Source organism: Xanthomonas maliensis (genome assembly GCF_009192945.1).
GTDB classification, from domain to species: Bacteria; Pseudomonadota; Gammaproteobacteria; order Xanthomonadales; family Xanthomonadaceae; genus Xanthomonas; species Xanthomonas maliensis.
Window position 1 is genome coordinate 1 of record NZ_NSET01000031.1, and the last position, 46,592, is coordinate 46,592.

The 46,592-nt window shown below is 66.8% G+C and carries 45 protein-coding genes; 22 read left to right on the forward strand and 23 right to left on the reverse strand.

All coding sequences use genetic code 11. From position 1 onward, the window contains the following. From CKY51_RS10135 to CKY51_RS10160, 6 genes are all read left to right on the forward strand, one after another. Positions 1–174, forward strand: a 174-nt coding sequence (locus CKY51_RS10135) for an efflux RND transporter permease subunit (RefSeq protein WP_152249175.1), incomplete at its 5' end; no start/stop codon positions are given. Between the two features lie 98 nt (positions 175–272). Further along, positions 273–3,413: an efflux RND transporter permease subunit gene (locus CKY51_RS10140; RefSeq protein ID WP_152249176.1), complete on the forward strand. Its 3,141-nt coding sequence runs from the start codon at positions 273–275 to the stop codon at positions 3,411–3,413. 315 nt (positions 3,414–3,728) lie between these two features. Then, positions 3,729–4,139, forward strand: a complete 411-nt coding sequence (locus tag CKY51_RS10145; protein ID WP_337587714.1) for a YciI family protein — start codon at positions 3,729–3,731, stop codon at positions 4,137–4,139. A gap of 280 nt (positions 4,140–4,419) precedes the next feature. Continuing rightward, entirely contained in the window at positions 4,420–4,587 is a 168-nt protein-coding gene (locus tag CKY51_RS22685; protein ID WP_238319439.1) for a VOC family protein, read from the forward strand. A 41-nt stretch (positions 4,588–4,628) separates the two neighbouring features. Then, positions 4,629–5,027, forward strand: coding sequence for a VOC family protein (locus CKY51_RS10155; RefSeq protein ID WP_022971293.1), 399 nt, complete (start codon positions 4,629–4,631; stop codon positions 5,025–5,027). A 63-nt stretch (positions 5,028–5,090) separates the two neighbouring features. Beyond that, entirely contained in the window at positions 5,091–6,356 is a 1,266-nt protein-coding gene (locus tag CKY51_RS10160) for an RNA polymerase sigma factor (protein ID WP_022971294.1), read from the forward strand. A 137-nt stretch (positions 6,357–6,493) separates the two neighbouring features. Here CKY51_RS10160 and hglS read toward each other — a convergent pair whose 3' ends face one another. The 9 genes from hglS to CKY51_RS10210 all read right to left on the reverse strand — a co-directional run bounded on the left by hglS (position 6,494) and on the right by CKY51_RS10210 (position 13,530). Beyond that, a complete protein-coding gene (gene hglS / locus CKY51_RS10165; protein WP_031338856.1) occupies positions 6,494–7,861 on the reverse strand; it encodes a 2-oxoadipate dioxygenase/decarboxylase HglS in 1,368 nt (455 codons plus the stop codon). Positions 7,862–8,011: 150 nt separating this feature from the next. Next, positions 8,012–8,596 carry a hypothetical protein gene (locus tag CKY51_RS10170; protein WP_022971296.1) on the reverse strand — a complete coding sequence of 195 codons (585 nt, stop codon included), beginning with the start codon at positions 8,594–8,596 and terminating at the stop codon, positions 8,012–8,014. A 269-nt stretch (positions 8,597–8,865) separates the two neighbouring features. Beyond that, positions 8,866–9,624 (reverse strand): HAD family hydrolase, encoded by a 759-nt coding sequence (locus CKY51_RS10175; protein ID WP_022971297.1) that lies wholly within the window; start codon positions 9,622–9,624, stop codon positions 8,866–8,868. Positions 9,625–9,690: 66 nt separating this feature from the next. Beyond that, on the reverse strand, positions 9,691–10,110 hold the full coding sequence (locus CKY51_RS10180; protein ID WP_425479854.1) for an EF-hand domain-containing protein: 420 nt from the start codon (positions 10,108–10,110) through the stop codon (positions 9,691–9,693). A gap of 183 nt (positions 10,111–10,293) precedes the next feature. Continuing rightward, complete coding sequence (locus CKY51_RS10185; protein ID WP_022971299.1) at positions 10,294–10,665, reverse strand: EF-hand domain-containing protein; 372 nt, start codon at positions 10,663–10,665, stop codon at positions 10,294–10,296. Positions 10,666–10,891: 226 nt separating this feature from the next. After that, the gene (locus CKY51_RS10190; RefSeq protein WP_022971300.1) at positions 10,892–11,269 is read right to left on the reverse strand and encodes a membrane protein; all 378 of its coding nucleotides are present in this window, start codon (positions 11,267–11,269) and stop codon (positions 10,892–10,894) included. 95 nt (positions 11,270–11,364) lie between these two features. Continuing rightward, the gene (locus CKY51_RS10195) at positions 11,365–11,562 is read right to left on the reverse strand and encodes a CPXCG motif-containing cysteine-rich protein (RefSeq protein WP_022971301.1); all 198 of its coding nucleotides are present in this window, start codon (positions 11,560–11,562) and stop codon (positions 11,365–11,367) included. A gap of 349 nt (positions 11,563–11,911) precedes the next feature. Then, a complete protein-coding gene (locus CKY51_RS10205; protein ID WP_081641331.1) occupies positions 11,912–12,730 on the reverse strand; it encodes a M15 family metallopeptidase in 819 nt (272 codons plus the stop codon). Further along, the gene (locus CKY51_RS10210) at positions 12,727–13,530 is read right to left on the reverse strand and encodes an N-acetylmuramoyl-L-alanine amidase (RefSeq protein ID WP_031338861.1); all 804 of its coding nucleotides are present in this window, start codon (positions 13,528–13,530) and stop codon (positions 12,727–12,729) included. The genes CKY51_RS10205 and CKY51_RS10210 overlap by 4 nt, the downstream gene beginning before the upstream one ends. Before the next feature lie 143 nt (positions 13,531–13,673). Here CKY51_RS10210 and CKY51_RS10215 point away from each other — a divergent pair, with 143 nt between their 5' ends. The 6 genes from CKY51_RS10215 to CKY51_RS10240 all read left to right on the forward strand — a co-directional run bounded on the left by CKY51_RS10215 (position 13,674) and on the right by CKY51_RS10240 (position 19,446). Beyond that, a complete protein-coding gene (locus CKY51_RS10215) occupies positions 13,674–15,104 on the forward strand; it encodes a C40 family peptidase (protein WP_425509511.1) in 1,431 nt (476 codons plus the stop codon). Then, positions 15,101–16,198 (forward strand): dipeptide epimerase, encoded by a 1,098-nt coding sequence (locus CKY51_RS10220; RefSeq protein ID WP_022971305.1) that lies wholly within the window; start codon positions 15,101–15,103, stop codon positions 16,196–16,198. Before CKY51_RS10215 ends, CKY51_RS10220 begins: the two co-directional genes overlap by 4 nt. Before the next feature lie 201 nt (positions 16,199–16,399). Next, positions 16,400–17,119, forward strand: a complete 720-nt coding sequence (locus CKY51_RS10225) for a L,D-transpeptidase family protein (RefSeq protein WP_152249181.1) — start codon at positions 16,400–16,402, stop codon at positions 17,117–17,119. Next, on the forward strand, positions 17,116–18,417 hold the full coding sequence (locus CKY51_RS10230) for an APC family permease (RefSeq protein WP_022971307.1): 1,302 nt from the start codon (positions 17,116–17,118) through the stop codon (positions 18,415–18,417). Before CKY51_RS10225 ends, CKY51_RS10230 begins: the two co-directional genes overlap by 4 nt. 87 nt (positions 18,418–18,504) lie before the next feature. Continuing rightward, positions 18,505–19,002 carry a hypothetical protein gene (locus CKY51_RS10235; RefSeq protein ID WP_022971308.1) on the forward strand — a complete coding sequence of 166 codons (498 nt, stop codon included), beginning with the start codon at positions 18,505–18,507 and terminating at the stop codon, positions 19,000–19,002. A 96-nt stretch (positions 19,003–19,098) separates the two neighbouring features. Further along, entirely contained in the window at positions 19,099–19,446 is a 348-nt protein-coding gene (locus tag CKY51_RS10240; protein WP_022971309.1) for a hypothetical protein, read from the forward strand. A gap of 24 nt (positions 19,447–19,470) precedes the next feature. On the opposite strand, the gene yiaA is transcribed toward CKY51_RS10240, so the two are convergent. After that, entirely contained in the window at positions 19,471–19,899 is a 429-nt protein-coding gene (gene yiaA, locus CKY51_RS10245) for an inner membrane protein YiaA (RefSeq protein WP_022971310.1), read from the reverse strand. A gap of 176 nt (positions 19,900–20,075) precedes the next feature. Here yiaA and CKY51_RS10250 point away from each other — a divergent pair, with 176 nt between their 5' ends. Next, on the forward strand, positions 20,076–21,254 hold the full coding sequence (locus CKY51_RS10250) for a PQQ-dependent sugar dehydrogenase (protein WP_022971311.1): 1,179 nt from the start codon (positions 20,076–20,078) through the stop codon (positions 21,252–21,254). A gap of 54 nt (positions 21,255–21,308) precedes the next feature. Here CKY51_RS10250 and CKY51_RS10255 read toward each other — a convergent pair whose 3' ends face one another. From CKY51_RS10255 to tsaD, 3 genes are all read right to left on the reverse strand, one after another. Next, positions 21,309–23,483: a glycoside hydrolase family 3 N-terminal domain-containing protein gene (locus CKY51_RS10255; RefSeq protein WP_022971312.1), complete on the reverse strand. Its 2,175-nt coding sequence runs from the start codon at positions 23,481–23,483 to the stop codon at positions 21,309–21,311. Positions 23,484–23,642: 159 nt separating this feature from the next. Beyond that, a complete protein-coding gene (gene folB, locus CKY51_RS10260; protein ID WP_022971313.1) occupies positions 23,643–23,999 on the reverse strand; it encodes a dihydroneopterin aldolase in 357 nt (118 codons plus the stop codon). A 68-nt stretch (positions 24,000–24,067) separates the two neighbouring features. Further along, a complete protein-coding gene (gene tsaD, locus CKY51_RS10265) occupies positions 24,068–25,129 on the reverse strand; it encodes a tRNA (adenosine(37)-N6)-threonylcarbamoyltransferase complex transferase subunit TsaD (RefSeq protein WP_031338872.1) in 1,062 nt (353 codons plus the stop codon). A 257-nt stretch (positions 25,130–25,386) separates the two neighbouring features. Here tsaD and rpsU point away from each other — a divergent pair, with 257 nt between their 5' ends. The 7 genes from rpsU (at position 25,387) to CKY51_RS10300 (ending at position 34,051) form a co-directional block, all read left to right on the forward strand. Then, positions 25,387–25,602 carry a 30S ribosomal protein S21 gene (gene rpsU, locus CKY51_RS10270; RefSeq protein ID WP_002808376.1) on the forward strand — a complete coding sequence of 72 codons (216 nt, stop codon included), beginning with the start codon at positions 25,387–25,389 and terminating at the stop codon, positions 25,600–25,602. A 208-nt stretch (positions 25,603–25,810) separates the two neighbouring features. Next, positions 25,811–26,257: a GatB/YqeY domain-containing protein gene (locus CKY51_RS10275; RefSeq protein WP_022971315.1), complete on the forward strand. Its 447-nt coding sequence runs from the start codon at positions 25,811–25,813 to the stop codon at positions 26,255–26,257. A 174-nt stretch (positions 26,258–26,431) separates the two neighbouring features. Then, positions 26,432–27,361 (forward strand): YihY/virulence factor BrkB family protein, encoded by a 930-nt coding sequence (locus CKY51_RS10280; RefSeq protein WP_022971316.1) that lies wholly within the window; start codon positions 26,432–26,434, stop codon positions 27,359–27,361. 96 nt (positions 27,362–27,457) lie between these two features. Further along, positions 27,458–29,209 carry a DNA primase gene (dnaG, locus tag CKY51_RS10285; RefSeq protein WP_022971317.1) on the forward strand — a complete coding sequence of 584 codons (1,752 nt, stop codon included), beginning with the start codon at positions 27,458–27,460 and terminating at the stop codon, positions 29,207–29,209. Between the two features lie 78 nt (positions 29,210–29,287). Beyond that, a complete protein-coding gene (locus tag CKY51_RS10290) occupies positions 29,288–30,289 on the forward strand; it encodes a bile acid:sodium symporter family protein (protein WP_022971318.1) in 1,002 nt (333 codons plus the stop codon). Between the two features lie 230 nt (positions 30,290–30,519). After that, positions 30,520–32,085, forward strand: coding sequence for a thioredoxin family protein (locus CKY51_RS10295; RefSeq protein WP_031338874.1), 1,566 nt, complete (start codon positions 30,520–30,522; stop codon positions 32,083–32,085). 397 nt (positions 32,086–32,482) lie between these two features. Further along, the gene (locus tag CKY51_RS10300; protein ID WP_022971320.1) at positions 32,483–34,051 is read left to right on the forward strand and encodes a thioredoxin family protein; all 1,569 of its coding nucleotides are present in this window, start codon (positions 32,483–32,485) and stop codon (positions 34,049–34,051) included. A gap of 22 nt (positions 34,052–34,073) precedes the next feature. Here CKY51_RS10300 and cyoE read toward each other — a convergent pair whose 3' ends face one another. Genes cyoE through CKY51_RS10320 form a run of 4 tightly spaced genes read right to left on the reverse strand, consistent with a single transcriptional unit; the run spans position 34,074 to position 37,472 of the window. After that, positions 34,074–34,970 (reverse strand): heme o synthase, encoded by an 897-nt coding sequence (gene cyoE, locus CKY51_RS10305; protein ID WP_031338876.1) that lies wholly within the window; start codon positions 34,968–34,970, stop codon positions 34,074–34,076. Positions 34,971–34,972: 2 nt separating this feature from the next. Beyond that, positions 34,973–36,136 (reverse strand): COX15/CtaA family protein, encoded by a 1,164-nt coding sequence (locus tag CKY51_RS10310; protein ID WP_022971322.1) that lies wholly within the window; start codon positions 36,134–36,136, stop codon positions 34,973–34,975. Positions 36,137–36,146: 10 nt separating this feature from the next. After that, positions 36,147–36,722, reverse strand: coding sequence for a hypothetical protein (locus CKY51_RS10315; protein ID WP_031338877.1), 576 nt, complete (start codon positions 36,720–36,722; stop codon positions 36,147–36,149). Between the two features lie 27 nt (positions 36,723–36,749). Further along, positions 36,750–37,472 (reverse strand): SURF1 family protein, encoded by a 723-nt coding sequence (locus tag CKY51_RS10320; RefSeq protein WP_031338878.1) that lies wholly within the window; start codon positions 37,470–37,472, stop codon positions 36,750–36,752. 57 nt (positions 37,473–37,529) lie between these two features. On the opposite strand from CKY51_RS10320, the gene CKY51_RS10325 reads away from it, so the two are divergent. Further along, a complete protein-coding gene (locus tag CKY51_RS10325; protein WP_031338879.1) occupies positions 37,530–37,748 on the forward strand; it encodes a twin transmembrane helix small protein in 219 nt (72 codons plus the stop codon). A 93-nt stretch (positions 37,749–37,841) separates the two neighbouring features. Here the strand turns inward: CKY51_RS10325 and CKY51_RS10330 are convergent, their stop codons facing one another. Genes CKY51_RS10330 through CKY51_RS10355 form a run of 6 tightly spaced genes read right to left on the reverse strand, consistent with a single transcriptional unit; the run spans position 37,842 to position 42,549 of the window. Then, the gene (locus tag CKY51_RS10330; protein WP_152249179.1) at positions 37,842–38,717 is read right to left on the reverse strand and encodes a cytochrome c oxidase subunit 3; all 876 of its coding nucleotides are present in this window, start codon (positions 38,715–38,717) and stop codon (positions 37,842–37,844) included. Between the two features lie 37 nt (positions 38,718–38,754). Further along, positions 38,755–39,339, reverse strand: a complete 585-nt coding sequence (locus CKY51_RS10335) for a cytochrome c oxidase assembly protein (RefSeq protein ID WP_022971326.1) — start codon at positions 39,337–39,339, stop codon at positions 38,755–38,757. Further along, a complete protein-coding gene (locus tag CKY51_RS10340; RefSeq protein ID WP_022971327.1) occupies positions 39,336–39,509 on the reverse strand; it encodes a hypothetical protein in 174 nt (57 codons plus the stop codon). Before CKY51_RS10340 ends, CKY51_RS10335 begins: the two co-directional genes overlap by 4 nt. Continuing rightward, the gene (ctaD, locus tag CKY51_RS10345) at positions 39,490–41,094 is read right to left on the reverse strand and encodes a cytochrome c oxidase subunit I (protein ID WP_152249180.1); all 1,605 of its coding nucleotides are present in this window, start codon (positions 41,092–41,094) and stop codon (positions 39,490–39,492) included. Before ctaD ends, CKY51_RS10340 begins: the two co-directional genes overlap by 20 nt. Before the next feature lie 38 nt (positions 41,095–41,132). After that, positions 41,133–42,056 carry a cytochrome c oxidase subunit II gene (coxB, locus tag CKY51_RS10350; protein WP_022971330.1) on the reverse strand — a complete coding sequence of 308 codons (924 nt, stop codon included), beginning with the start codon at positions 42,054–42,056 and terminating at the stop codon, positions 41,133–41,135. Positions 42,057–42,072: 16 nt separating this feature from the next. Further along, a complete protein-coding gene (locus CKY51_RS10355; protein WP_031338891.1) occupies positions 42,073–42,549 on the reverse strand; it encodes a DUF2244 domain-containing protein in 477 nt (158 codons plus the stop codon). A 276-nt stretch (positions 42,550–42,825) separates the two neighbouring features. Between CKY51_RS10355 and putA the strand changes: the two genes are divergently transcribed. Next, on the forward strand, positions 42,826–46,026 hold the full coding sequence (gene putA / locus CKY51_RS10360) for a bifunctional proline dehydrogenase/L-glutamate gamma-semialdehyde dehydrogenase PutA (RefSeq protein WP_022971332.1): 3,201 nt from the start codon (positions 42,826–42,828) through the stop codon (positions 46,024–46,026). Positions 46,027–46,592 lie beyond the last annotated feature (566 nt).

The window sequence follows — 46,592 nt, forward strand, 5'->3', positions numbered from 1 at the left end:
CTGCGTCGCCCGCTCGGCATCGCCATCGTCGGTGGCCTGCTGCTGTCGCAGCTGGTCACCCTGTACACCACTCCGGTGATCTATCTGTACATGGAACGCGCCGGCGAACGCGTACGTGCATGGCGCGTACGCCGCGCGGCGATGGCCGCTGGACAGGCAGGAGAGCGGGCATGAGGCTTAATGAAGCCGGGTCCCGGGTCCCGAGTCCCGGCTCTAGAGTCCCGAGACCCGGCTTCGTCCCGAATCCCGGCTCTTCCCCCGGAAGCCTTCCGATGAACATCTCCTCGCCTTTCATCAAGCGCCCGATCGGCACATCGCTGCTGGCGATCGGCCTGTTTGTGATCGGCTTGATGTGCTATCTGCGGCTGGGTGTCGCGGCATTGCCGAATATCCAGATTCCGGTGATCTTCGTGCACGCCACTCAGTCTGGCGCCGATGCCAGCACGATGGCGTCCACCGTCACCGCGCCGCTGGAGCGCCATCTGGGTCAGCTGCCCGGCATCGATCGCATGCGCTCGTCCAGCTCGGAAGGCAGCAGCATGGTCTTCATGATTTTCCAGACCAGCCGCAATATCGATTCGGCGGCGCAGGACGTGCAGACCGCGATCAATGCCGCGCAGTCGGACCTGCCATCGGGCCTGGCCACGCCGATGTATTCCAAGGCCAACCCGAACGATGATCCGGTCATCGCCATCGCCCTGACCTCGGACACGCAGTCGGCCGATGAACTCTACAACGTCGCCGATTCGCTGCTCGCGCAGCGGATACGGCAGATCAACGGCATCAGCTCGGTGGACATCGCCGGCGCGTCGACGCCGGCAGTGCGCGTGGATGTGGATCTGCGCGCGCTCAATGCACTGGGATTGACCCCGGACGACCTGCGCAACGCGGTGCGTGCCGCCAACGTGACCTCGCCGACCGGCTTCCTGTCCAACGGCGACACCACCATGGCCATCATCGCCAACGATGCGGTGGCCAAGGCCGCCGACTTCGCGCAGTTGGCGATCGCCACGCAATCCAACGGCCGCATCGTGCGCTTGAGCGATGTGGCCACTGTGTACGATGGCCAGCAGGATGCGTACCAGGCGGCCTGGTTCAACGGCAAACCAGCAGTGGTGATGTATGCCTTCACCCGTGCCGGCGCCAACATCGTCGAGACCGTCGATGCGGTGAAAGCGGAGATCCCGGAACTGCGCAGCTATCTGCAGCCTGGTACAACGCTGACTCCGTATTTCGACCGCACCCCGACCATTCGCGCCTCGCTGCACGAGGTGCAGGTCACGCTGATGATCAGCCTGGCGATGGTGGTGCTGACCATGGCGCTGTTCATGCGCCGGCTGGCACCGACGCTGATCGCCGCGGTGACGGTGCCGCTGTCGCTGGCCGGCGCGGCACTGGTGATGTACGTGCTCGGCTTCACCTTGAACAATCTCAGCCTGCTGGCGTTGGTGATCGCAATTGGCTTTGTGGTCGACGATGCCATCGTGGTGATCGAGAACATCATGCGTCACCTCGACGAAGGCATGCCGCGCCTGCAGGCCGCGCTGACCGGCGGACGCGAGATCGGCTTCACCATCGTCTCGATCACCGCCTCGCTGGTCGCGGTGTTCATCCCGATGCTGTTCGCCAGCGGCATGGTCGGCGCCTTCTTCCGCGAATTCACCATCACCCTGGTGGCGGCGATCGTGGTGTCGATGCTGGTTTCGCTGACGTTGACGCCGGCGCTGTGCAGTCGTTTCCTTTCGGCGCACGACGTGCAGCACAGCCATAGCCGCTTCGGCGCATGGCTGGAGCGCATGCATGAGCGCATGCTCGCCGTCTACACGGTCGCGCTGGATTTCTCGCTGCGGCACGCCTTGCTGCTGTCGCTGACGCCGCTGCTGTTGATCGGTGCCACCGTGTTCCTGGGCGGCGCGGTCCAGAAGGGGTCGTTTCCACCGCAGGACACCGGCCTGATCTGGGGCCGCGCCAATTCCAGCGCCACCGTGTCGTTTGCCGACATGGTCAGCCGCCAGCGGCGCATCACCGACATGTTGATGGCCGACCCAGCCGTCAAGACCGTCGGTGCCCGCCTCGGCTCCGGCCGCCAGGGTTCCAGCGCATCGTTCAACATCGAATTGAAGAGCCGCACGGAAGGCCGGCGCGACAGTACCGCGGACGTGGTGACGCGGCTAAGCGCCAAGGCCGATCGCTATCCGGATCTGGACCTGCGCCTGCGCGCGATCCAGGACCTGCCAAGCGATGGCGGCGGCGGCACCAGCCAGGGCGCGCAGTACCGCGTCTCGTTGCAAGGTAACGACCTGGCGCAGCTGCAGGAATGGCTGCCCAAGGTGCAGGACGCATTGAAGAAGAATCCACGCCTGCGCGATGTCGGCACCGACGTGGACACCTCGGGCTTGCGTCAGAACATCGTGATCGACCGCGCCAAGGCTGCACGTCTGGGCATTACGGTCGGCGCGATCGACGGCGCGCTCTACGGCGCTTTCGGTCAACGCTCGATTTCCACCATCTATTCCGACCTCAACCAGTACAGCGTGGTGGTCAACGCCCTGCCTTCGCAAACCGCCACGCCCAAGGCGCTGGACGAGATCTTCGTGCCCAACCGCACCGGCCAGATGGTGCCGATCACCGCCGTCGCCACCCAGGTGCCGGGATTGGCGCCGCCGCAGATCACCCACGACAACCAGTACAGCACGATGGATCTGAGCTACAACCTCGCACCGGGCGTCAGCACCGGCGAGGCCGACCTGATCATCAAGAAGACCGTCGAAGGGCTGCGCATGCCGGGCGACATCCGCATCAGCGACGGCGGCGGCTTCAATGTGCAGCTCAATCCCAATTCGATGGGCGTCCTGCTGCTGGCCGCCGTGCTCACGGTCTATATCGTGCTCGGCATGCTCTACGAGAGCCTGATCCACCCGGTGACCATCCTGTCCACCCTGCCGGCGGCCGGCATGGGCGCGCTGTTGGCGTTGTTCGTGACCAACACCGAACTGTCGGTGATCTCGATGATCGCACTGGTATTGCTGATCGGCATCGTCAAGAAGAACGCCATCATGATGATCGACTTTGCGTTGGTGGCGCAGCGCGAACATGGCAAGGACGCGCGCGCCGCCGCACGCGAAGCCTCGATCGTGCGCTTCCGACCGATCATGATGACCACGATGGTGGCGATCCTGGCGGCGGTGCCGCTGGCGGTGGGGCTGGGCGAAGGCTCGGAGCTGCGTCGTCCACTCGGCATCGCCATGATCGGCGGCCTGCTGATCTCGCAGAGCCTGACCCTGCTCAGCACCCCGGCGTTGTACGTGATCTTCTCCTGCCTGAGCGAGCGCTGGAAGGCCCGTCGTGCCCGCGCACGCGCACGTCGGGCCGAGCGCGACGCCTCCCGCCGGCCGGCCACCTCGGCGCCCTGAGCACGCTGGTATCCGACACCGCTGCCCGGCGCTGACGCCGCCGGGCAGCCCACCCTCTTTGCCGGCCCGGCCTGGCGTGGCTGCGCGCCCGTGCACCCGTATGCGCTGCGCGGCGGCCGTGGCGCGGCGGCGCGTCAGCCAGCGAACGGGACAGGATGCCGACGGGCATGACCGGTCAGCCGGCCATGCTGTTCGATTCGGCCTAAAAAAAAGTTTTTCGCCGCTGTCGATTCCCGCCGGTCTGGTTCGTCGTGGTCACGAATGCGCGCTCACGCGCACCGTATCCACCACGACCAGGAGCTCCACATGCGCTGTATGGCCCTCATCAAAGCGACCGCTGCCTCGGAGTCCGGCCGACTCCCCAGTGAGCGCCTGCTCACCGCCATGGGCGACTTCAATGCGGAGATGGTCGCTGCTGGCGTCCTGCTCGGCGGCGAGGGGCTGCGGCCCAGCGCGCACGGCCTGCGCCTGCGTCTGGACGCGGCCGGCAGCCAGCTGACCGCCGGCCCATTCGCGCCCGACGGCGAGCTGATCGCCGGCTACTGGCTGCTGCAAGTGGATACGCTGGAGGACGCGGTCGGCTGGCTGCAACGCATGCCCAATCCCGATGGCGAGCAGATCGACATCGAGCTGCGCCCTGTGTACGAGGCCGCCGACTTCGGCGCCGCCTTCACCGAGCAGGCACGCGCGCAAGAAGCGGCGCTCCGCCACACACTGGGGGGCTGAGCATGCAGACATCCATGCACGTCACGCCCTACCTCACCTTCGATGGCGATTGCCGCGCAGCGTTCGAGCCTTACCAACAGGTGTTTGGCGGCGCGCTGCAGCTGATGACCCATGCGCACTGCCTGCCGATGCTGGCAGCGACGGTTGTCGGGATGGCGAGGCGGCGCCGTCCGACCGCATCCTGCATGCCGCCCTCCTCACTGCGGCGGCACCGTGGCTGATGGGATCGGATAGCGCACCCGGTCGGCCAGCCCCGCAGCACGGCGACGACGCCATCGCAGTGAGCCTGCACGACAACGCGCAGGCCGAACGCGTGTTTGCCGCCCTGGCCGCGGGCGGTCAGATCCACATGGCCATGGCCGAGACCTTCTGGACCGAACGCTTCGGCATCTGCGCGGACCGCTTCGGCATCCGCTGGTTGTTTAACGGCCGCGACCAGGCGCGCTGACGCGTCGCATCGCCTCCATCCACATTCCCCAAGGACATCGCATGGTCACGCAGATCTTCATCAACCTCCCGGTCGAATCGCTACCGCGCTCGGTCGCCTTCTTCACCGCAATGGGCTTCACCTTCAATCCGGTCTACACCGACGAAAACGCCACCTGCCTGATCCTGGGCGAGAACATCTACGCCATGTTGCTGGTGCAGCCGTTCTTTCAGGGCTTCACCCACAAGGCCTTGTGCGATACCCGCGTCGCCGCCGAGACCATCACCGCACTGGCGGTGGCCAGTCGCGAAGAAGTGGATACGCTGGTCGCCAAGGCCGGCGCCGCCGGTGGCGTGGTCAGCAGCGAGCCCAAGGATTACGGCTTCATGTACCAACACGGCTTCGCCGATCCCGATGGCCACCTGTGGGAGGTCTTCCACAGTTCCGGCGCGCCCGGCTGAGGACGATGGCGACGCTGCGCTGCCGCTTGCCGCCGGGTCGTCGTGGTGGTGTGATCGACGCCCATGGCCCGATCGTCGGATGTGCACGCATTGCTGGAAACGGTGTGGCGCCGCGAGGCGCCACGCATCATCGGTGCCTTGGCGCGCCAGCTGCGTGACGTGGGGCTGGCCGAAGACATGGCGCAGGAAGCCTTGCTGGCAGCGCTGGAACATTGGCCACGCAGCGGCGTCCCCGACAATCCCGCTGCCTGGCTGACCACCACCGCGCGCCATCGCGCCATCGACCGGCTGCGGCAGCGGCAGTTGCAGCACCGCAAGCAGGCCGCCCTGGGCGACGCACTGGCCTGCGACCAGCAGGCGCAGGACGCGGCGGCCATCGATCCGGACGAAGACCTGGGCGATGATCTGCTGCGGCTGATGTTCGTGGCCTGCCATCCATCGCTCGGCACCGACGCCCGCGTCGCGCTGACCTTGCGCCTGCTCGGCGGTCTGACGACCGATCAGATCGCCCGCGCCTTCCTGGTTTCAGAAGCCACGATCGCCCAGCGTATCGTGCGCGCCAAGCGCACGCTCGCCGACAAGCAGGTGCCGTTCGAAGTACCGCATGGCATCGAGCGCCAGGCACGCGTGGCATCGGTGCTGGAAGTGCTGTATCTGATCTTCAACGAAGGCTATGCCGCCAGCAGCGGCGACGATGCGCAACGCCCGGCGCTGTGCGCGGAAGCCCTGCGGTTGGCCGGCGTGCTGGCCGAGCAAATGCCGGCCGCCGCCGAGGTGCATGCGCTGCAGGCCTTGATGGCGCTGCAAGCCTCGCGCAGCGACGCCCGCAGCGATGCCGACGGCCAGCCAGTGCTGTTGCTGGCACAGGATCGTCGCCGCTGGAATCCCGCGTTGATCGCGCTGGGACTGGCGGCGTTGGCGCGCGCGCAACAGCTGCGAGGCGGTGACGGCAACTATGCGCTGCAGGCAGCGATCGCCGCTTGCCACGCCACCGCCGCCCGTGCCGAAGACACCGATTGGGCGCGCATCGCCACGCTCTACACGCACCTGCTGGAGCGTCATCCCTCACCGGTGGTCGCGCTCAACCGCGCCGTTGCCGTGTCCATGGCCGACGGGCCGGCGGCTGGACTGGCGCTGGTCGATGCATTGCGTGCGGATGGCAGCCTGCATGGCTATCACCTGCTGTCCAGCGTTCGCGGCGATCTATTGCAGCGACTGGGTCGCCACGCCGATGCGCAAGCGGCCTTCCTGGACGCGGCCGCCTTGGCTGGCAACGCCAGCGACAAGGCGTTCCTGCAGGCGCGTGCGGCGGCCTGCGGGGCGTCCTAAAGCACCGATGGCGGCTGCGCGCGCGCAATCGCGCCGGTGATGTGAACAGCGGTTCCCAAGCACCGCGTCTGCAGCGGCGGCGGCGCGTCATGCCCCGCCTGCTGCCGCCATTGTCGCAACGCGATCGGCCAGTGGGGTCAGCTGCGCAAGGCCTGCAGCGAGGCCTGCTCCAGCTGCGCATACAAGGCGAATTCATCGGCGACCGCGGCACCCAGCGCCTGCTCGAATTCGCGCTTGCTCGCGTGCGCGGCATAGGCGCGTTGTTCGGCACCACCGAGGTTGGATTGGAAGATGCCGGCCGCACTGACGGGCAGGAAATCCTCGTAGATGATCGGGTCGGCCCGCACCAGACCGGCGGCGATCGCCGCCTCGGTCGGCAGCGCGGCCACCTGCGCCCGCGCGCCGCGACCGGCGTCGGTCATGCGGTAACGGAAATAGCCCAAGCCTTCGTGTCGCAGCGTGGCTTCATCGTCGGGGAACGCAGCGAAGGCCGCCTGCAGGCGCGCGGCATAGCCGGCATCGGTACTGCCCGCCCCCTCACTTTCGCGCGCCTGCGCCAGCAGTGTGTCGTACAGCGCGCGCCCCTTGGGCGTCAGCGCCAGACCGCGTTGCTCGATCTCGCCGAAACGCGCGGTATGGGTACCGGCCTCGGCCTGGCCGCCGTCGCCGACGAAGCGCACCGGCTCTTCCAGCGCCTTGAAGCTGGTCTGCCGCAACAGGATGGCCACCTGACGCCGCGGTGGCCCTTCGATCACCGCCTTGGCCTCGATGCCGGCCTGCTGCATCTGCGCCTGCGCCGCATCGATATCCAGCGTACGCGGCGTCAGATGGTTGATGTGCGGGCCGTGGAAGCTCACCACGTCGGCGATCAAACGGTGCGCCTGGCTCAGGGCCTGATACGTCTGTCGCGATACGGTGGCATCGCCATGCCAGCGGAAGGTCTCCAGCGCCTCGGCGACGAAGCTGCGCGCCGCCTCTGCATCCAGCCCACCGTCGCGTTCGTGGCGGGCAATCAAGGCCAGCGCACCGTCGGTGAAGATTTGCCGCTGCGCCAGGATCTGCGCCGCCTGCGCACGCAATGCCGCATCCTCGATCAGTTCCAGGCGTAGCAGCGAGGTGAATACACGGAACGGATTGGCCGTTAGCGCCGCATCGTCGATCGGGCGGAAGGCAGTCGAATGCACCGGCACGCCCGCCACCGACAGGTCGTAGTAGCCGACCGGATGCATGCCCATCACCGCGAACAGGCGCCGCAGCGTGGCCAGTTCCTGCGCGGTACCGACCCGGATGGCGCCATGCCGCTCCAGATCCAGGCGGGCACGCTCGTCGTTGCGCTGCAGCCGCTCGGCCAGCGCCGGGTCGGCCTGCAAGGTTTGCGCATTGACCTGCGCGACCAGCGCCATCAAGTCGCCGTAGAGCGGCACTTCGGCGCGATACATGTCCGACATCGCCTGTGCGAACAGGCTACGGATCTGGTCGGGAGAGACGAACACGGTGTCGCGCATCGGGACGGTCTTGGCAGAGCCGGCCACGCCGGCGTTGTCCCATTCTCGCCGACCACGACCGGCCACGACCAGCTGCACGGCAACACGCTGATGCGCGCCCACCAGACATGCGCAGGCAGCGCCAACCGTCTTGCGGCCACGATGGGAGCGCTACAGCCCTGCCTCTACCGCCGCCTCGGCCGCCTCGCTGGCCTCGCGCGCGGCCTCCAGCCGTTGCGCGCGGTCGCCCAGCTGCTGCCGGAGCAGCGGATCCAGCCGGATCGGCCGATCCCAGCGGTCGTAGCTGGCGACGATCGCCTGGCGCAGCGCGCGCAGGTGCAGAGTGTCCGGCGCCACCGGCAGGCGCGTGATGACCCCTTGCCAGCCGTCGTGGTGGTCGCGGCTATAGGCACGCACGCTATCGCGACAGGACAGCTGCACGATCTGCGCCCAGACACAGGCGAAGTAGATATCCCCGGCATGCCAGCCATGGGCCTGCAACAGCGCCTGCGCATAGCCACGGCTGACACCGGCGTAGCGCGCGAGCTCGTCCAGGAAACTGTCGGGGTAACGTTGTGCGTAGCTGCCGATGTCGGTCAGGTGCTGGTCCACCCAGGCATCGCCGGTACCAGGCATGACCGCTGGCGCGTCGGCGGCAGTGGCGGCTGGCACGGCGGTCTGCGCAGACGCCAGGGCCGGCAGCAGCAGCGCCGCCACCAACGGAAACAGCCGCAACCAGTGCGCGTACTCAGGCATGTCCGAATGATGCCGGATGCCTGCGCTGCTGTCAGGCCATGCGATCGACGCGGCACCGGCAGCGCCGCAGCGTTCTGCGTGCGCAGTCTTGCCAGCCGATTCGCGCCAAGAGAGCGCTCAGGTCCGGCCCGACCGCTGCAGGCGCCGGCGGCAGCGGCGGCACCGACACCCTCGGCTGCGGTACGCCGAGCGCGCTGGAGCCGCTGAAACAGCGATCGCATACCACCGGCGTGCGGTATGTGACCCACTGCATGCTGCCACCCGCGCGATCACGCGCGCGGCAGCGTGCGCGCCATCGCCTCCAGCTCGCGTACGGCCTGCGGCCAGCCGGCCGCAGCCGGCACCTCGCGCAGGCGCGGTGCATCGGCGGCCACGCCATGGTCCTGTTCGTGCGCCCAGGTCACCGCATACGGGGTGTAGATGCCCCAGCCGCCGATGGCCAGCACCGGCTCCACGTCCGAGCGCAACGAATTGCCGATCATCACAAAGCGCTGCGGCGGCAGATCGAATTCGGCCAGCACGCGTGCATAGGTCTGCGGATCCTTTTCCGACACCACCTCGATGCGCGGGAACAGGTCGGCCAGGCCGGACTGGGCGATCTTCTGCTCCTGATGGAACAGATCGCCCTTGGTGATCAGCACCACCGCATGGTCGGCAGCGATCGCGCTCACTGCCTCGCGCACGCCGGCGATGACCTCTACCGGGTGCTGCAGGGTGGCGCGGCCGATCTCGACGATGCGCTGGATGTCGCGCGCGCCGATGCGTGCATCGGTCAACTCGATCGCCGTCTCGATCATCGACAAGGTCATGCCCTTGGCACCGTAGCCGAAGATCTTCAGATTGCGCCGCTCCACCGCCAGCAAATGCTGCTGCATGCGGCTATCGCCCAGGTCGAGGTACTCGGCCAGGATGGCCTCGAAGTCGGCTTCCGCGGCACGGTAATAGTCTTCGCTCTTCCACAGCGTGTCGTCGCCGTCGAATCCCACCAGTTGGATCGCCTGGTGCTCGCGTTGTGCAATGGCTGTCATCGCGCAAGTGTAGAGCCTGCAGCCGGGCTGCGCAGCGCCGCCAGCGACCGCGGTACGCCTGCCGCGCTAGTCGCCCGCAGCGTTGCCCGGGCCGGGCTGGTACTGGGCGAATTCGTCGCGTGACAGTTGCCCGTCACCGTTGCGGTCGAATGCGCTGAAACGCTCCCGCAGCACCGGGTCGGCGGCGGCCTCGCTGGCGGTCAGATAGCCATCGCCGTCCAGATCCAGGCTACGGAAGGTACGTGGGACCAGGCTGCCGGTCTGTGGCAATGCCGCCGCCTCGCTACCGCCCTTCGGTGCCGCTTGCGTCGCCGGAACGCCGGGCAGCAACGACGTGGTTGCGGGCGGCGGGGGCTCGACCGGCAGCGGAGCGATCGGTGGGGTGCCGGGCGGTGGCGTGCCAGGTATTGCCGGTACGGGCGACACTGCAGTGGCGTCGATCGGTGTCAATGGCGGTGGTGCCGCCTGTGCCGCGGGAAGCGCCAACATGCCGATCAACAAATAGCTGCGCAGCGACATGGCCGTGCTCCATGCAGAAGATCGCCAGCCTAGCGCGCTGCTAGTCAACGCAGCGGGAGCGCCCCTGGCAGAGCGCTCCCGCAATCCATCCTGCGCGATCCGTTGCGTCACGCCTGTGGCGCGGACGCAACGTTGTGCAACGGCAGCGGCTTAGTTGCCGTTGCTCTGCGAACCGGAATTGCCGGCCGCACCGCCGCCACCCTGCTGCTTGGCCACGAACGCCTTGTATTCGTCAGGCGTCAGCTTGCCATCGGCGTTGCTGTCGGCCTGATCGAAAATCTGTGCCAGACCGGCATTGACCTGAGCTTCCTGCTTGCTGATGGCGCCATCGCTGTCGGTGTCCACGCTGGCCCAGGTCTGGCCGCCGCCGGAGCGGGCGCCACTGGACTGCGCCGAGGTAGCCGAGCTACCGGACTGCGCAGCGGCGTCCGGCGACGTGCTCTGCGCCATCGCTGGCAGGGCCAACGCAGCGGCCAGGGCAGCGGTAGCGGCGATCAGCGAGGTGCGGTTGCGATTCTTCATCGGGTGGTCTCCTGTGCTTGGGAATGCGCGGTGTTTCCGCACATGGCTTCACCCTACCCAGCACGCATGAACACCCAACCTGTCGCAATCGGACGCGGAACATCCTCTTAACCACACCCCCGATGTTTGCCGTTACCGCCCTCGTTACCGCCCGGTGAACCAAAACGAAACGCCCCATTCAAACCGCGGCGAATTTGCGACAACTACCGCAGTTTTCCGCCGTTTTTCAGGCATCGCCGTCATCGTCTGCGCGATGGATGGAACTGAACAAACGCCAACCCAGGGCGACACCCGCGATCGCACCGACCACTTCCAGCACCACGCGCGAGCCCAGTTCGTTGGGGTCGTGGATCTTGGCCAATGCCAACCGTGCGTACAGCGGCGACTCCAGCCGCACGATGCTGGTGTAGAGCAGGTTCCAGATATCGTAGGCAGCGCCGATCGCCACCGTCAGCAGGAAGGCGATGCCCAGCACATGGCCATGGGTGAACTGCAGCCGGCGGCCCACACGCTCGACCAGCGCAAACAGCAGCACGCCCAATGCAAACGCGATCAAGCCTGCTTCCAACGAACCGAGCAGACCAAAGTGCAAGGGCAGATTCATCGGCGACTCCAGGTGGGGCCTACCAGTCTAGCGGCCACGCCACGCCACGACAGCGACCACGCCGCGTCTGCTGGACCGACCGGGCGCACCTGGTCTCAGGCGTCGTCCTGGCTGCGTGCAGCGACCACGGCATCGCCCTCCTCGTCCCAGCGCACGTCCACCGTGATGGGACGACAGCAGACCTGGCAGTCCTCGATGTACTGCTGGTCGCCACCGGACAGGTCCAGCGTCAGCGTGATCCACTCCCCGCAGTAGGGGCAGGCGATATCGACGAAGCGTTCGGGCTCTGACATCGGAAGGTCCTCTGGAACGTGTATGTGGGAGCGTTGCGCGTGTTGCGATAGACGCTGCTGACCGGGCTTGCCATGCAACGGCCGGGGCGCTTGGCCGTCGACCGCAGCGCCTGCACGGAGGGAGTCTCCCCGCGCACCGCACGCGACCAACCGCACATGGCCGCGACGGCCGCTGATCCGCTAGTGCGTGTGATGCACGTTGAGATGAGATGCGTTTGGCTGTCAGCGGTGCGGAGCGGGTGCTGCGTGGCGCCGGTGGCTGGCGCCGAGGCAAGCGGCGCGCCGCCCGCACCGTGCCACTGACGGCCAACCCTTCGGGAAGCACTCACCTCGACGGACATCACACGCGCTAAGGAATCGGCACGTCGTAGGCAGTGTCCGGCGTCGGCTCCGGACGCAAGGTGAAATGCCACCATTCCAGTGGATAGTTCACGAAGCCTTCGGCGGCCATCGCCCGCAGCAAGCGTTGACGGTTGCCGCGCTGCGCGGCGCTGAGGCCGTCGGCATCGGTATGCGCCCGTATGTCGAAGAAGTCGAATCCGGTCCCCATGTCCAGTGGCTGGCACGGGCCGTGGCGACAATCCAGCAGGCCAACATCGACGGTCGCGCCGCGGCTGTGCCCGGAGGTCTCGGCAATGTAGTCGCCGAGCAAGGCCTGCTTGTCCACCCGTGGGTAGTATTGCGCCTTGCCGGATTGTTCCCGCAGGTCGCCCGCCCAGGCCACGAAGGCGCGTACCGCCCGCACCGGCCGGTAGCAGTCGAACACCTGCAGACGTAGCCCTTCGGCGTCCAGCGTGCGTGCGACCCGCGCCAGTGCGTCGGCAGCCGGGCGCAGCAGATAGCAGACTGGCGCCGCGTAACCAGGCACGACGCGGCCGGTGAAGTTATTGCCACTCGCGTAGCGCATCTCCATCACCGCGGTCGGCGCCAGCGTGTGTACGTCGACCAACCCGGCCTCGGCTGCGCTGTGTGCCGGCGAGACCTGGACCGCAGCCGCCGGTGCAACCCACGCCAGGCATAGCAACGGCACCAGTACACGTGCCCAGGACCGGCAGTGACGCCGGATGGAGCGCTGCCGCCGCGCGGTCGCGGGGGTAGCGCCAGCCAACGCGCCGCGCAGCGTGGCAGCGCGCGCCAGAGCGCAGGCCACGACGGTGACAGCGCTCATGCGCCCTCGCCCTCCTTGGTCGGCCCGTCGGTGCTGGGCGGCAGCCGCAGCGGAGCGGTCAATGCATGCAGGATGCGCAGATCCTCTGCGTCCAGCGTGGGTGCATCGCTGCCGCGGAAGTGATGATGGAAGGCCCGTAGCGTGGCGGCTGGATCGTCCAGGCTATAGCCCAGCAACGCCAGCGCCTGCCAGGGATCGAAATCGGCCGGCGGCGGCGGCGCATCGGCACTGGGCCAGCGTCCGAAACCGGCCTCGGCCAGCCGGTTCCACGGGAACAACGGGCCGGGATCGTTCTTGCGCGTCGGCGCCACGTCTTCGTGGCCGACGATCTGGCTGCGCGGAATGCGCAGGCGCCGGCAGAGGTCGTCCAACAACACCAACAGACTGTCGATCTGCGCATCGGCGAACGGCGTATGGCCATCATTGTCCAGCTCGATCCCGATCGAGGCCGAATTGACGTCGGTGATGCTGCCCCAGCGACCGGCACCTGCATGCCAGGCACGCGCCTGGTCGCTGACCAGTTGATAGCGCCGTCCGTCCTTGCCGATCAGGTAATGCGCACTGACCGGTCCGCCGCTGTTGCGGCCGCGCAGCGTGCGCAGGCTCTGCTCCACCGATTGCTGATCGGTGAAATGCAGCACGATCAGGATCGGCCGCCGTAGATCGTGATTGTCCGAAGGCACCCAGGTCGCCAAGGGGTTGCGTGGCGGCGCGTGTGTGCATGCGACCAGCGCCAACAGCGCCAGACACAGCGCGGCGCGCGGCCAGCGACGGTGCCAGAGCAGCGGATCCAACGGCATCGACATCTCCTGCGACAACGGCATGCCGGCCATGCGCCATCGCAGGCAATCCAGTCGCCTGCCTGCGCCGGGCCGGTCGGCGCCAACCCGACTAGACTAGCGGCTTGGCCGCCGGTTCGCTGGCGTGCTCTCATCGCCTGGAGATCGCCGTGCCGGCTCGCCCGCTTCGCCTACTGCTTCTGAGCCTGGTCCTGTGGATCGGCGCAGCCGAACAGGCGGCTGCGGCCACACCCGACACGCCGCCGGTGTTCGCGCTGCAGCCGACGCAGCTGCAGGCCGACAGTTGGATCGCCCGTGCGCCGGCGGCGCAGCAGGTGCGCCTGCAGGCCGACCAGATCGCGGCCTTCAACGCCCGCCTGCTGCAGGAAGATGCCTCCATGCAGGCGCTGGATGCCTTGCCGCAGCAGTTGCCCGGCGCGCAGGTCCGCGCGCGCATCCAGACGCGTTCGGCAACGCCGACGCGTGCGCTCTACGACGACGATGGCCGCGCGCTGGGGTCCGATCGGCTGGCCGCACTGCAACAGGCGTTAGCGTTGGATGCGATTCCCACTGGCGTGCAACCTGCGTATGCGTTGGTGGTGCGGCGCGCTGCCTTGCGTCGGTTTCCCACCACGCAGCGGGTGTTCACCCGCCCAGGCGAGCGCGACATCGATCGCTTCCAGGAATCGGCCTTGTATCCCGGCACGCCGGTGGCGATCCTGCATCACAGCGCCGATGGCGCCTGGGCATTCGTGCAATCGGCCAACTACGCCGCCTGGATCGCCAGCGACCAGCTCGCCGTGGGCACGCGTGCGCAGGTGCTGGACTATGCGCAACGCACACCGCGACTGGTGGTCACCGGCGCACGCGTCAGTAGCGTCTACACGCCCGAGCAAGCGGATGTGTCGGCGCTGACGCTGGATATGGGGACCGCCTTGCCCTGGCTGCGCGATTGGCCAGCGCAACAGCCGGTCAATGGGCAACTGCCGCTGGCCGCCTACGTGGTGCAGCTGCCTCGCCGTGCCGCCGACGGCCGGCTGCAGCTGGTGCCGGCACTGATCCCGCGCGCCGCCGATGTGCAACCGGGGCCCCTGCCGGCAAGCGACGCGGCGTTGCTGCGCCAGGCCTTCAAGTTTCTCGGCGAGCGCTATGGCTGGGGCAACGACTACGATGCCCGCGATTGCAGCGGATTCGTCCTCGATGTCTACCGCAGCCTGGGCATCGCCCTGCCGCGCAACACCGGCGATCAGGCGCGCAGCCCGCTGCTGCAACGGCTGCCCTTCGATGCGCAGGCACCGCGGTCGCAGCGGCTGCGGCAACTGGCGCAGCTGCAGGTCGGCGATCTGGTGCATATCCCCGGTCATGTCATGCTGGTGATCGGCCAACAGGACGGTGCGCCCTGGGTCATCCACGACACCGCCGGTGCCAGCTACCGCACTGCGGATGGCCACGTGCAGCGCGCGGCCTGGAACGGCGTCGTGGTCACGCCGCTGCTGGCCTTGCTCGGCGATGACGGCAGGCCCTTCGTGGATCGCATCACCTCGCTGCAGCGCATTCTTCCGACCACCTCCACGCCTATGTCGCCATCGCCATGAAGATCACCGGCTTTCAGCTCGGCATGTTGCGCGTGCCCTTACGCACGCCGTTCAAGACCGCGCTGCGCACGGTGCAGGCGATCGAGGATGTGGTGCTGTCGCTGCATACCGACAGCGGCCATACCGGCCATGGCGCGGCAGCGGCCACCGCACCGATCACCGGCGACACCCATGGCGCCATCGTCGCGGCAATCGGCCAGCAGCTGGCACCGCGGCTGATCGGCCAGGACGTGGCCGATCTGAATCGGCTGTGCGCGCTGGTGCAGGGAGCGCTGCAGCACAACACCAGTGCCAAGGCCGCGGTGGAGATCGCGCTGTACGACCTGTGGGCGCAACTGCATGGCGCCCCGCTGTACCGGATGCTCGGCGGCGGCACACCACAGCTGCGCACCGACGTCACCATCAGCGTCAACGCTGCCGAGCAGATGGTTGCCGATGCCTGCGCCGCCGTGGAACAGGGCTACACCGCGCTGAAGATCAAGGTCGGCACCGAGGTCGCCGCCGACATCGCCCGCGTGCAAGCAATCCATGCCGCCGTGCATGGCCGCGCCCAGCTGCGGCTGGACGTCAACCAGGGCTGGACCGCCAAGCAGAGCGTGCAGGCGCTGCAGAGACTGGAGGCCGCCGGCGTAGTGCTGGAACTGGTCGAGCAGCCAGTCAAGGCCGCCGATATCGACGGACTGGCCTTTGTCACTGCACGGGTGCATACGCCGGTCATGGCCGACGAAAGCGCATTTTCGCCGCGCCAGCTGATCGAGCTGATCCAGCGCCGCGCGGCCGACATCGTCAATATCAAACTGATGAAGAGCGGCGGCCTGTCCAATGCGATTCGCAGTGCCGACATCGCTGCCCTTTACGGCATGCCTTGCATGATGGGCTGCATGATCGAGTCGAGCATCAGCGCTGCGGCCGCCGCGCATCTGGCGGTGGCCAAGGCCGGCAGCATCGACAAGGTGGACCTGGATGCGCCGGCGCTGGCGCAGTGCGACCCGGTCCACGGCGGTGCGCGCTTCGATCGCGCACACATCCATCTCGCCGACGCGCCTGGCCTGGGAATTGTGCGCATCGACGGCCTGCAACCACTGAACGTGTAGCCGCTGCAGAACCTGCCACTGCCGCAGGCCGCCATTGCTGGTTACAGTAGTCTGCAAGGCCGTCAGCACCAATGACCGACAGCATGCTGGCGCATGGCCACGGCGTCGTCACCGCGCCCGCATCGTCGCCGACCTTCGGAGCTCTGCATGTCATTTCGTTTCTTGCACCGCATCCTGCTGCTGCCACTCCTCGCCGCCTGCATGGCCGGCACCGCTGCAGCCGAGCCGGTGCCGGCGTTGACCAACGCCCAGGCGCTGGTCGTGGTGACCACACCGGACTGGAACAGCACTCAGGGCCGTCTGCAGACCTTCCGCCGCGTCGCAGGCCGGTGGCAGGCGGTCGCACCGGCCTTCGCCGTCGCGTTGGGCCGGCAGGGCAGCGCCTGGGGCGAGGGACTGCATCCCGCGCAGTCGCAGGGGCCGCAGAAGCGCGAAGGCGATGGCCGCAGCCCGGCCGGGGTGTTCGCCATCGGCACCGCGTTCGGTGCCGCGCCGCGAATCGACAGTGCCATGCCCTACCAGGCGATGACCGCCGAGCATTACTGCATGGATGTGCCCAGCTCGCCGCTGTACAACCGCATCGTCGACGCTCGCAACGTAGGCCAGTCAGCGGTCGCTGGCTCGACCGAACCGATGCGACTGGATCTGAAGACGCCCGGCGACCTGCGCTATCGCGAGGGTTTCGTGATCGCCCACAATCCGCATGCGCTGCCGGAGCGCGGCAGCTGCATCTTTGCCCATCTGTGGCAAACGCCCGGCCAGGTCACGGCGGGCTGCACCGCGATGGCGGCCGCGGACATGCGCCGCCTGTTGGCGTGGTTGCGGCCGGAGCAGGCACCGCTGTTCGTGTTGTTGCCACAGGCCGAGTACGCACGCTTGCAGGCCCAGTGGCAGCTGCCGGCGCTGGAGCGCGACCGATGAGCAACGACAACGACAACGCACCGACCTTGCTGCGCGCGGTCAGTCGTTGGCAGATCGTTGGCCTGTCGATCAACGACGTGATCGGCAGCGGCATCTACCTATTGCCGGCCGCCACCGCGGCGCTGCTAGGCCCGATGAGTCTGTGGGCGGTGCTGCTGGCCGGCCTGGCGGTCGCCCTGCTGGTGCTGTGCTATGCGCAGGCCGCCAGCTATTTCGACACGCCCGGCGGCAGCTACTTGTACACCCGCGAAGCCTTCGGGCCGTTCGTCGGCTTTCAGATCGGCTGGATGATCTGGCTCACCCGCATCAGCTCGGCCGCGGCGTTGAGCAATGGCCTGGCCGATGCGGTGGCGCGGTTCTGGCCCAGTGCCGGTGTCGATGGCAGCGCGCGTTTGCTGGTCGTGGTCGGTTCGCTCGGTCTGCTGACCGCGGTCAATGTGATCGGGGTGAAGTCGGCGACGCGCACCGGGATCGCGCTGGTGATCGGCAAGCTGCTGCCGTTGCTGCTGTTCGTGGCGATCGGGTTGTTCTACGTGGACTGGTCGTGGGCGTTTTCCGGTGCCACGCCCGATCTGCGCGACCTCGGCAACCTCGGCGAAGCGGCCTTGCTGCTGCTGTTCGCCTACGCCGGCTTCGAAAATATCCCGGCGGCCGCCGGCGAGTACCGCAACCCGCGGCGCGACGTGCCATTCGCCTTGATCACCATGATCGTGACCGTGACGCTGATCTACGCCGCCGTCCAGGTCGTCGCGCAGGGTACCTTGCCCAACCTCGCCGGCTCGCAGACGCCATTGGCCGACGCCGCCAGCCGCTTCAGCGGACCAGCGCTGGCACTGCTGCTGACCGTGGGTGCCACCATCTCGATCCTGGGCACGACCAGCAATACGGTGATGCTGGGCCCGCGTTTCCTGTTCGCACTGGCGCGCGATGGCTACGGCCCGGCGTTTCTGGCCCGCGTGCATCCGCGATTCCATACGCCGGCGGCGGCGGTGCTGACCCAAGGCGTGCTGTCGCTGGCACTGGCCTTGTCCGGCTCGTTCACTCAGTTGGCATTGCTGTCGATGGTGACCCGGTTGTTCGCCTACATCGGCACCGCCGCGGCGGTGATCGTGCTGGCGCGTCGCTATCGGCAGCGTCCTGGTGCCTTGCGGTTACCCGGCGGACCGTTGATTCCGCTGGCAGCCGTGCTGCTCTCGTTGGGCCTGCTCGCCAGTGCCAGCTGGCAAAACCTGGCCGCCGCCGGTCTGGCCTTGCTGGTGGGCTGCGGCTTCTACGCGTTTCCACGCAAAGCCGCCTGAGCGTCTTCGCGCTGCGCTCGCAAGGCGCTCACTGCCCGGTAACCGCAGCCGCTGGACGCTGCCGCTCTCATTCCGCGGGAGGTTGCCATGAAGCTGCGTCGGGTCTACAGCACGCCGTCGGTCGAGCTTGCCCAGCAAGTGCTTCAGGCAGCACGCGCCGCGGGGATCGACAACGACGGCTTGTCGCTGATCGCCCGCTCGGATATCGAGTTGCAGGCCGTTCCCGATGAACGCAAGGAAGCCAAGACCGACTTCCTGCCGGCGGCCGCCCGCGGTGCCGCCACCGGCGGCGCTGCAGGTCTGGTCGCCGGACTGGTCGCTGTGGCGGTGCCGCCGATCGGCCTGACCATCGCGGGTGTGGGCGTGATGGCCTTGGCGGGCGCCTTGGTCGGTAGTTGGTCGTCGGCCTTGGTCGGCGCCACCGTGCCCGATCCGGTGCGACGCCAGTTCGAAGCTGAGATCGAGGCCGGCCGCGTGTTGGTGGTGCTGGATGCCGACGAAACGGCATTGCAGGCTGCCGAGCCCGCGGTGCAATCCGCTGGCGGCACGCCCTTGCCTTACGAGGCCGCTTCGGCGGCAACGTAACGAACCCCGTCGTTGATGCCACCGTCACCTCGGCTGGCAATGGCTTAACACCTGGCGACCTACGGTAACCAGACACCACGCATCGCGGAGACAAGCATGAACGTGCCTTATCAAATTCCCGGCCGCGCACCCGACGAGGACCGCAATCAGAACGTGTCCAACTACTGGCGCGAACGCTTCACCGAGGAGCCGTACTACGCCGACGGTGAGCGCTTCGAGGATTATGAAGCCGCCTATCTGGCCGGCCACGAAGCACGCGTACGCGACTTCGCTCGTGCCTACGATCAGGTCGAAGCAGAGCTGCATCGCGATTGGGACAATCAGCGTGGCACCAGTTCGTTGAGCTGGAGCAAGGCCCGGCATGCGGTGCGACGTGCCTGGGAAAACGCTGCCGACATGGTGGGCGCGCGCGACAGCAGCGCCGACCCAGCACGCCACCGCTGAACGCGGTGGCTGACCACGGTCGCCTCAGTCGTTGACAGAGCGCGGGATTGGGGGCGCACCCGCCGGATCCAGCGCGTCGCGCGTGTTCTTCTGCACCGCGACCGCACCGAACAAGCTGAGCGCATACGCCATCGCGTAGAAGCCTTTCTCGCTCAGCAGCAAGGTGGCATTGAACAGACCGACCGCCAGCAGCAACAGCGCGGCGAGCAGGGAAAACCAGCAGATCGCGTAGTACAACCCGGTGACTGCGATGCCATCGGCGCGGTCACGCACGCTTTTCTGCAGCGACACCGCAGTGAACAAGCCGAACAGCAGCAAGGTGAAGTAGTACCCCTTTTCGTTGAGCTGCATCTGGGCGTTCCATAGCCCGATCAGGTAGGCGGCGCTGCCAAGCAGCAAGGCCGCCCACGAGGCGGCGATGAAGGCGAAAGAGGTTTTCTGTGCAGCAACCATGGAAGGTCCTTTTCGTTTGAGCGACTCAGCGACGGATGTGCGACGGCACCCGGCCCCGGAGGGTGACCTGCGGCAAGGGTGACCGCGACGACGTCGTGTAAGGTACTGGAAAACCCGACGCGGGACACGTTGCGGGAGGGCTGCGACGTGCCCGTCCTCATCCCCTGGAGGATCCCATGACTGTCCGACGTCTCCTTGCACTGGCGTGCTCGGCCATCCTGTTTACCGCCGGCACTGCCAACGCCGCCCCGGCCACTGCGCCGGCGGCCAGCATTCCCGAGGCCCAATGGCCATTCCAGGCTACGCCAGTGGCGGACTTCGACGAGCCTTGGGCCATGACCTTCCTGCCCGATGGCAGCCTGCTGGTGACCGAGAAACGCGGCAATCTCACCCGCTTCGACCTCAAGACCAAACGCAAACGCCCGATCAGCGGCGTGCCCGCGGTGGCCTATGGTGGCCAGGGTGGCTTCGGCGATGTGCTGGCGCATCCCCGCTTCGCCCGTAACGGGTGGGTGTACATCAGCTACGCCGAGCCTGGACAGGGCGATACCCGCGGCGCGGCCGTGGCGCGCGCCAAATTGACGCTGGATGCGACCGGCGGCGGCGCGCTATCGGACCTGAAAGTGATCTGGCGGCAAGACCCCAAGGTCAGCGGTAACGGTCACTTCGGTCATCGCCTGGCATTCGGCCCCGATGGCAAGTTGTGGATCAGCTCCAGCGAACGGCAGAAATTCGACCCGGCGCAGGACATGAAGGCCAATCTCGGCAAGCTGATCCGCCTCAACGACGATGGCAGCGTCCCGGCCGATAATCCCTTCGTCGCCCAGGGTGGCGTCGCTGCGCAGGTGTGGTCGCTCGGTCATCGCAACGTGCTCGGCATCGCCTTCGACAGCAAGGGCCAGTTGTGGGAACACGAAATGGGCCCGGCCGGCGGCGATGAGCTCAACCTGATCCAGCGTGGCGCCAACTACGGCTATCCGATCGTCTCCGATGGCGATCATTACGATGGCCGGCCGATTCCCGACCACAGCACCCGCCCGGAATTCGCCGCTCCCAAGATCAGCTGGACGCCGGTGATCTCTCCGGCAGGCTTTGTGATCTATAGCGGCAACCAGTTCCCCGCCTGGCGCGGCAACGGCTTCATCGGCGGCCTGTCGTCGATGTCGTTGGTGCAGGTGACGCTGGACGAGCAGCCGCGCGAAGTGGCGCGCTACGACATGGGCGCGCGCATCCGCGAAGTGGAGCAAGGCCCGGACGGCGCCTTGTGGTTGCTGGAAGACGAAGCCAGCGGCAGCACTGGACGGCTGTTGAAACTGACGCCCAAGCGCAAGGCCGCCGTCGACAGCGACGCCTGAGCCAACGGGTCGGTGCAGTGCCGTCGCCATGCCGGCGACGGCACTGGCTGAGCGTCACTCAGCCGCCAGCAACTCGAAGCTGACCGGCTCACCGCTGGTCGCCGATGCGCACACCCACACATCGAACACGCCCGGCTCGGCACCGAACACGCCCTTGGGATTGGTAAAGGCGAGCGCCTCGCGCGTGAGGGTGAATTCGACCTCCGCACTCTCGCCGGGCTGCAGCAGCAGCTTGCGGAAATCCTTGAGTTCGCGCACCGGTCGCACGCGGCTGGCGACGCGATCGTGCACGTACAGTTGCACCACTTCCTCGCCAGCCCGCGCGCCGGTGTTGCGGATGCGGGTACGAATCGTCAGTGCCTGATCCCAGCCCAGCTGCGAACGACTCAACTGCGGGGCGTCGTAGGCGAAGCTGGTATAGCTCAGGCCATGACCGAACGGATACAACGGCGTGTTGGACATCTCGCGCCAACGTGCCTTGTATTCGGACAGCGTCGGCAGCTCCGGCCGCCCGGTGCGCGCGTGGTTGTAGAAGAACGGCTGCTGTCCGCTGGACTGCGGGAAGCTGATCGGCAGCCGCGCCGAGGGGTTGTAATCGCCGAACAACACGTCGGCCACCGCGGTGCCGGTCTGGGTCCCCAGATACCAGGTCACGGCAATTGCCGCCGCATCGCGCACCGCTCCCTGCAAGGCCAGCGCGCGGCCATTGCGCAGCAATACCACCAGCGGCGTGCCGGTGGCGGCCACCGCTTCGGCCAGCGCCTGCTGCGCAGGCGGCAAGACGATCTCGGTGCGCGACTGCGCCTCGCCGCTGAAGCGCTGCGGCTCGCCCAGCGCCAGCACCACCACATCGGCAGCCTGCGCCGCATCGATGGCAGCGGAAATCCCGCCTGGCAGCGGCTCTTCCAGTCCGCAGCCCGGCACCACCTGCAGCAGCTCGTTGCCGACCACCGCGCGCACGCCCTGTTCCAGGGTCACGTAGCGCTGTTTGTCGCCGAACAGTGTCCAGCAACCCTCGATGTTCTCGCGGTCCTGCACGAACGGACCGATCAAGGCGATGCGCTGCCCCTCTTTCTTCAGCGGCAGGACATCGCCCTCGTTCTTCAGCAGCACGATCGAACGCCGCGCCGCATCGCGCGACAACGCGTCGTGCGCCGGCAGATAGCTGGTGTCGGCTTCGCGCGCCGGATCCAGCGATCGGTACGGATTGTCGAACAAGCCGATGGCCTCCTTCAGCGCCAGGATGCGGCGCACGCTGGCATCCAGCACCTCCATCGGCACCTCACCGCTCTCCACCAGCGACGGCAGATGCGCGGCGTAAAAGCCGCTCTGCATGCTCAGGTCCAGGCCGGCCAGGAAAGCCTTCTTGGTGGCATCGCGCTCGTCGGCGGCATAGCCATGCGCGATCAATTCCATATCGGCGGTGTAGTCGGAGATCACCACGCCCGGGAACCGCCATTCCCCGCGCAGGATGTCGGTCAGCAACTCATGGTTGGCGCTGGCCGGCACGCCGTTGATATCGTTGAACGATGACATCACCGTCAATGCACCGGCCGCGAACGCCGCCTTGAACGGTGGCAGATGCACATCGCGCAGCGTCTGCGGCGCGATGTCCACCGTGTTGTATTCCATGCCGGCCGCCACCGCGCCATACGCGGCGAAATGCTTCGGCGTGGCCAGCAGGCTGTCTGCAGCCTTCAGGTCCTGTCCCTGGAAGCCACGCACGCGGGCCGCGGCAAAGGCCACCCCCAGCACCACGTCCTCGCCGGCACCTTCGGCACCGCGTCCCCAGCGCTGGTCGCGGGCGATGTCCACCGCTGGCGCGTAGGTCCAGTGCAGGCCGGCCGCGGTGGCCTCGATCGCGGTGGCGCGCGCGGTGCGCTCGGCCAGCGCCGGTTCGAAGCTGGCTGCCTCACCCAACGGAATCGGAAACACCGTGCGCATGCCATGGATCACGTCGGCCGCCAGGATCACCGGGATCCCCAACCGGCTCTCTTCCACCGCCACCTTCTGGATCTGTGCGCCCAGCGCGGCACCCACGCCGTTGAACAGCGAGCCGACCCGCCCCTCGCGGACCTGCTGCAACACCTCGTCGGCGTTGCGCACATTGGCTTCGGGATTCACGTCCGGCGCGAACGGCCGCACCATGTCGGCAAATACCCCCAGCTGTCCAACCTTCTCTTCGACGGTCATGCGGGCAATCAGGGAATCGATGCGGTCAGCAGCCATGAGATCCTTGAGAAAACGTTTACATGGCCGGCAATTCTAGCCTGATGCCGGCTTCAAGTTAAAAGCGACCGGTCCGGTTCAGTCTGCTATTCAGGCTTATGGATGCGAGGCATCCCGCCCTGGACGTCCGGCCCTGTCAGCGATCGGCTCAGCAGACGCTCAGCGCGCACGCTCGCGCTCGATGATGACCCCGACCGCCTTTGCCCCGCGAACCGCGCCGGGCTTGCTGAGCTTGAGGCGCAGCCACGACACCTGGAATTCCTCCAGCACGATCGCCGCACAGCGCTCGGCCAGGGTCTCCACCAGACCGAAGTCGGACGCCTCGACGAAGGCGATCAACCGCTTGCTCACCGCCTTGTAGTTCAGCGTGTCGGCGATGTCGTCGCTGGCGGCCGGCAGGCGATTGTCGAAGCCCATTTCCAGATCGAAGCGCAGCGTCTGACGGATGCGGCGCTCCCAATCGTAGATGCCGATCAGCGCCTCGATTTCCAGACCTTCAATAAAGACTTTATCCATGGGCAGCGGGACGTGCGGATGAGGGATGCGGAAGTGGCAGGCGCGCGAAGACCATGCGGCAGCGGTTGCTACGCATCCCGCATCTCCCGTCCCGGATCCTGCGCCGCCAACGACGGCAGACTGGCCATGTCCCACCGCGGCGTCACCTGCACCGCCGCAGTGGCGCGTTCGCCGGCCTGCAGCCGCAGCGCGCCAGCGAAGGCGATCATGGCGCCATTGTCGGTGCACAGCGCCGGCCGCGGGAAACAGACCCGCCCGCCGCGCGCTTGTGCCGCTTCCTGCAGGCGTGCACGCAAGCGCTTGTTGGCACCGACACCGCCGGCCACCACCAAGGTGTTGCAGCCGGCCGCATCCAGCGCGCGGCTGCACTTGATCGCCAACGTCTCCACCACCGCGTCTTCGAAACCGCGTGCGATATCGGCGCGCGTGCGCTCGGACTGGTCGCTGTCGCGCCAGGCCAGCAGCACCTGGGTCTTGAGCCCGCTGAAGCTGAAATCCAGCCCGGGCCGATCGGTCATCGGCCGTGCAAATTTGTAGCGCCCTGGCGTGCCGGTCTCGGCCAGCGCCGCCAACTGGGGACCGCCCGGATACGGCAGCCCCATCATCTTGGCCGTCTTGTCGAAGGCTTCGCCGGCCGCATCGTCCAGCGTCTCGCCGAGCACGGCGTATTCGCCCAGCGCGCGCACCGCCACCAATTGGGTGTGGCCACCGGACACCAACAGGGCGACGAACGGCGCCTGCGGCGGATCGTCTTCCATCAACGGCGCCAGCAGGTGGCCCTCCATATGGTGGACGCCGATCGCCGGCACCTCCAGTGCCCAGGCCAGCGACCGCGCGACCCCGGCACCGACCAGCAAGGCGCCAACCAGGCCCGGGCCGGCGGTATAGGCCACGCCGTCCAGGTCGTCGATGGCCAAGCCGGCATCCGCCAGCGTCTGGCGGATCAGCGGCAACAGCTTGCGCACATGGTCGCGGCTGGCCAGCTCAGGCACCACGCCACCGTATTCAGCGTGCAAGGCGATCTGGCTATAGACCGCGTGGGCGCGCAGCGCGGCCACACCCGACAGATCGGTGTCGTAGACCGCCACACCGGTCTCATCACACGAGGATTCGATTCCCAGGACTTTCACGAGCGTCCACCAGACAGGTTCATCGGTGCATTTTCGCAGCTTTTCGCCGCGATCGGCCGCTGGCCGACCGCTGTCGGCACCAGATGGGCGAGACCACCAAGACCGATCTGGACGGGATGCGGCGCCCGGGACTTGCAGGCCGCCCACAAGTCGTTATAATGCGCGGCTCGCCGGGGAAACCCGGAACTTCCGTCACGCGAGTCCGCTCGCACCCGCCCGGGGCTCCCGGACGGAAATCCCATTATTCTGGAGAACCCATGCCCAGCGTTAAAGTCCGCGAGAACGAGCCCTTCGAATTTGCGCTCCGTCGTTTCAAGCGCACCTGCGAAAAGGCCGGCGTGCTGGCCGAAACCCGCAAGCGCGAGTTCTACGAAAAGCCGACCCAGGAGCGCAAGCGCAAGGCTGCCGCTGCCGTGAAGCGTCAGCTGCGTCGTTCCTCGCGCGACGTCACCAAGCGCCAGCGCTTGTACTGATCGATCGCGGTCTCCGGTCGTGGGGCGGGCGCTGCAGGCGCTGCCTCGCGGAGCGGGACCCAGGAGCCGGCACGCGCAAGCGTCGCCGGCTTTTTGCATTGGTGCCGACCGCGGCGCCGGCGCTTCCCTCCCGCCCGTGCCTGCGATCGGCCGCCCCTGCGCCGACCAGCCCACGTCGGCGCCTCCATCCGCACTCCAGGAGTACAGCATGTCCCTCAAGCAACAGCTCACCGACGACATGAAGGCCGCCATGAAGGCGGGTGACAAGCACACGCTGGGCGTGATCCGGCTGATCAATGCCGCGATCAAGCAGAAGGAAGTCGACGAGCGCATCGCCGTGGACGATGCCGCGGTGATTGCGGTGCTCGACAAGATGGTCAAGCAGCGCAAGGACTCGGTCACGCAGTACGAGGCGGCCGCACGCGAGGACCTGGCCCAGGTCGAGCGCGAGGAGATCGTGGTGATCGAACGCTATCTGCCGGCCAAGATGGGCGAGGCGGAGATCGTGGCGGCCATCCAGGCAGCGATCGCCGAGACCGGCGCCAGCGGCCCGGCCGACATGGGCAAGCTGATGGGCGCACTCAAGCCCAAGCTGGCCGGTCAGGCCGACATGGGCCTGGTATCCGCCCTGGTCAAGCGTCACCTGGCAGGCTGAGCCGGGCGGGCGGGACGGCGCCAGCGCGCCGTTCCGCGCCGCGCTTTCACCGCACCTTTGGTGCCGCCCTGTTAGAACGACCCTGCGCTGCAGGCGCGGACCAGGCCTCCCGCATACCGGCTTCGTCCTCCTGCCCTGTAGCAGCAACGGTATGCGCCAAGGGCTTCCCGGCCGGTGACCACGCTCTCGAACGATTACCTGCAAAAGCATCTGGCCCGGCTGCAGCGCAGCCTGCCGATGGCGCTGCTGAACCGCTTCATCGAGATCGATGTGATGACCCAGGCGGCATCGCTGTCGTTCTACGCCCTGCTCTCGCTGGCGCCGCTACTGGTGCTGTTGCTGTGGCTGACCGCCTCGCTCTATCCACCGGCGCAGGAAGCGCTGGTACAGCAGATCGGCCAACTGGCCGGCGGCAGCGCCGCCGAAGTCGCCGACACGGTGATCCGCAATGCCACCGATCAACCCGGCATCGGCTCGCTCGCCGGTCTGTGGAGCACGTTGCTGTTGTTCGTCGGCGCCACCGCCGTGTTCGCGCAGTTGCAGAACGCCTTGAACCTGATTTTTCGCACCGACAAACAGCGCCTGGAAGGGCTGATGGCGTGGCTGAAGAAGCGCGTGTTTTCGTTCGGCGTGATCCTGGCGCTGGGCTTCCTGCTGATCGTGTCGATGATCGCCACCACCGCCCTGCAGGTGGTATTCGCCCGCCTGCCATCGATCCTGCCGGCGGTCGGCTACATCACCACCCTGGCGCTGTACGCGCTGGCATTCGCCTTTCTCTACCGCTACCTGCCCGACCGCACCGTCAACTGGCGGCAGGCCTTCCTCGGCGGCGTCATCACCGCCATCCTGTTCGCGCTGGGGCGCTATGCGATCGGCCTGTATATCGCCACGGCCGCTCCCGGCAGCGCCTATGGCTCGATGGGCACGCTGGTGATCCTGCTGGTGTGGATGTACTACGCCTCGGTGGTGTTCTTCGTCGGCGCGTTGCTGACTGCGGTGATCGACGAGCGGGTGCGCTCGCATCGCAAGCTGCGCGATGCCGGCGTGGACCCGGACCACCCGCCGCCGACCTTGGCCTCCGCGGCGGCCACCGAACAGCGCTAACGGCTGGCCGCACCTGCACGACAGCGTTCCGCTCACGCGGCGGCGTACTGCCGCCTGCAGCAGGCGGTGACCGGCCGCACCGATTATCCTAGCGGGATGGCCCGCATCCCCGACGCGTTCATCGACGAACTGCTTGCACGCACCGACATCGTCGAGGTGGTGGGCGGGCGCGTGCCGCTCAAGCGCCAGGGCAAGGAATACGCCGCGCGCTGTCCGTTCCACGACGAGCGCTCGGCCTCCTTCACCGTCTCCCCAACCAAGCAGTTCTATCACTGCTTCGGCTGCGGCGCGCACGGCACGGCGATCAGCTTCCTGATGAACTACGACCGCCTGGAGTTCCTCGACGCGGTCGACGAGCTGGCCAAGCGGGCCGGCATGGAGATTCCGCGCGAAACCCAGCAGCGCAGTGCGCAGCAGCAGGACGACAGCCGCGAGCTGTACTCGGCACTGGAAGCGGCCAGCCGGTTCTTCCAACGGCAGCTGGACGGCAATGCGCGCGCGGCCGAGTACCTGGGGGGGCGCGGCGTCGATGCCGAGGTCCGCGCGCGCTTCCAGATCGGCTACGCGCCCGACGGCTACAGCGCGCTGAAGGACACGCTCGGCACCGACCAGCGGCGCATGACCCTGCTCGACCGTGCCGGGCTGTTTTCCAAGAACGATCGCGGTCATGTCTACGACAAGTTCCGCGACCGGGTGATGTTTCCGATCTTCGACCGTCGCGGGCGCGTCATCGCCTTCGGCGGGCGCATCCTCGGCGCGCCGGCCGATGGCCGCGACCCCGGCCCCAAGTACCTCAACTCGCCAGAGACCGCGCTGTTCCACAAGGGCCGCGAGCTGTACGGCCTGTGGCAGGTGCGCCAGGCCAACCAGAAGATCGAGCGGCTGATCGTGGTCGAGGGCTACATGGATGTGGTCTCGTTGTTCCAGTTCGGCGTGAACCAGGCGGTGGCGACGCTGGGCACGGCGACCACGCCCGAACATGCCGAGCTGTTGTTCCGCAACGCGCCGGATGTGTACTTCTGCTTCGATGGCGATGCCGCCGGGCGCAAGGCAGCGTGGCGCGCGCTCGAATCGGTGCTGCCACGCATGAAGGATGGCCGCCAGGCGTTCTTCCTGTTCCTGCCCGACGGCGAGGATCCGGACACCATCGTGCGCAAGGAAGGCGCCGCGGCGTTCGATGCCCGACTCGCCCAGGCCACGCCGCTGTCGCAATTCTTCTTCGACGAGATGTCGCGGCAGATCAACCTGCAGACGCTCGATGGCAAGGCACGCCTGGCCGAACGCGCCAAACCGATGCTGACGCAGATGCCCGATGGCGCCTTCGGCGATCTGATGCGCCAGCGGCTGACCGAGTTGACCGGCGTCGGTGCCAGCGCAACCGGCCCCGGTACCGCGGCAGCGCCCGCACGTCCGCCGCGCCGCGCACCGCCGGTCGCGCAAAAGCGCAGCCTGGTGCGCGAGGCGATCATTCGGCTGCTGCATCGCCCGGCACTGGCGCTGGACCTGCAGCCGCCTTATCACTTCACCGAGCTGCGCCTGCCGGGCATCGGCTTGCTGCTGGAACTGCTGCAGATCGTGCACGCCCGTCCGGACATCACCACCGGTGCCCTGCTGGAGCATTTTTCCGAACGCGAAGAGCTCCCGGCGTTGCAGAAGCTGGCAGTGGTGGACATCCCCGGCGATGTCGACAGCTGGCGCCAGGAGCTGCACGACGTGGCGCAGCAACTGGAAACGCAGACCCTGCAACAACGGCTGGAAGAATTGCAGGCGGTGCCTTTCGGTTCGCTCGACAGCGCCGCCAAGTACGAACTGCGCGAGTTGCTGCGACTGCGCCCCGGCGCACGCTGAGCAGCCGCAACCGCATCGCGCCACTGCCTTTACAATGGCATCCATGTCTCTCGCGCTTCACGACCGACAAGTGTCCCGATGATCAAACAGTGGCTGGCGCGCCTGCGCATCGATCCATTCACGCTCGCCTTGCTGGCAACAGTCACGCTGGCCTCGCTGTTGCCAGTCACAGGAATCGCAGCAGCGATCATGGACGATGTCACCGATGTGGCGATCGCCGCGTTGTTCTTCCTGCACGGCGCGCGCCTGTCGCGCGAGGCGGTCAAGGCCGGCGCGCTGCACTGGCGGCTGCATCTGCTGATCCTGGCCTGCACCTTCGTGTTGTTCCCCCTGATTGGATGGCTGCTCAAGCCGGTCGGCCATCTGCTGTTGACGCCGCAGTTGTTCGTCGGTGTGCTGTTCCTCTGCGCGCTACCGTCGACCGTGCAGTCCTCGATCGCGTTCACCTCGATGGCCGGCGGCAACGTGCCGGCCGCAGTCTGTGCGGCGTCTCTTTCCAGCCTGCTCGGCGTGTTCATTACCCCATTGCTGATGACCCTGCTGGTCGGCAGCCAGGGGGGCATGGAGCATCCGGCACAGGCAATCGGCAAGATCCTGCTGCAGTTGCTGGTGCCGTTCCTGGCCGGGCACTTCCTGCGGCCCTGGATCGGCGGCTGGGTCGAACGCCATCGCGCCATCCTGCGTTACACCGACCAGGGCACCATCCTGCTGGTGGTCTATACCGCCTTCAGCGCCTCGGTCAACGAAGGGCTGTGGCAAAAGACCCCGTTGCCGGCATTGCTGGCGGTACTGGCCTGCGCCATCGTGGTGCTGGCGGTAGCCATGGTGTTGATCACCTTCCTGTCCCGACGCCTGCACTTCGACCGCGCCGACGAGATCGCGATTGTGTTTTGCGGTTCGAAGAAGAGCCTGGCCACCGGCGTGCCGATGGCCAAGGTGATGTTCGCCAGCGGCGGACTCGGCGCGATCGTCTTGCCGATCATGCTGTATCACCAGGTGCAATTGATCGTCTGCGCGGTGGTGGCAGCCCGCTATGCACGCAGTACGCCAGGCAAGGCCGTATCGGACAACAGCCGCTGATCCCTGGCGGTGGTCGTTACCGTCGCAACGATCTGCAGCGCGCGCCGCGTCGGCGCAGTGTCACCACGCGTCGCCGCAGGTGTGTGCGCTTGCGGTAACGGCGTTTCGCATCGATCGAAGACAGTCGGTTGGCCACCACGCTACAACGCCGAGGTCGCCCGTCTGCACGCGTCGTGCTGGCCGGCGCACGCGATGCTGCGCGCCCCCTGCCTCCGCCTCGGTGATCGTCCATGCCACTGCCGTGCCGCCCTGTGTTGCGCTCTGTGACCGCCTTGCTGCTGGGGCTGACCTTGCTGAGCGGCTGCGACAGGCCCGCCACCCCGCCACCGCCGGGCAAACCATCCGCTGCGCCGGCCGGCATCGCCTGGCGCGAAGGCGATGTCGAAGACGCCTTCGCTGAGGCCAAGCAGACCGGCAAACCGGTCCTGTTGTATTGGGGCGCTGCCTGGTGCCCGCCCTGCAATCGGCTCAAGTCCACCTTGTTCAAGGATCCCGGCTTCATCGCCCGCACGCGCAGCTTCGTGGCCGTGCATCTGGATGGCGACTCGGAAGGCGCCCAGCGCTGGGGCGAACGCTTCGGCATCAAGGTCTATCCTACCATCATCGTGTTGCGCCCGGACCGCAGCGAGATCACCCGCCTGGCGGGCGATCCCGATGCCGCCAAGCTCAGCGACGTGCTGCGGGTGGCAGCCAGCCGCAGCACGACCGTCAAGCAGCTGCTGGACAAGGCGCGGCAGACGCCGCAGGCGTTGAACGCCGACGATTGGGCCATCCTGAGCTACTACGACTGGGGCACCGACGACCAGTTGCTCAAGGCCGACGATGCCGCCGAGGTATTGATGCGGCTGGCCAAGGCGGCGCCGCAGCCAGCGTTGCAGCATCGCTTTGCGCTGGCCGCGCTGGCCGAAGGGCGGGCTGCCCCCGCCGCCGCACCGGCCAACCGGACCTTGCTGGAAGCGGTGCTGGCCGATCCGGTGCAGGTTCGCGCCAACCTGGACCCGCTCACCTACGCGCCTGCCCGGCTGATTGCCGCGGCGGCCAATGATGCGGCCACCCGTGCGCGCTTGTCCGCCGCACTGGATCGGGCACTGGATGCGGTGTATGCCGATCCCTCGTTGCCGATCGTCGACCGCCTGGCGACCGCCGATGCGAAGATCCAGCTCGCCCGGCTTGCGCAAGGGCAACCCATCGACGGCGAGTCGCCGCAGCCGCCATTGCCGCTCCCTCCTGCCGTGACGCAGGCCGTGCATCAGCGGGTCGACTGGGCGGTGCAGGCGGCTCAGACGCCCGAAGAGCGCCAGGCTACCGTCAGTGCGGCTGCCGGGACGCTACAGCTGGTGGGCGATAGCGACGGCGCCGAGCAACTACTGCTGGCCGAACTGCCCCGTAGCAGGACGCCTTACTACTACATGCCGGAGCTGGCCGATCTGGCCGAGCAGCGCGGCGACCCCACGACCGCGCTGTCCTGGCTCAAGCGGGCCTACGACAGTGCACAAGGCCCGGCCACCCGGGTGCAGTGGGGCGTCGACTATGTGAGCGGTTTGATCCGCCTCCGTCCGGACGATCCCGCGACCATCGAGACAGCGGCGTCCCAGGTGATCGGCGAACTGACCGGCCAACCCGACGGCTATCGACAGCGGACCCGGCAACGCTTCGACATGCTTGGCGCAATGCTCAAGACCTGGAGCAAGCAGCATCCCCAGCAAGGCAGCGCGGTCCTTGTCCGCCTGCGGCAGAAGATGCAATCCAATTGCGGCAGCGACAAGGCTGCCGACTGCGCCAACTGGTTGAGCTGAGCGTCCGCAGTCACCTGCTGCCGTCGCAATCTGGCAAGCATGCGGCTGGCCAGGGGCGCGACGCCGCAGCGGCAACACGTACTCGGCCATCGGCAAGGCAACACCGTCCTGCTGCAGGGACGCCGAGCAGCGTTCGTGCGACAGCAGTCCGCATGCAGGGACAACGCGCAGATGGAACGCGCAGGTCGTCGACGAACGCGTGCGATGGCCCCATCGCCACACGCCCGTCCGCCCTTGCGAAACCACGCGGCGGCCCATGCGTTTCAGATAACAGGATTTCGCACCGACCAACGACCTCGCGTTCGCCGTGACGCTACAACGTAGCTGGTACGCGCCCGCATGCGGCGCGCAGTCCGGTCGCTCGACGTTGTGCCTTCCCCCGCATCGGTGATCACTCATGACGCTGTCGTGCCGCCCTCTTTCGCTCCCGCTGATTCCCCTACTGCTGGCGCTCACCCTCCTGAGCGGCTGCGACAAGCCTGCCGCTCCGCCGCCGCCACCAGGCAAGCCAGCGGCTGCGTCAGCCAGCATCGCCTGGCGCGAGGGCGATCTCGAAGCGGCCTTCGCCGAGGCCAAGCAAAGCGGCAAGCCGCTGCTGCTGTACTGGGGCGCTGCCTGGTGCCCGCCTTGCAATCGGCTCAAGACGACGCTGTTCAAGGATCCCGGCTTCATCGCCCGCACACGCAGCTTCGTGGCCGTACACCTGGATGGCGATACCGACAGCGCGCAAGCCTGGGGCGAGCGCTTCGGCATCAAGGGCTATCCCACCATCATCGTGCTGCGTCCGGACCGCAGCGAGATCACCCGTCTGAGCGGCGATGCGGACATCGCGCAACTCAGTGAAGTCTTGCGGGTTGCGGCACGCGGTAGTCAGTCGGCCAAGCAGCTGCTGGACACCGCGCTACACCACCCTGCCACACTGAGCGCGGACGACTGGGCCGTGTTGGCAACCCATGCCTGGGACATGGATGACCAACTGCTCGACGCCGACCACAGGGTCGAGATGTTCACCCAGCTCTCCCAGACGGCACCGCAACCGGCCTTGCAACGCAGCTTTGCGCTGCTTGCGCTGGAGGCGGCGCAAACGCCGCCGGCGACCAACCCTTCGTATCGCACGCTGCTGGACGCCGTGCTCGCCGATCCTGCAGAAGTGCGCGCCAACCGCGACGTCTTGACCTCGGTCGCACCGCGCTTGATCGCTGCTGCCAGCCGCGATCCCGCCGAGCGCCTGCGCTTATCCGACCGCTTCAACAAGGCGATGGACACGCTCTACGCCGATCCTTCGCTGCCGATCGTCGATCGCCTGGATACCGCCGAGGTCCGCATCGCATTGGCGCGTCTGGCACAGGGACAGCCGACGGAAACCCCACCGCACGGGACGCCGCCGCCGCTGCCGGCGGAGCTGGTCAAGCTGGTGCGGCAGCGGGTGCGATGGGCGGTGGCCACTGCCAAGACCACCGAAGAGCGCCAATCGACCATCAGCGACGCGGCGTGGCTGTTGGGCGAGATCGGCGACAGCAGCGACGCCGAGCAATTGGTGATGGCCGAAGTGAGCCGCAGCAAGACCCCGTACTACTACATGCCCACGCTGGCTGCATTCGCAGAGAAGCGCGGCGACACCCGGACCGCGCTGTCCTGGTTGAAAAAAGGCTACGAGACTGCCGATGCGCCAACCACGCGCATCGCCTACGGCATGCGCTATGTCGTCGGCTTGATCCGCTTGAACCCTGGAGATGCGGCGGCAATCGAAGCGACCACCGGCCAATTGATCGAGGCACTCGCCGGCCAGTCGGACGGTTACCGCGAGCGCACCCGCGAACGCTTCGACAAGCTTGGCGGTATGCTCAAGGCCTGGAGCAAGCAGCACCCACAACAAGGCGACCAGATGCTGGCGCGCCTACGTCAGCAGGCGCAAGGCCACTGCGACAGCAAGGCCGCTCACGCCTGCGGCACGTGGCTGAGTTGAGGTCCTCGTGCGATGGGCGCGCTCACTGCACCCAGGGCAGCAGCAGGTGGTCGACCATCAGAAAGGCGAACAAGGCCATCAGATAGACCACCGAATAGCCGAACATCTTCATCGAGAACAATTCGTTCGGCGGATCGAGCATGCGCCAGGCATACCAGAGGAAGACGCTGTTGAGCACGACCGCGCCGCCGAGATAGAACACTCCGCTCATGCCCACCGCCACCGGCAGCAAGGTCACGATCGCCAGCAGCACCGTGTAGACCAGAATCTGCCGGCGCGTATGCGGCACGCCATGGGTCACCGGCAACATCGGGATGGCGGCCTTGGCGTAGTCGGCGCGCCGGAAGATCGCCAGCGCCCAGAAGTGCGGCGGGGTCCAGATGAAGATGATCAGCACCAGCAGCGACGCATTGATCCAGTCGGCACTGCTCGACAGGCCGGTCACCGCCGCCCAGCCCAGCATCGGCGGCGTCGCGCCGGCCAGACCGCCGATGACGATGTTCTGCGAGGTCGCCCGCTTGAGGTAGACGGTGTAGATCACCGCGTAGCCGATCAGCGAGGCGAAGGTCAGCACCGCGGTGATCGTGTTCACCCAGACCACCAGGATGGTCATCGAGATCACGATCAACACGCCGGCAAACGCCAGCACCTGCGCCGGACGCACCTTGCCCACCACCAGCGGGCGCCACGACGTGCGCGCCATCTGTGCGTCGATCTTGGCGTCCAGCAATTGATTGATCGCCGCCGCCGCCGACGCGGCCAGCCAGATGCCCAGAAACCCCAGCGCGCCGGTGCGCACCTGCAGCCAGGTCGGCATTCCGGGAATGGCCAGGAACATGCCGACCAGGGCGGTGAACACGATCAGTGCCACCACCTTCGGCTTGGTCAAATCCCAGTAATCGCGTGCGCTGACGGCCATGCTCACTCCGGCGCGCGCAGCCGCGCCAACAGCGAGACCAGCACGAACAACAACGCCACCGCGCCACCGTTGTGCATGACCGACACCTCCAGCGGCAGCGCCAACTTGACGTTGAGCACGCCCAAGGTCACCTGCACCGCCACCAGCACTGCCAAGGCCGCAGCCCATACGCGCATGCCCGGAAAGCGCGACAACCGCCACGCCAGCCACCACAGGTACAGCGCGGTGGCGATCGCCCACAGGCGATGCGCCATCTGGATCGCGATACGCGAGGCGCCATCGAGCACGCCGCCTTCGTAGTCCACGCCGATGCCGCGCCACACGGTGAAGCCCTCGCGGAAATCGTGCGGCGGCCACCATTGGCTGACGCAGCGCGGGAAGTTGTCGGCCGACCAACTGCCGCCGCCACAGGCCAGCGCCGCATAGTTGGAACTGACCCAACCGCCCAGGGCGATCTGCAGCGCCAGCACTGCCACGCCGGCACGCAGCAGCCATTTCAGGCGCGTCGCGTCGGCCAGGGTGATCGGTAGGTGGGTGGCGCGCCAGGCCATCCACACCAGCAGCGAGAACATCAGCATGCCGCCCAGCAGATGCCCCATGACCACGATGGGCTTGAGCAGCAGGGTCACTGTCCACATGCCCAGCAGTGCCTGGAAGATCACCACCGCCAGCGTCAGCACCGCCGCACGCGCCAGATCGAGGTTGCTCCAGCGCAAGGCCGACAGCAGCAGGATCGCCTCACCGGCGATCGCCACGCCCATGGCCAGTGCATGCCAGCCGGACATGTACAGCGGAATCGACAGCGCCACCAGCAGCGCTGCAGCGACCACCTGGGCGATCCCCAGGCGTCGGCGGCGGACCGCCAGCAACGACAGCACCAGCACTTCCACTCCCAGCGCACCGGCCAGGAAGCGATGCACCTGCTCGCGCCAGGCCTTGTGCGTTTCCAGCGGACGGATCTTGCTGGCGGCGTGCGTGTTGGCTTCGTCGCTGGTCTGCGGCCAGGTCACGCGCCCGTAGCAAGTCGGCCAATCGGGACAACTCATACCGGCATCGGACAGCCGCACGAACGAACCGAACAGGATCGTGCTGGCGGTGAACAAGGCCGCCAGCCAGGCCATGCGATGGAAGTGCCGGAACAGCGCCGGTGGTGCAAACAAGGTCATCGAAACGGCCTCACATCAATTTCAGCAGCTTGACCAGATCGGCGCGCAGACCAGCCGGATCGAAGCCCGGGGCATAGCGCAGGATCACAAAGCCATTGGGGTCGATCACGTATACCGGCACGCCGGCTGGGTCATCCACGCGCGGCAGCGCCTGCCGCAAGCCGGCATCGTCGCGCAGCACGCGCAGTGCCGACATCGGCGGCAGACCCGCCGGCGGCGGACCGATCCACAGGACCTCCACCTTGTCGGCTTGATGGCCCAGCAGCTGCCAGACCTTGTCCAGGTCGGCCGCCAGGCGCACACAGGACTGCCCGCACCCGGCCGGCGGCGCCAGCGCGATGCGCCACATGCGCTCGGCCGGCTGCCAGGAATACGGTTGGCCATCGGCACGCAGTGGCGTGCGTGCGCGCAGATCGGTCGGTGGCGACAGCAGCTCGCCATGGTTGCGCATCGTCGTCGGCTGCCAGCCGGCAAAGCGCAGAGCGCCTGCCACCAGCATCGAGCCGAAGAACAGCACCGCCAGGGCGATCAGCATCCTGCGGCCGCGTCGGACCGCGCGCGGCGTGGGCGATGTGGAGGACGTCATGCCCGCGATTTTCTCATGGCGCGGGCATCAGTGCCCGTCGCGCCGACGCCGACCGCGCCAGGTCAGCAGTCCGGCGGTGACCAACGCCGCCAGCGCCAGCCCGAACCATTGCACCGCATAAGCCAGGTGGCGCGCGGGCGGCAAGGTGTTGGGCAGCATGTCCAGGTCGCGCGCATAACCCACCGCAATGGCTGGATCCAGCCGCAACACCTGCGACGAAATGTCGCGCCTGCCCAACGCCCGCCGGACCGCCTCCGGCTCCATGCGGGTGGCCAGCCAGGCATGCGCAGCGCCGGCTGGCGTCAGTGCTGGCCCGAGAGCCAGGCCAGCCGATGGCGGCGCGGTCAGTAACCCTTGCAACGCGAGCCCGCCCTGCAGCAACGGCACGACCGGCAAGCGGCGATCGGCCGGCATCGGCAACCAGCCCAGGTCCACTAGCAGCGTGCCGGCGGCCGCGTCCGGCGCGACCAGTTGATAGACGCGAATGCCGGCCTGCCCGGCGTGCAGCTGATTATCGAGCAGGATCTGCTGCGGCAGGAACCGACCGCGCCCGCTCACCCAGGCCAGTCGATCGGGATGCGCCAGTGCCGCCGCCAAGCTCATCGTCGTCTCCCGCACATGGGCAGCGCGCTCGAGCAGCTGCTGCTTGGCATGCATCCGCTGCAGTTGCCATTGTCCTAACGCCACGAAGACGGCGCTCAATCCCAGTGCCAGGCACCAGCCCAGCAGCAGCGTGTGCTTGCGCGTCATGACAAGTCGCGCAAAAAGGCGTGCAATGCCGGCATCACGCCGATCGCCGGGGCTGCTGTGAACGATTCGCTCAAGACGCTGCTGATTGTCGCCTTCCTGATCGTCATCCTGTGGAACCTGGGTGCCGGCCTCTACTATTTGCTGACCGACCGCGGCCAGAGCAAGCGCACCGTCAATGCGCTGACCTGGCGTATCGGATTATCGGTGGCCTTGATCGCCGTGGTGATCGTTGGCATCTACACCGGCTGGATCAAGCCGCACGGCGTTGGTCGCTGAGCGCGTCGGGAGTACCCGCAAGGCACCGGTGAGCGTTACCACCTGAGGCAAGGCCGCGCGTGCCGATCTCCCATCCCGCCCCGTTGCCCGCCCTCAAAGCACGTAGACGAACAGGAACAGCGCCAGCCACACCACGTCGACGAAGTGCCAATACCAGGCCGCCGCTTCGAAGGCGAAGTGATGGTCGCGGGTGAAGTGTCCCCGGGCCGCACGCAGCCACATGACCAGCAGCATGATCGTGCCCAGCGCGACATGCATGCCGTGGAAGCCGGTGAGCATGAAAAAGGTCGAACCATAGATGCCCGAGCCCAGGGTCAGATTGAGTTCGCTGTAGGCATGGATGTATTCCTCGGCCTGCAGGAACAGGAACACGCAGCCGAGCAATACTGTGGCGCCCAGCCACACCAGCAGGGCACCACGCCGGCCGGCCTTCAACGCGTGATGGGCAATGGTCAGGGTGACGCCCGAGCTCAGCAGGATCAGCGTGTTGACCAGCGGCAGGCCCCAGGCCGGAATGGTCTGGAACTGCCCGCCGATCGCCCCCGGCCCATTGGTGGGCCAGCCGGCCGAGTAGCCATTCCACAACAACTCGTTGGTCATCACACCGTCGCCCTGACCGCCCAACCACGGCAAGGCCAGCGTGCGCGTATAGAACAGCGCGCCGAAGAAGGCGGCGAAGAACATCACTTCCGAGAAAATGAACCACACCATCCCCATCCGGAACGAGCCGTCCACCTGCCGGTTGTAGTTGCCGGCAGTCGACTCGCGAATGACGTCACCGAACCACATGAACAACGTCGCTATCAACATCGCCACGCCGGCCAGGAAGGTCCAGCGCCCCCATCCGGCATCGTTGAGCCAACTGGCCACGCCGATCATCATCACGAACATCGCAATGGAGCCGACAAACGGCCACCTGCTCTGGCTCGGGACGAAATACGCGTCGGCGTGGGGACTGTGATCTGCCATGGCCTTGCTTCCGTGTCGGTGTACGGGTGGAAAGAAATCAGGGCGCCGCACGCGGCGCGCCAGCGCCACCGCCTGGCAGTGCCGAGCTCAGTGCATCGTTGCGATAGAACGTGTAGGACAAGGTGATTGTGGTGACCTCCGGCGGCAACGCCGGATCGACGATGAAACGCAGCGGCATGTCGCGCGTTTCGCCGGCCTGCAGCGTCTGTGCCGTGAAGCAGAAGCACTCGGTCTTGGTGAAGTAGCCCGACGCGCGTGCCGGCGCCACCGAGGGCACCGCGCTGCCGACCACCGCATGCGCGCTGTCGTTGCGTGCGAAGTAGGACGCCTCGTTGAGCTCGCCTGGCACCACGTCCATCGTCAGTTGCTCGGGGTGGAAGGTCCACGGCAGACGCGAGTTGACTCCGGCGTCGAACTCCACCCGCACGGTCCGCTTGCCGGCCGCGCCACCGATGGCCGCAGCGCTGCCGGAGCCGGGCGCGCGCTCCATACGAATCCCGAAAACCTTCTCGCAGGCGATGCGGTACAGCGGCACAAGCGAAAAGGTCAGCACGAACACCCCCAGCACCACGCCCAGCAGCTTGAACAACCCTGCGGTGGGTGCCGGTGCGCGTGCCGTCATCGTCCCAGCACTCCCGAGGCGATGAAGCCCAGGTAGATCAGCAACGCCACCGCCGCGACGGTCAATGCCGTGCGACGCACCGCGCGACGCTGCTGTGCCTGCCGTTCGGCCGCCGACAACAACCGCGTCACCGCCGCGCTCGGCTCGGACTCAGTGGCCGATGTCTTCATGGGCGAGATCTCCAGGCTTGATCACCGGCGGCACGGTGAAGGTGTGCGCCGGTGCGGGCGAGGGCACTGTCCATTCCAGCCCCTTGGCGCCTTCCCAGGCGCGCGCATCGGCGCGCGCGCCGCTACGCAGCGAGGCCAGCAGAATGCCTGCCATCAGGAATGGCGTGACGAACATGCCGAAGGCACCGATCGAACTGACCATGTTCCAATCGGCGAACACCACGTTGTAGTCGGGAATACGCCGCGGCATACCGGCCAAGCCGAGAAAATGCTGCGGGAAGAACAGCAGATTGACGAAGATCATCGTCCACCAGAAATGGAACTTGGCCAGCGTCTCGTTGTACATACGGCCGGTCCACTTTGGCCACCAGTAATACACCGCGGCGATCAGCGCGAATACCGCGCCGGTCACCAGCACGTAGTGGAAATGCGCCACCACGAAGTAAGTGTCGTGATACTGAAAGTCCGCCGGCACGATCGCCAGCATCAGTCCGGAAAAGCCGCCGATACTGAACAGGATCACGAAGGCCACCGCCCACAACATCGGCGATTCGAAGGTCAGCGAGCCCTTCCACATCGTGCTGACCCAGTTGAACACCTTCACCCCGGTCGGGATGGAGATCAGCATCGTGGCGAACATGAAATAGATTTCGCCGCCCAGCGGCATGCCCACGGTGAACATGTGGTGGGCCCAGACGATGAAGCTCAGGAAGGCGATCGCGGCAATGGCGTAGACCATCGCCTGGTAGCCGAACAGCGGCTTGCGACTGAAGGTCGGAATGATCTCGCTGACCACGCCGAACGCCGGCAGGATCATGATGTAGACCTCCGGATGCCCGAAGAACCAGAAGATGTGCTGGTACATCACTGGATCGCCGCCGCCGGCGGCGTTGAAGAACGAGGTGCCGAAGAACTTGTCGGTCAGCAGCATGGTGACCGCACCGGCCAGCACCGGCATCACCGCGATCAGCAGGAAGGCGGTGATCAGCCAGGCCCAGCAGAAAATCGGCATCTTCAGCAGGTCGATGCCTGGCGCGCGCATGTTGAGCACGGTGGCGATGATGTTGATCGCGCCCATGATCGAACTGACGCCGGCCACGTGGATGGCGAACACCGAGAAGGCGACGTTGTAGCCGCCCTGCAACATCAGCGGCGGGTACATGGTCCAGCCGCCCGCCGGCGCACCGCCGGGCAGGAACAGCGTCAGCAGCAACAGCGTGAATGCGACCGGCAGCAGCCAGAACGACCAGTTGTTCATGCGCGGCAACGCCATGTCGGGCGCACCGATCTGCAACGGGATCATCCAGTTGGCCAACCCCACGAAGGCCGGCATCACCCCGCCGAAGATCATCACCAGCGCATGCACGGTGGTCATCTGGTTGAAGAACTCCGGCTTGACGAACTGCAGGCCGGGTTGCATCAGCTCGGCGCGGATCACCACGCTCATCGCCGCGCCGATGATGAACATCACGAAGGAGAACAGCAGGTAGAGCGTGCCGATGTCCTTGTGGTTGGTCGAGAAGAACCAGCGCTCGACGAAACCGGGCTGGTGGTGTCCGTGGTGATCGACTGCGGTGTGCGCCATGACGGAACGACCTCTGCGAGCGAAGCGGGTGCGAGCGATTAAGGAGCGGTGGCCTGGCCGGCAGCAGCGGCAGCCGGCGCCGCGGGCGCGGCAGGTGCCGGTGTTGCCGCCGGCGCGGCAGGTTGCGACGGCGCCGAGGCCGCGCGACGGGCGGCCAGCCAGCGCTGGAACTCGGCCTTGGGCAGTACTTCGACCACGATCGGCATGAAGCCATGATCCTTGCCGCACAGTTCGGCGCACTGGCCGCGATAGACGCCCGGCTGCTCGATGTTGGTCCAGGCTTCATTGACGATGCCCGGAATGGCGTCCTGCTTCCAGCCCAGCGCCGGGACCCACCAGGCATGAATGACGTCGTCGGCGGTGATCACGAAGCGGATCTTGGTATTGACCGGCAGCACCAGTCGGTTGTCGACATCCAATAGATAGTGCGGCTGCGACGCGACCGTCGGGCGCTCGCCGCTCTGGCGGATGCGATCCGACTCACGTGCCAGTCGGCTGGTGAACTCCACACCCTGGCCCAGGTATTCGTACTTCCACATCCACTGGTAACCGGTGACCTTGATGGTCATCTCCGAGTCGCGGGTGTCGTACATGGCGATCAACTTGGCGGTGGCCGGCCAGGCCATCGCGATCAGCACCAGCACCGGAATCACCGTCCACAGCACTTCGGCCTGGGTGTTGTGGCTGAACTGCGCCGCCACCGCACCTTTGGACTTGCGGAATTTGAAGATCGCGTAGCCCATGGCGCCAAACACCAGCACGCCGATCACCACGCAGACCCACAGCGCCACCATATGCGCCTCATAGGCCATGCGCGCGGTGTGGGTCACGCCGCGCCCCATGTTGAGCTGCCATTCCTTGGGATCGGCCGACTGCGCCCACGCCGCCGGTGCGCACATGGTGGCCACCATGGCCAGCACGCCCTTGCCAAATCCTGCCTTCCAGCTGCTGCGTTGCGTCATTGCCTAGACCCTTACGTCATCGGTGACGGCCATCGACGGCCGCGAGCAAGCGTTTCAGCGTAGCTGCCAGTTCCATGCGTTCGGCCGGCCCGAGAAAGCTTCCGATCTCGATCTGCCTGCCGCTGCTGACCAACAGCACCCTGTCGTCCCGTTCCATGCGCAGGCGCACCCAATGTGGATGTGCCCGAAACGCTGGTGGCGCACGCCCCGACGGACAGACTTCGACCACTGTCGCGCCGACCCGGATCGCTTCTTCGCGGTCGCCGCTCCGCCATGTCTGCCGCAGCGCCAACGCCACCACACCACTGTGCAACAGGGCGAACACCGGCGCGAACACATTGCCGGTCCACCACCCCAGGCCTGCAAACACCCACATCGTTCCCGCCAGCACCGCAAACACCTGCACGAACTGCCGACGCGACAGCGAGCGCGGAGGCCGCAAGCGCAACTGCGTGCCCGCTTCCTCAGAAACCAATGGCAACACTTCGATCATTGGCAGCTCGCAGCGGACTGCGGGAATGAACCGATGGTAGACCCGTGCACTCAACCGCGGCAAGCGTTTCGCATCGCCTCAGGTTTGCTGCAGTGCAACCAAAAGTGGCTCCAAATCAATCACTTCGCGCGCACCGGCGCTGCGGGACCCTGGCCACCAGGCGCGCCGACGCCAGGACCGCACGGCATGCGTAAAACGGCAGGAAAGCTGCCGTTTCCGCACAAGTGCGCCGCACAGCGGCTCCCTAGAATGAGCGCGCATCCCAAGGCCCTTCGTATGAACGCCCAGCTCGATCCGCTTGCCGCTTCCTCTCCCGCGCGCCCGCTGCTGGCGCCGGAACTGCCCTCCCCGCCCAGCGCGCTGCGCGCGGCCATCACCGCCGCCTGGCTCAAGGACGAAACCGAGCACGTGCGTGAGCTGCTCGACCAGGCGCGTCTGCCCGCCGCCGAACAGGCCAAGGTGCAGGCAGTGGCGGCCGATCTGGTCACCCGCGTCCGTGCGCGGGCACAGGACCAGGGCGCGATCGAGGCCTTCATGCGCCAGTACGACCTCGGCAGCGAGGAGGGCGTGCTGCTGATGTGCGTGGCCGAGGCGTTGCTGCGCATTCCCGACCAGGACACCGCCGACAAGCTGATCCGCGACAAACTCGGCGAGGCCGACTGGAAGAAGCACCTGGGCGGCAGCGATTCGGTGTTGGTCAACGCATCGACCTGGGGCCTGATGCTCACCGGCAAGCTGGTCCAGCTCAACGACCTGACCCGTGCCGACGTCCCTGGTGCGTTCAAGCGGCTGATCGGCCGCGTCGGCGAGCCGGTGATCCGCCTGGCCGTGCGGCAGGCGATGAAGATCATGGGCCACCAATTCGTGATGGGGCGCACCATCGGCGAGGCACTTGCGCGCTCGCGCAAGGGCGATAACGCCAACTATCGCTATTCGTTCGACATGCTCGGCGAAGGCGCACTGACCATGAAGGACGCGCAGCGCTATCTGCAGGCGTATCGCGATGCGATCCACGCCATTGGCCGCAGCGGCAACTTCCTCGGCAGCGATGTGTTCGCTGCTCCCAGCATTTCGATCAAACTGTCGGCACTGTATCCGCGCTACGAACATGCCAAGCGCGCCCGCGTCATGGCCGAGCTGGTCCCCGGCGTGCTGGAGTTGGCGCAACTGGCCAAGTCCTACGGCATCGGCTACACCGTCGACGCCGAAGAAGCCGACCGGCTGGAGCTGTCGCTGGACATCATCGAAGCGACGTTCTCCGATCCGTCGCTGGACGGCTGGGAAGGCTATGGCCTGGCGGTGCAGGCCTACCAGAAGCGCACGCCCTACACGATCGACTTCCTGGCCGACCTGGCGCGCCGCATCGGCCGCCGCATTCCGGTGCGCCTGGTCAAAGGCGCCTACTGGGATGCGGAAATCAAGCGCGCGCAGGTCGATGGCCATCCGGGCTATCCGGTGTTTACCCGCAAGCAGAATACCGACGTGTCCTATCTGGCCTGCGCGCGCCGCATGTTCGCCCACAGCGATGCGCTGTACCCGATGTTCGCCACGCACAATGCGCAGACCATCGCGGCCGTGCGTGCGATTGCCGGCGGCAAAACATACGAGCACCAGAAGTTGCACGGCATGGGCGATGACCTCTATGCCGAGGTCATCCCCGCAGATCGGCTGGGATTACCGTGCCGTGTGTACGCGCCGGTCGGTTCGCACGAGGATCTACTGCCCTACCTGGTACGCCGCCTGCTCGAGAACGGCGCCAACTCCAGCTTCGTCAATCGCATTACCGACGAGGATGTCGCCATCGAAGACCTGATCCGCGACCCGGTCGAAGCGGTGTCGTCGTTCGTCTCCATCCCGCATCCGAAGATCCCGCTGCCAACCGATCTGTTGCGCAGCCAGAACCAGAACAGGAAGAACTCCATGGGCGCCAATCTCGCCAACGACAACGATCTGCGGCAGCTGGCCGAGCAACTCAATACCGCCGTCAAGCCATGGACAGCCGCTCCGCTGGTGCCTGGTGCAGTGGTCGGCACGCCACGGCAGGAAGTGCGCAACCCAGCCGATCGCCGCCAGGTCGTGGGCCATTGGCAAGCGACCGACAGCACAACCGTGCAGCAGTCCCTGGCCAGCGCGAGCGCCGCCCAGCCGGCCTGGAATCGCACCCCCGCCGCCAGTCGCGCCACCATCCTCGAACATGCGGCCGACCTGCTGGAGGCCCGCATGCCGGAGTTCATTGCGATCTGCGTCAAGGAAGCCGGCAAGACCCTGCCCGACGCGGTGGCCGAAGTGCGCGAAGCGGTGGACTTCCTGCGCTACTACGCCGGCCAGGCGCGTGGGCAGTTCGGTGCCCCCGAGCGCCTGCCCGGTCCGACCGGCGAGTCCAACGAATTGCAGCTGCATGGCCGTGGCCTGTTCGTCTGCATCAGCCCCTGGAACTTCCCACTGGCGATCTTCCTGGGCCAGGTCGCCGCCGCGCTGGCAGCCGGCAATAGCGTCATTGCCAAGCCCGCCGAACAGACCAACCTGGTCGGCTATGCCGCCGTAAAGCTGTTGCACGAAGCCGGCGTTCCCGAGGCAGTGGTGCAGTTCCTGCCCGGCGACGGCGCCACCGTTGGTGCCGCGCTGACCGCCGACGCTCGCGTGGCGGGCGTGGCTTTCACCGGCTCCACCGAAACCGCCCGCAGCATCAACCGCGCCATGGCCGCGCGCGACGCCGCGATCGGGGTGTTGATTGCCGAGACCGGCGGCCAGAATGCCTTTATTGCGGACTCCTCATCGCTGCCCGAGGCAGTGGTAAAGGACGCCATTTCCAGCGCTTTCATCTCCGCCGGACAGCGCTGCTCGGCCGCGCGTGTGCTGTTCGTGCAGGACGACATCGCCGACAAGGTGATGACCATGCTTGCCGGTGCCATGGGCGAACTGAAGATCGGCGATCCTGCGCTGCTCTCCACCGACGTTGGTCCGGTGATCGACGCCGATGCACTGGCGATCCTGCAGGAGCACGCCACCCGCATGGATCGCGAAGCGCGCGCGATCGGCAGCACCACGCTGGACGCGGCCACTGCCAATGGCAGTTTCTTTGCCCCGCGTGCTTACGAGCTACGCTCTCTGGAGCAGCTGCAGCGCGAGATCTTTGGCCCGGTGCTGCACGTGATTCGCTGGAAAGCCGATCAGCTCGATGCGGTGATCGACCAGATCAACGCTACCGGCTACGGCCTGACCCTGGGCGTGCATTCGCGGATCGACGAAACCATCGAGCGCATCGCATCGCGCGTGGCCGTAGGCAATGTCTACGTCAACCGCAACCAGATCGGCGCAGTCGTCGGCGTGCAGCCCTTCGGCGGCCAGGGGCTATCGGGCACCGGCCCCAAGGCCGGCGGGCCGCACTATCTGCTGCGCTTTGCGACCGAAAAGGTCGTCACAGTCAACACCACCGCAGCCGGCGGCAATGCCTCGCTGCTGACGCTGGGCGACTGATCGTGTTGTCCTTGGCTTGATCGCAAAAACCCCGCACCTGCGGGGTTTTTGTTGCCAGCAGGTTTGGAAAGTCTGGGCGATTAGGTGCACTCCCAAGCATGCTGTGTGACAGCGCGGTGCAGGCTAGATCCGTCATCACATCGGCATGGCGCGTCATCAGGCATCAGCATCACTACACGCGACCTAGGAGATGCATGGCCTGGGCAGAAAGTGATGAGGCATGCGCGTCAGCAAGCATGCATGGTGCGGTGCCAGCCGCAGCCATTGGCGGATCCGTTGCTCGCGAGCGCGCCCTGCGCTTTGCGCTCGCCGTATCGACTGCGCTATCCCGGGCCTGAAAGAGGTGACCGAGAGCGCTGGGGCAAAGACTCCACGATCTAAGACGAAGGAGGTGCGTGACTGATGTCGTCGCGGCACGAACCATCATCGCAATCAAGCTGTTGCTGGTGAGCATAGTCGGGCGAGAAACCGCGTCCCGATGCGGGACTTACTATGCTCGCGGCCCGCTTTAACGCTGCTTTGTGCTCTGGTCAGAAAACCAAGCCGAGTGTCGCTGTGTCAAGCCA

Excerpts from the sequence above, each read along its gene's own strand:
- CKY51_RS10140 (WP_152249176.1), top strand. The coding sequence starts at position 273 with ATGAACATCTCCTCGCCTTTCATCAAGCGCCCGATCGGCACATCGCTG.
- CKY51_RS10145 (WP_337587714.1), top strand. The coding sequence starts at position 3,729 with ATGGCCCTCATCAAAGCGACCGCTGCCTCGGAGTCCGGCCGACTCCCC.
- CKY51_RS10155 (WP_022971293.1), top strand. The coding sequence starts at position 4,629 with ATGGTCACGCAGATCTTCATCAACCTCCCGGTCGAATCGCTACCGCGC.
- CKY51_RS10160 (WP_022971294.1), top strand. The coding sequence starts at position 5,091 with ATGGCCCGATCGTCGGATGTGCACGCATTGCTGGAAACGGTGTGGCGC.
- hglS (WP_031338856.1), bottom strand. The coding sequence starts at position 7,861 with ATGCGCGACACCGTGTTCGTCTCTCCCGACCAGATCCGTAGCCTGTTC.
- CKY51_RS10170 (WP_022971296.1), bottom strand. The coding sequence starts at position 8,596 with ATGCCTGAGTACGCGCACTGGTTGCGGCTGTTTCCGTTGGTGGCGGCG.
- CKY51_RS10175 (WP_022971297.1), bottom strand. The coding sequence starts at position 9,624 with ATGACAGCCATTGCACAACGCGAGCACCAGGCGATCCAACTGGTGGGA.
- CKY51_RS10185 (WP_022971299.1), bottom strand. The coding sequence starts at position 10,665 with ATGAAGAATCGCAACCGCACCTCGCTGATCGCCGCTACCGCTGCCCTG.
- CKY51_RS10190 (WP_022971300.1), bottom strand. The coding sequence starts at position 11,269 with ATGAATCTGCCCTTGCACTTTGGTCTGCTCGGTTCGTTGGAAGCAGGC.
- CKY51_RS10195 (WP_022971301.1), bottom strand. The coding sequence starts at position 11,562 with ATGTCAGAGCCCGAACGCTTCGTCGATATCGCCTGCCCCTACTGCGGG.
- CKY51_RS10205 (WP_081641331.1), bottom strand. The coding sequence starts at position 12,730 with ATGAGCGCTGTCACCGTCGTGGCCTGCGCTCTGGCGCGCGCTGCCACG.
- CKY51_RS10210 (WP_031338861.1), bottom strand. The coding sequence starts at position 13,530 with ATGCCGTTGGATCCGCTGCTCTGGCACCGTCGCTGGCCGCGCGCCGCG.
- CKY51_RS10220 (WP_022971305.1), top strand. The coding sequence starts at position 15,101 with ATGAAGATCACCGGCTTTCAGCTCGGCATGTTGCGCGTGCCCTTACGC.
- CKY51_RS10225 (WP_152249181.1), top strand. The coding sequence starts at position 16,400 with ATGGCCGGCACCGCTGCAGCCGAGCCGGTGCCGGCGTTGACCAACGCC.
- CKY51_RS10230 (WP_022971307.1), top strand. The coding sequence starts at position 17,116 with ATGAGCAACGACAACGACAACGCACCGACCTTGCTGCGCGCGGTCAGT.
- CKY51_RS10235 (WP_022971308.1), top strand. The coding sequence starts at position 18,505 with ATGAAGCTGCGTCGGGTCTACAGCACGCCGTCGGTCGAGCTTGCCCAG.
- CKY51_RS10240 (WP_022971309.1), top strand. The coding sequence starts at position 19,099 with ATGAACGTGCCTTATCAAATTCCCGGCCGCGCACCCGACGAGGACCGC.
- yiaA (WP_022971310.1), bottom strand. The coding sequence starts at position 19,899 with ATGGTTGCTGCACAGAAAACCTCTTTCGCCTTCATCGCCGCCTCGTGG.
- CKY51_RS10250 (WP_022971311.1), top strand. The coding sequence starts at position 20,076 with ATGACTGTCCGACGTCTCCTTGCACTGGCGTGCTCGGCCATCCTGTTT.
- CKY51_RS10255 (WP_022971312.1), bottom strand. The coding sequence starts at position 23,483 with ATGGCTGCTGACCGCATCGATTCCCTGATTGCCCGCATGACCGTCGAA.
- folB (WP_022971313.1), bottom strand. The coding sequence starts at position 23,999 with ATGGATAAAGTCTTTATTGAAGGTCTGGAAATCGAGGCGCTGATCGGC.
- rpsU (WP_002808376.1), top strand. The coding sequence starts at position 25,387 with ATGCCCAGCGTTAAAGTCCGCGAGAACGAGCCCTTCGAATTTGCGCTC.
- CKY51_RS10275 (WP_022971315.1), top strand. The coding sequence starts at position 25,811 with ATGTCCCTCAAGCAACAGCTCACCGACGACATGAAGGCCGCCATGAAG.
- dnaG (WP_022971317.1), top strand. The coding sequence starts at position 27,458 with ATGGCCCGCATCCCCGACGCGTTCATCGACGAACTGCTTGCACGCACC.
- CKY51_RS10290 (WP_022971318.1), top strand. The coding sequence starts at position 29,288 with ATGATCAAACAGTGGCTGGCGCGCCTGCGCATCGATCCATTCACGCTC.
- CKY51_RS10295 (WP_031338874.1), top strand. The coding sequence starts at position 30,520 with ATGCCACTGCCGTGCCGCCCTGTGTTGCGCTCTGTGACCGCCTTGCTG.
- CKY51_RS10300 (WP_022971320.1), top strand. The coding sequence starts at position 32,483 with ATGACGCTGTCGTGCCGCCCTCTTTCGCTCCCGCTGATTCCCCTACTG.
- cyoE (WP_031338876.1), bottom strand. The coding sequence starts at position 34,970 with ATGGCCGTCAGCGCACGCGATTACTGGGATTTGACCAAGCCGAAGGTG.
- CKY51_RS10310 (WP_022971322.1), bottom strand. The coding sequence starts at position 36,136 with ATGACCTTGTTTGCACCACCGGCGCTGTTCCGGCACTTCCATCGCATG.
- CKY51_RS10315 (WP_031338877.1), bottom strand. The coding sequence starts at position 36,722 with ATGACGTCCTCCACATCGCCCACGCCGCGCGCGGTCCGACGCGGCCGC.
- CKY51_RS10320 (WP_031338878.1), bottom strand. The coding sequence starts at position 37,472 with ATGACGCGCAAGCACACGCTGCTGCTGGGCTGGTGCCTGGCACTGGGA.
- CKY51_RS10330 (WP_152249179.1), bottom strand. The coding sequence starts at position 38,717 with ATGGCAGATCACAGTCCCCACGCCGACGCGTATTTCGTCCCGAGCCAG.
- CKY51_RS10335 (WP_022971326.1), bottom strand. The coding sequence starts at position 39,339 with ATGACGGCACGCGCACCGGCACCCACCGCAGGGTTGTTCAAGCTGCTG.
- CKY51_RS10340 (WP_022971327.1), bottom strand. The coding sequence starts at position 39,509 with ATGAAGACATCGGCCACTGAGTCCGAGCCGAGCGCGGCGGTGACGCGG.
- ctaD (WP_152249180.1), bottom strand. The coding sequence starts at position 41,094 with ATGGCGCACACCGCAGTCGATCACCACGGACACCACCAGCCCGGTTTC.
- coxB (WP_022971330.1), bottom strand. The coding sequence starts at position 42,056 with ATGACGCAACGCAGCAGCTGGAAGGCAGGATTTGGCAAGGGCGTGCTG.
- CKY51_RS10355 (WP_031338891.1), bottom strand. The coding sequence starts at position 42,549 with ATGATCGAAGTGTTGCCATTGGTTTCTGAGGAAGCGGGCACGCAGTTG.
- putA (WP_022971332.1), top strand. The coding sequence starts at position 42,826 with ATGAACGCCCAGCTCGATCCGCTTGCCGCTTCCTCTCCCGCGCGCCCG.